This window comes from Microcoleus sp. K5-D4 (assembly GCF_036704575.1).
Taxonomy (GTDB): domain Bacteria; phylum Cyanobacteriota; class Cyanobacteriia; order Cyanobacteriales; family Microcoleaceae; genus Microcoleus.
On record NZ_JAUBSD010000043.1, the window covers coordinates 1 to 57,657 of the forward strand.

Annotated in this window: 50 protein-coding genes and 3 tRNA genes; 27 read left to right on the plus strand and 26 right to left on the minus strand. The window is 45.8% G+C overall.

Annotated features, from left to right (window positions below):
* Window positions 1-53 precede the first annotated feature (53 nt).
* Entirely contained in the window at window positions 54-419 is a 366-nt protein-coding gene (locus tag QUA77_RS15155; protein ID WP_333450923.1) for a hypothetical protein, read from the minus strand.
* 358 nt (window positions 420-777) lie between these two features.
* Between QUA77_RS15155 and QUA77_RS15160 the strand changes: the two genes are divergently transcribed.
* Window positions 778-1,365 (plus strand): acireductone dioxygenase, encoded by a 588-nt coding sequence (locus QUA77_RS15160; RefSeq protein ID WP_333450925.1) that lies wholly within the window; start codon window positions 778-780, stop codon window positions 1,363-1,365.
* Between the two features lie 43 nt (window positions 1,366-1,408).
* The gene (locus QUA77_RS15165) at window positions 1,409-2,008 is read left to right on the plus strand and encodes a class I SAM-dependent methyltransferase (RefSeq protein WP_333450927.1); all 600 of its coding nucleotides are present in this window, start codon (window positions 1,409-1,411) and stop codon (window positions 2,006-2,008) included.
* A gap of 244 nt (window positions 2,009-2,252) precedes the next feature.
* Here the strand turns inward: QUA77_RS15165 and QUA77_RS15170 are convergent, their stop codons facing one another.
* From QUA77_RS15170 to QUA77_RS15185, 4 genes are all read right to left on the minus strand, one after another.
* On the minus strand, window positions 2,253-3,071 hold the full coding sequence (locus QUA77_RS15170; protein ID WP_333450929.1) for a hypothetical protein: 819 nt from the start codon (window positions 3,069-3,071) through the stop codon (window positions 2,253-2,255).
* A gap of 203 nt (window positions 3,072-3,274) precedes the next feature.
* Window positions 3,275-3,748, minus strand: a complete 474-nt coding sequence (locus tag QUA77_RS15175) for a DUF732 domain-containing protein (RefSeq protein WP_333450931.1) — start codon at window positions 3,746-3,748, stop codon at window positions 3,275-3,277.
* Window positions 3,749-3,960: 212 nt separating this feature from the next.
* On the minus strand, window positions 3,961-4,581 hold the full coding sequence (locus tag QUA77_RS15180) for a cupin domain-containing protein (RefSeq protein ID WP_333206410.1): 621 nt from the start codon (window positions 4,579-4,581) through the stop codon (window positions 3,961-3,963).
* Between the two features lie 144 nt (window positions 4,582-4,725).
* Complete coding sequence (locus tag QUA77_RS15185; protein ID WP_333073069.1) at window positions 4,726-5,292, minus strand: sigma-70 family RNA polymerase sigma factor; 567 nt, start codon at window positions 5,290-5,292, stop codon at window positions 4,726-4,728.
* Window positions 5,293-5,914: 622 nt separating this feature from the next.
* Here QUA77_RS15185 and QUA77_RS15190 point away from each other — a divergent pair.
* The 3 genes from QUA77_RS15190 (at window position 5,915) to QUA77_RS15200 (ending at window position 10,397) form a co-directional block, all read left to right on the plus strand.
* Window positions 5,915-7,129 carry a DUF4331 domain-containing protein gene (locus tag QUA77_RS15190; protein ID WP_333450933.1) on the plus strand — a complete coding sequence of 405 codons (1,215 nt, stop codon included), beginning with the start codon at window positions 5,915-5,917 and terminating at the stop codon, window positions 7,127-7,129.
* Between the two features lie 95 nt (window positions 7,130-7,224).
* Window positions 7,225-8,631 carry a hypothetical protein gene (locus QUA77_RS15195; protein ID WP_333450935.1) on the plus strand — a complete coding sequence of 469 codons (1,407 nt, stop codon included), beginning with the start codon at window positions 7,225-7,227 and terminating at the stop codon, window positions 8,629-8,631.
* A 263-nt stretch (window positions 8,632-8,894) separates the two neighbouring features.
* A complete protein-coding gene (locus tag QUA77_RS15200) occupies window positions 8,895-10,397 on the plus strand; it encodes a HoxN/HupN/NixA family nickel/cobalt transporter (RefSeq protein WP_333450936.1) in 1,503 nt (500 codons plus the stop codon).
* A gap of 120 nt (window positions 10,398-10,517) precedes the next feature.
* Here the strand turns inward: QUA77_RS15200 and QUA77_RS15205 are convergent, their stop codons facing one another.
* From QUA77_RS15205 to QUA77_RS15215, 3 genes are all read right to left on the minus strand, one after another.
* A complete protein-coding gene (locus QUA77_RS15205; protein WP_333040283.1) occupies window positions 10,518-10,955 on the minus strand; it encodes a DUF6918 family protein in 438 nt (145 codons plus the stop codon).
* 373 nt (window positions 10,956-11,328) lie between these two features.
* Entirely contained in the window at window positions 11,329-11,511 is a 183-nt protein-coding gene (locus QUA77_RS15210) for a hypothetical protein (RefSeq protein WP_333450939.1), read from the minus strand.
* 47 nt (window positions 11,512-11,558) lie between these two features.
* Complete coding sequence (locus QUA77_RS15215) at window positions 11,559-11,864, minus strand: hypothetical protein (RefSeq protein WP_333450941.1); 306 nt, start codon at window positions 11,862-11,864, stop codon at window positions 11,559-11,561.
* An 18-nt stretch (window positions 11,865-11,882) separates the two neighbouring features.
* Here QUA77_RS15215 and QUA77_RS15220 point away from each other — a divergent pair, with 18 nt between their 5' ends.
* The 3 genes from QUA77_RS15220 (at window position 11,883) to QUA77_RS15230 (ending at window position 15,631) form a co-directional block, all read left to right on the plus strand.
* Window positions 11,883-13,523, plus strand: coding sequence for a Ycf66 family protein (locus tag QUA77_RS15220; protein ID WP_333450943.1), 1,641 nt, complete (start codon window positions 11,883-11,885; stop codon window positions 13,521-13,523).
* A gap of 315 nt (window positions 13,524-13,838) precedes the next feature.
* Window positions 13,839-15,305: a cobyric acid synthase CobQ gene (cobQ, locus tag QUA77_RS15225; RefSeq protein WP_333450945.1), complete on the plus strand. Its 1,467-nt coding sequence runs from the start codon at window positions 13,839-13,841 to the stop codon at window positions 15,303-15,305.
* Between the two features lie 89 nt (window positions 15,306-15,394).
* The gene (locus tag QUA77_RS15230; protein ID WP_333040291.1) at window positions 15,395-15,631 is read left to right on the plus strand and encodes a 2Fe-2S iron-sulfur cluster binding domain-containing protein; all 237 of its coding nucleotides are present in this window, start codon (window positions 15,395-15,397) and stop codon (window positions 15,629-15,631) included.
* A 58-nt stretch (window positions 15,632-15,689) separates the two neighbouring features.
* On the opposite strand, the gene QUA77_RS15235 is transcribed toward QUA77_RS15230, so the two are convergent.
* Window positions 15,690-17,024 (minus strand): hypothetical protein, encoded by a 1,335-nt coding sequence (locus QUA77_RS15235; protein WP_333450948.1) that lies wholly within the window; start codon window positions 17,022-17,024, stop codon window positions 15,690-15,692.
* A 95-nt stretch (window positions 17,025-17,119) separates the two neighbouring features.
* Between QUA77_RS15235 and QUA77_RS15240 the strand changes: the two genes are divergently transcribed.
* Window positions 17,120-17,905: an SDR family oxidoreductase gene (locus tag QUA77_RS15240; RefSeq protein ID WP_333040294.1), complete on the plus strand. Its 786-nt coding sequence runs from the start codon at window positions 17,120-17,122 to the stop codon at window positions 17,903-17,905.
* Window positions 17,906-18,087: 182 nt separating this feature from the next.
* On the opposite strand, the gene QUA77_RS15245 is transcribed toward QUA77_RS15240, so the two are convergent.
* The 5 genes from QUA77_RS15245 to QUA77_RS15265 form a co-directional block, all read right to left on the minus strand.
* Window positions 18,088-18,867, minus strand: coding sequence for a photosystem II S4 domain protein (locus QUA77_RS15245; RefSeq protein ID WP_333040296.1), 780 nt, complete (start codon window positions 18,865-18,867; stop codon window positions 18,088-18,090).
* Window positions 18,868-19,105: 238 nt separating this feature from the next.
* Window positions 19,106-19,930: an SWIM zinc finger family protein gene (locus tag QUA77_RS15250; RefSeq protein WP_333450950.1), complete on the minus strand. Its 825-nt coding sequence runs from the start codon at window positions 19,928-19,930 to the stop codon at window positions 19,106-19,108.
* A gap of 15 nt (window positions 19,931-19,945) precedes the next feature.
* Complete coding sequence (locus tag QUA77_RS15255; RefSeq protein ID WP_333450953.1) at window positions 19,946-23,236, minus strand: DEAD/DEAH box helicase; 3,291 nt, start codon at window positions 23,234-23,236, stop codon at window positions 19,946-19,948.
* 220 nt (window positions 23,237-23,456) lie between these two features.
* Window positions 23,457-24,047 (minus strand): Uma2 family endonuclease, encoded by a 591-nt coding sequence (locus QUA77_RS15260; RefSeq protein ID WP_333450955.1) that lies wholly within the window; start codon window positions 24,045-24,047, stop codon window positions 23,457-23,459.
* 74 nt (window positions 24,048-24,121) lie between these two features.
* The gene (locus tag QUA77_RS15265) at window positions 24,122-24,628 is read right to left on the minus strand and encodes a hypothetical protein (protein ID WP_333040303.1); all 507 of its coding nucleotides are present in this window, start codon (window positions 24,626-24,628) and stop codon (window positions 24,122-24,124) included.
* A gap of 289 nt (window positions 24,629-24,917) precedes the next feature.
* Between QUA77_RS15265 and serA the strand changes: the two genes are divergently transcribed.
* The gene (serA, locus tag QUA77_RS15270) at window positions 24,918-26,501 is read left to right on the plus strand and encodes a phosphoglycerate dehydrogenase (protein WP_333450958.1); all 1,584 of its coding nucleotides are present in this window, start codon (window positions 24,918-24,920) and stop codon (window positions 26,499-26,501) included.
* 184 nt (window positions 26,502-26,685) lie between these two features.
* A complete protein-coding gene (gene prmA / locus QUA77_RS15275; RefSeq protein ID WP_333450960.1) occupies window positions 26,686-27,576 on the plus strand; it encodes a 50S ribosomal protein L11 methyltransferase in 891 nt (296 codons plus the stop codon).
* 54 nt (window positions 27,577-27,630) lie between these two features.
* Here prmA and QUA77_RS15280 read toward each other — a convergent pair whose 3' ends face one another.
* Together QUA77_RS15280 and trxA are read right to left on the minus strand one after the other, a co-directional pair.
* A complete protein-coding gene (locus tag QUA77_RS15280; protein WP_333450961.1) occupies window positions 27,631-28,224 on the minus strand; it encodes a hypothetical protein in 594 nt (197 codons plus the stop codon).
* 87 nt (window positions 28,225-28,311) lie between these two features.
* Window positions 28,312-28,629 (minus strand): thioredoxin, encoded by a 318-nt coding sequence (gene trxA / locus QUA77_RS15285; protein WP_015178505.1) that lies wholly within the window; start codon window positions 28,627-28,629, stop codon window positions 28,312-28,314.
* Window positions 28,630-28,702: 73 nt separating this feature from the next.
* On the opposite strand from trxA, the gene fabG reads away from it, so the two are divergent.
* Window positions 28,703-29,467: a 3-oxoacyl-[acyl-carrier-protein] reductase gene (gene fabG, locus QUA77_RS15290; protein ID WP_333450963.1), complete on the plus strand. Its 765-nt coding sequence runs from the start codon at window positions 28,703-28,705 to the stop codon at window positions 29,465-29,467.
* Window positions 29,468-29,529: 62 nt separating this feature from the next.
* Here fabG and QUA77_RS15295 read toward each other — a convergent pair whose 3' ends face one another.
* From QUA77_RS15295 to QUA77_RS15305, 3 genes are read right to left on the minus strand one after another with little or no spacing between them, the layout of a single operon-like run.
* Window positions 29,530-29,985, minus strand: coding sequence for an HD domain-containing protein (locus QUA77_RS15295; RefSeq protein WP_333450965.1), 456 nt, complete (start codon window positions 29,983-29,985; stop codon window positions 29,530-29,532).
* Window positions 29,986-30,002: 17 nt separating this feature from the next.
* A complete protein-coding gene (locus tag QUA77_RS15300) occupies window positions 30,003-30,476 on the minus strand; it encodes an NUDIX domain-containing protein (RefSeq protein WP_333040310.1) in 474 nt (157 codons plus the stop codon).
* Window positions 30,477-30,512: 36 nt separating this feature from the next.
* Window positions 30,513-31,568, minus strand: a complete 1,056-nt coding sequence (locus tag QUA77_RS15305) for an adenylate/guanylate cyclase domain-containing protein (RefSeq protein WP_333450967.1) — start codon at window positions 31,566-31,568, stop codon at window positions 30,513-30,515.
* A 556-nt stretch (window positions 31,569-32,124) separates the two neighbouring features.
* Between QUA77_RS15305 and QUA77_RS15310 the strand changes: the two genes are divergently transcribed.
* Window positions 32,125-33,258: a class I SAM-dependent methyltransferase gene (locus QUA77_RS15310; protein WP_333450969.1), complete on the plus strand. Its 1,134-nt coding sequence runs from the start codon at window positions 32,125-32,127 to the stop codon at window positions 33,256-33,258.
* Between the two features lie 321 nt (window positions 33,259-33,579).
* On the plus strand, window positions 33,580-35,283 hold the full coding sequence (locus tag QUA77_RS15315; RefSeq protein WP_333450971.1) for a lipoxygenase family protein: 1,704 nt from the start codon (window positions 33,580-33,582) through the stop codon (window positions 35,281-35,283).
* 114 nt (window positions 35,284-35,397) lie between these two features.
* Here the strand turns inward: QUA77_RS15315 and QUA77_RS15320 are convergent, their stop codons facing one another.
* The 5 genes from QUA77_RS15320 to QUA77_RS15340 all read right to left on the minus strand — a co-directional run bounded on the left by QUA77_RS15320 (window position 35,398) and on the right by QUA77_RS15340 (window position 39,087).
* Window positions 35,398-36,537 (minus strand): fatty acid desaturase, encoded by a 1,140-nt coding sequence (locus QUA77_RS15320; RefSeq protein WP_333450973.1) that lies wholly within the window; start codon window positions 36,535-36,537, stop codon window positions 35,398-35,400.
* Between the two features lie 334 nt (window positions 36,538-36,871).
* On the minus strand, window positions 36,872-38,137 hold the full coding sequence (locus QUA77_RS15325; protein ID WP_333040318.1) for a glutamate-5-semialdehyde dehydrogenase: 1,266 nt from the start codon (window positions 38,135-38,137) through the stop codon (window positions 36,872-36,874).
* Window positions 38,138-38,141: 4 nt separating this feature from the next.
* Window positions 38,142-38,546, minus strand: coding sequence for a hypothetical protein (locus tag QUA77_RS15330; RefSeq protein WP_039888086.1), 405 nt, complete (start codon window positions 38,544-38,546; stop codon window positions 38,142-38,144).
* A 248-nt stretch (window positions 38,547-38,794) separates the two neighbouring features.
* Window positions 38,795-38,866 (minus strand) — tRNA-Gly (locus tag QUA77_RS15335).
* A gap of 68 nt (window positions 38,867-38,934) precedes the next feature.
* The gene (locus tag QUA77_RS15340) at window positions 38,935-39,087 is read right to left on the minus strand and encodes a hypothetical protein (protein WP_333040321.1); all 153 of its coding nucleotides are present in this window, start codon (window positions 39,085-39,087) and stop codon (window positions 38,935-38,937) included.
* On the opposite strand from QUA77_RS15340, the gene QUA77_RS15345 reads away from it, so the two are divergent.
* The 4 genes from QUA77_RS15345 to QUA77_RS15360 all read left to right on the plus strand — a co-directional run bounded on the left by QUA77_RS15345 (window position 39,086) and on the right by QUA77_RS15360 (window position 41,756).
* Complete coding sequence (locus QUA77_RS15345; RefSeq protein WP_172188980.1) at window positions 39,086-39,226, plus strand: hypothetical protein; 141 nt, start codon at window positions 39,086-39,088, stop codon at window positions 39,224-39,226. The genes QUA77_RS15340 and QUA77_RS15345 overlap by 2 nt on opposite strands.
* A 288-nt stretch (window positions 39,227-39,514) precedes the next feature.
* A complete protein-coding gene (locus QUA77_RS15350) occupies window positions 39,515-41,332 on the plus strand; it encodes an ABC transporter ATP-binding protein (protein WP_333040323.1) in 1,818 nt (605 codons plus the stop codon).
* Between the two features lie 197 nt (window positions 41,333-41,529).
* Window positions 41,530-41,611 (plus strand) — tRNA-Tyr (locus tag QUA77_RS15355).
* 73 nt (window positions 41,612-41,684) lie between these two features.
* Window positions 41,685-41,756, plus strand: a tRNA-Thr gene (locus tag QUA77_RS15360).
* Between the two features lie 383 nt (window positions 41,757-42,139).
* On the opposite strand, the gene QUA77_RS15365 is transcribed toward QUA77_RS15360, so the two are convergent.
* On the minus strand, window positions 42,140-44,698 hold the full coding sequence (locus QUA77_RS15365) for a PhoD-like phosphatase (protein WP_333040326.1): 2,559 nt from the start codon (window positions 44,696-44,698) through the stop codon (window positions 42,140-42,142).
* A gap of 145 nt (window positions 44,699-44,843) precedes the next feature.
* Here QUA77_RS15365 and QUA77_RS15370 point away from each other — a divergent pair, with 145 nt between their 5' ends.
* The 5 genes from QUA77_RS15370 (at window position 44,844) to QUA77_RS15390 (ending at window position 54,024) form a co-directional block, all read left to right on the plus strand.
* Window positions 44,844-47,006: a CBS domain-containing protein gene (locus QUA77_RS15370; protein WP_333040328.1), complete on the plus strand. Its 2,163-nt coding sequence runs from the start codon at window positions 44,844-44,846 to the stop codon at window positions 47,004-47,006.
* A gap of 957 nt (window positions 47,007-47,963) precedes the next feature.
* Window positions 47,964-48,830, plus strand: coding sequence for a ferredoxin:protochlorophyllide reductase (ATP-dependent) iron-sulfur ATP-binding protein (gene bchL / locus QUA77_RS15375; RefSeq protein WP_006634709.1), 867 nt, complete (start codon window positions 47,964-47,966; stop codon window positions 48,828-48,830).
* 34 nt (window positions 48,831-48,864) lie between these two features.
* Window positions 48,865-50,331, plus strand: a complete 1,467-nt coding sequence (locus QUA77_RS15380; protein WP_333040330.1) for a DUF5331 domain-containing protein — start codon at window positions 48,865-48,867, stop codon at window positions 50,329-50,331.
* Window positions 50,332-50,808: 477 nt separating this feature from the next.
* A complete protein-coding gene (locus QUA77_RS15385) occupies window positions 50,809-52,218 on the plus strand; it encodes a ferredoxin:protochlorophyllide reductase (ATP-dependent) subunit N (RefSeq protein ID WP_199297522.1) in 1,410 nt (469 codons plus the stop codon).
* Between the two features lie 363 nt (window positions 52,219-52,581).
* Window positions 52,582-54,024 (plus strand): GUN4 domain-containing protein, encoded by a 1,443-nt coding sequence (locus tag QUA77_RS15390; RefSeq protein WP_333450976.1) that lies wholly within the window; start codon window positions 52,582-52,584, stop codon window positions 54,022-54,024.
* 196 nt (window positions 54,025-54,220) lie between these two features.
* On the opposite strand, the gene QUA77_RS29315 is transcribed toward QUA77_RS15390, so the two are convergent.
* Complete coding sequence (locus QUA77_RS29315; RefSeq protein WP_445302080.1) at window positions 54,221-54,562, minus strand: transposase; 342 nt, start codon at window positions 54,560-54,562, stop codon at window positions 54,221-54,223.
* Between the two features lie 140 nt (window positions 54,563-54,702).
* Here QUA77_RS29315 and QUA77_RS15395 point away from each other — a divergent pair, with 140 nt between their 5' ends.
* From QUA77_RS15395 to QUA77_RS15410, 4 genes are all read left to right on the plus strand, one after another.
* Window positions 54,703-54,972: a type II toxin-antitoxin system HicA family toxin gene (locus QUA77_RS15395; protein ID WP_333084657.1), complete on the plus strand. Its 270-nt coding sequence runs from the start codon at window positions 54,703-54,705 to the stop codon at window positions 54,970-54,972.
* Window positions 54,944-55,309 (plus strand): type II toxin-antitoxin system HicB family antitoxin, encoded by a 366-nt coding sequence (locus tag QUA77_RS15400; RefSeq protein WP_333182714.1) that lies wholly within the window; start codon window positions 54,944-54,946, stop codon window positions 55,307-55,309. Before QUA77_RS15395 ends, QUA77_RS15400 begins: the two co-directional genes overlap by 29 nt.
* A gap of 99 nt (window positions 55,310-55,408) precedes the next feature.
* The gene (locus tag QUA77_RS15405) at window positions 55,409-56,047 is read left to right on the plus strand and encodes a glutathione S-transferase family protein (RefSeq protein WP_333162520.1); all 639 of its coding nucleotides are present in this window, start codon (window positions 55,409-55,411) and stop codon (window positions 56,045-56,047) included.
* A 226-nt stretch (window positions 56,048-56,273) separates the two neighbouring features.
* A complete protein-coding gene (locus tag QUA77_RS15410) occupies window positions 56,274-57,329 on the plus strand; it encodes a hypothetical protein (protein ID WP_333040340.1) in 1,056 nt (351 codons plus the stop codon).
* The last annotated feature ends 328 nt before the right edge of the window (window positions 57,330-57,657 follow it).

Below are 57,657 nucleotides of genomic sequence, written 5' to 3' on the forward strand. Positions count from 1 at the left end.
TTGCTTTCTATTATGCCATCAACTTGGCAAGGCAATTATCTCAGTATTTATACTCATTGCAAAACTGGGATGCTCCCACTTACTGTCCAATCTTTTTCCCTGAAAGAAAAGATACGGGCATCGTAAGTGACGCTAGTAGGAGCAAATTTGTTAACCGACTTCCCATCTTTTTTGGCTGTTTTTCTGTTACCAGAAACCCGTCTAATAGCATGGATTGCCAACTGCGCCGAAAGTCCAAACATATCTCTGACATCGTGATATATCAAGGATTGCATCGCCAGTTCATTTGTCAAGGTGGGCGACACAGTTTGATTCACATATTCACAAGCATTCGCGAACGCCTGAAGGGTTGCATCAATTTTGATGGACTGCTCAGGTGTTACTTGGAGCTTGCAAGATACTGTCAGGACTTGTTTCATGACAGGATGGTATCACTTATTGAAGAAATTCTGTTGCGTTTAGAGATAATTTGTTCAGCGGGTACGCCTCACGCGCATTCCTCCCGTCACTCAACGAAGTACCGTTAGATTGCGGGACTCCTGCTGTTTTAGTTGAAAGTTGTGAGTTTTTAGTTAAGCTGTGCGGTGCTTATGGCCCACCTTACATTAACTCCAGTAAATGTTATTAAATAAAAGTTAAAAAACCCCCAAAATTATTTGATGGGTGGTATTGCTTTGATGATGGGCGAGGCAGGAGATGGAATTTTAGCGATCGGCTATTATTGAAAATAAGCAGGAGTTTAGTTTTTGACGAAAGCTTAAAACAGCAGCTTAAAAAATGGAAACTAAATTTCCCTCAAAGCTCAACACATTAGGTGGTAATATGGCTGTTCTGCAACTAGAAGACGGTAGAACATATACGGATATCCGGGCGATCGCGAGTCAACTGGCAGTTTTAAATATTGAGATCGATTCCCTGCCCACAAACGAAAATCCGGCGTTTCAAGAACTGCTCGTTCAAGACATTCTCAATGTTACAGAAAAACAGCAGATTCTCGCAGCATTTAATAGCGAGTTTGAACAGTTCAAGCGCGCCAGCGGATATCGGTGGCGCGACTTAAAAGTGCTGCATCCAGGTTCGCAGCAGATTTACGCGCTGATGACTCAAAGCCATCGCACTCATACCCACACAGATGCAGAAGTTCTTCACATTTTAGCTGGGGAATGCGTTTTTGGGTTTGTGTATTCTAACGGCTCTCAGGTACAACTAATGCTGCAAGCTGAAGAATATATTAAAGTGCCTGCCAATACCGAACATTGGTTTTATCTCACTCCGTCGCTGTACTTGAAAGCCTTGCAGTATTACACAACTGCTCAAGGGTGGGTTCCTCAGTATACTAATCGGCAGTTAAAAATTAAAAATTAAGAGCCAGAAGAAGAGGGGAAATTTGTAGAGGAGGAAGAAGAAGATGAAACAGAATTGGGTGACTTACTATCAAGCGGTGGAAGGTCGCCCGCCGCATGAAACTTTGCTGAAAGCCTTGTCAATTTTTGACACGGAACCGTTGCTCGATCGTCCTCGATTCGCTGTAGATTTAGGCTGTGGCGATGGACGAGATACGGTGGAACTCCTGCGTCGAGGCTGGCGGGTTTTAGCGATTGACAGGGAACAAAATGCCTTCGATCGCCTGCTGGATCGTCCGATTCAACGCGATCTGCTGCAAACTCAATTGATGCGTTTTGAAACCTTAACTTTGCCTCAATTGATCGATCTAATCAATGCCAGTTTTTGCCTTCCTTTTTGTCAGCCCGCCGATTTCCCCCATCTTTGGGAAACGATCGTGACATCGCTAAATCCAGGAGGATATTTCTGCGGTCAATTGTTTGGCGATCGCGACTCATGGGCTGTTTATCCCGATCGCACTCATCATACTCGCGAACAAATTCAAGTGCTGCTAAAGTCCTTTGAGATTGAGTGGTTTGACGAAGAAGAACATCCTGGAGTAACGGCGCTAGGCGAGGAAAAACACTGGCATATTTTTCACATTGTTGCTCGTAAGAGAGATTAATATATATAGTGCCGACTGCTTAAAGAAGTCGGCACTCTCTTGAAGTCGGAGTTCTGGAAAAGTTGCAGATCGTTTTTACTGAATTTTTCGGAATTTACCGTTAAATTAGCTTCCTAATTGCTAAGTAATGAAAAATAAAGAAGGTGACTAATAGAGCAATAGTTTCCCTTGGATCAAGGCTTCTGGGGTTTAATTGTGCAAGTTGTTGATTTTTCATTCCTTAGTCTCGAACCTTTCTGATTTTTTAAATGCTCTCAGCTTTATTAGGTGTGGCCATTTCAATTTCTTCGCAACGCTGCAAAAGCGCTTCTATTTCCTGAGCTAAAAAAATTACTTCCGGCCAAGAAGAACCGTTAATTAAATCTTGAGCGTGAGCTAATTTGTTTCTCAATGCTTCTGCTGACTTTAAAAAACGCTCCCCGTAGCGTTTGGATTTGAGCCCCAACCGATCGACTATTTCAGCAGAAGTCAGGATTAAATCTCGCTTGTCGCAGAATTGCAGGTAATCGATTAAGTCAATTGCTTCATTTCGCGATCGCCCCAATTCCCACAGGTGTTTTGCTGCTAAAATGCGATCGCCCTTAAGCAATTTTTGCCAAGAATCCTGGGGAAAGTAAATCCGCACGATCCGCAATAAATTCATTTCCAGAAGCGTCACCAATCCAAACAGCAGCATCCGCACCGGTGCTTTTTGCAAATCGCCACAGGTAACGATACCGTTGATCCTGTTGCTTTCTAATACAAATAATCTCGGTTTTTCTCGCAGCAGCGGCAGCAATTCCATCAAAGGAGTCGAAGCGGCGATTAATTGTGAGGGGTGAAAAATTTGCTGGTAGTCACTGCACTTGCCTTTACCTAAGTGCGATCGTTCTACATAGCCGCAAACCGTGCCCTTTTCTTCAATACCGAGCACGTCAAAATCGCGGGCTTCCATCCACGATCGCAATTTGGCTGCATCATCGCAAGCGGGGACAGATTTCAGCGGTTCCGCGAGATATTTAACTGTAATGCTGTCTTTGAATAAATCCCGCAAGTCGGCGGAACTTGATTTTAAATGTTTCATCTCATGTCTGGTAATTTCATGGATCGTTGCGCGACAAGAGGACAATTAATATTGTAACTGCAACTAGAGACGCGGCATTACCGTGGGGAACATCTCAGTTTTGTAACAAGTATTTTTTACGAGTGGGAGGGGGACGATCGCACACGGATAGTAAAAGCAAAACTGAGATGCTCGCTTAGCGTGTCTCTCCAAATTTCATGATATTACTTACTGGCTAACTCCGGGCAATAATGGTTGGCGGCAAGAGTGGTAATAATATCGGCATCCGCCAGAAAACTTTCTTTGACAGTGGGATTTTCGATACTGACAGCTTGCCCGATCGCTCTTAATTTAACTTCCGGCAGAGAAACTCCCGCTTTTGCTTCCGCACACATTCTTTTAGCGGCCGCAATTTTTTGACCGGGCGCCCTTTGGATTGCTTGCAGTAAATTATCCGTGGCTTCGGGAGAGTAGCTTTTTGCTAAGCGTTTGTAGTCTTCGAGAAATTTGCCATCGTTTCCTGTCAGCTTAATGTCTGCTTCTTGAGGCGAACACAACAAATTTAAGTTAATTACTTCTCCCACTGAATTAACAAGAAAACATCCTTCGCGTTCTTGGGCGATCGCGCTTTGGTTGCTGGGTACAAATTGTATAATAACCGCGGACAGAAAAGCAGTTAAACGCGAGTAATTTAGCATGGTAATTACGTGATATACTTGGGATTTTTAACCGCATAATGCGGAGCAATATGGCGTTCTTGAGTTAGAGCGAGTCAGGGAAATTAACCGACGAAATACTTGGAAAAGCTAGTTTCACCAACACTCTCTAATTTCTACTAAAAATTGGCATACATAAACCAGCCCCGACTAACCGACAAGAAATCATTGCAGGAAAATCAACCGACATAATATCATACGAACATTTCGTTGTCTAGCGAAGTTTTCATTAACAGCAAACATCCCCCTCGTGTGAGGGGCGAATGTGTGGAACCGGGAACCGATCGAATGTAGTCGCCGTGATGGCAAATTTCCCCTTCTACAATTAAGTCTCCTTCTAATACAAAAACTTCCTCCGAGGCAGCGTGTCGGTGCAGGGGAAATGTTGCTCCCGGTTCTAGTCGCATCAAGCAGGTAATTTCGCGCTTTTTTTTGTCAATATAAAGCTTGCCAAACGAGACTCCCGGAACTCCATAAGATTTCCATTTGACATCGTGCGATCGCACTATTAAAGATGGAGTATTGTTCTCTGTTGGGCAAGTAACAATTGGCTTTAAATTGACTGATTCTACCGGGGTTGGCGGCCGTTCTGCTATGCGCTGGAACAGGCGGTTTTTGAGGTCGGGTGCGACGGGAACTGGGGGGGCTGTGTAGGCGATCGCGGCAATTGTTGCTTCCAAAGTAGCTAATTCACTTTTAATTTGTGCGGACTCTTTCAATTTCTCTGCAAATGCGCCACGTTCTGACTCGTCGAGGATATCGAGAGCTTGAAGGGCTGCAAGGATGTTATATTCCTCGTCTGGCATCATTTCCATCTGTTTTCCGCGATTAATTTTAATTCAGCCTAGGTTGATTTTAAATTTCAGATTTGTCTACTGCCCTCGCACTCAAGATGGATGATTGGAGATGCCATAATTTTAGATTGATGTTCAACAACTTAAATTTTGTTTTTTGACTCTCTAAAATTCTTCGCTCAAAGCTTGACGCAATTTGGAAATACCCAACCGAATTCTGGTTTTGATTGTACCTGTCGGGATACCAGTTTTAGTTGAGATCGCCGCGCAAGTCAATCCTTGGTAGTAGGCTAGTTCGATCGCCTCTTGCTGTTCCTTTGGCAGTTTTTCTAAGGCTGCTTTGACTTGTTCCCTGCGTTCTTTAAACATTGCATCTTCCATCGGTTCTGCAACGCTAGAGATGGGTACTTTAGCATCTTCCAGACAAGCTTCAGCCGCCCGGACTGTTCGCTGGATCGCTCGCAGGCGATCGAGGGAACGACTGCGGGTAAGCATGAACAACCAGGTATCTGCTCGACTGCGAGAAGGATCGTAAGTTGCTGCTTTTTGCCAAATTTGGGAAAAAACATCGAGTACAACTTCTTCAGCTTCTTCTACCGAACCCAGGATTTTGTAAGCGAGAGCATAACTTGGGCGACCGTAGCGATCGTAAAGTTTAGCTAATGCCGTTTGGTCTTTCCGGGCAATCTGCACTAAAAGCAGCGATTCATCGCCTGACTTCTGGCCTGTCATTTCAGTGTACCCAAAATTTTTGTTTTGACGGCACAGATCCAAAATTAACAATTCGGCGTATATCACTACAGAACATAATTGTAAGTTTGAAGTTGGGGGTACAAGCTGGAGTATGCCTTTTCCGGCTAATTTTGTCGTGCTTTGAATTGTAAAAATCCCAAGTTATCTTGAATTTTACCACCTGATTAGTAATTTTTTTGACACTTAGCAATCCGCTTTATGCACAAAGAATAAATGCCCGGAGCCTGAACAGTCAAACCAGCACCATTAACTCATTCCTAAGCTTTGTCTGCTAGCTCCCAAGCAGAGCATGGAAACCCATATAAGCGATACTCTGGTTCCACTAGATCGAGGGAAGCCGTGTCTCCAAGCAGGCGTTCCCAAGCATAGTCCGGGAACGAGTAAATGCTCAATAACGCACTTTTTTACATAAATTAATCTGGCAGCATAGATCCAAAATTGCCAAACCTTCGTATACCTCCAATAGGAGAAGGCTCAGCAACAGCCCCAAAGCCCGACAGGTTGACAGGTTAAAACCTGTTGCTACAAAAGTAAAACCCGCGAATGCGGGTTATTTACCATTGATTTGTGCAAAAATTTCATTGAAATACAGGTGCTAACTGTGAATCTCACAAAAAAAATTCGCCGAACCATACTAGCTATTGAAGTAGCTCTAATTGCTCTATTAACTCCAGGGATAATTGTCGCTTCCGACCACGACGACGGCGAAGTAGATATCAAAGGTCGCGCTGTAAATTTAACTGACCTGTACGTATATCGCGAAAAAGACCAAAACTCCGGTGCTGCGGACGGGGATTTAGTATTTACCATGAATTCAAATCCCAGGTCTGTAGCTCGCTATCAATATTATTTCAGCACTACAGCCCTCTACCAATTTCACATCACGCAGGTAGGTGACGTGAATTCTACACCTACTGGACGCTCGGATATTATCTTGCGGTTTGCCTTCAGTCCGCCTAACAATCAAGGTATGCAAGCGGTAGCTGTAACTGTTGTTCGCGGTGGCTCGGAGACTGTTGCTAAGACTACAGTTAACGGCGGGCTAATTGCCACAACTCCGCTGAATTCTAATGCTGTTTTGAATACAGTACCTGTGGGCGGTTCTAACTTGACTGTATTTGCCGGCTTGCGGGAAGACCCGTTTTTCTTTGATGTGGAACAATTTTTCCGAGTTCGCGCCACAGCTTTGGGAACAGGGCCGCGCACTGCTTTTAAACAACCGAATCAAGCGGTGGACTTTACTAAAGGTTACAACGTCAATACAATTGCTGTCCGCGTTCCGAAAGCGTTTTTGCAAGCAGGAACTGGGGCGAATACTTTTGATGTTTGGTCAACTGTTTCTATCAGAGACGGAGCTGGCGGTTTCAAACAATTCGAGCGTTTGGCGAGACCTGCAATTAATGAGGGTTTGATAGTTTCTCCCGCTTATCTGGAAGCATTTAATAATATTCCTCCGAGATTGGATTTGAGCGCTGCTGCTGCTCCCGTGCGGCAGGAAGCTGTTGCTACTCTGAATGCTGTGGATCTTTTGGACGGTCGGGATAATGTCGATCCAAATGCGATCGCCGGAGCTTTCTTGCCCGATGTCATGCGGATCGATACCACAAAAACCAGCGGCTACGCTAGCGCTACAAATGCTCAAGGAAGCTTGATCGGAGGTCGTATGCTGATGGACGACGTTATTGATATCACTCTGGGAGCTTTGGTAGGTTCTCCGGTTGGCGATAACGTTTCATATAACGGAACTCCGGGAAATCCGGCTCAGGGACACAAACCTTTAGAACCGAATTTTCCTTATTTGGCTTTGCCTAATTAGTCATTAGTCATCTGTCATTAGTTATAGTTTAGTGATTAATGACAGATGGAAAATTATTTTTTTAACCGCAGATGAACGCTGATTAAAGCGGATGTATGAAAACTAAAATTAAACCGGAAATAAAATCGGATTTTTTCTCGTGGTGGCTTCTGATAGCGGTTCCTTTATTTGGGATGGTAGTAGTGAATTTACCTCCTAATTTGCGTTTTTTTTCAGAAAAGTTTTCTAACAAAAGTCCCGAAAATCTCGATATTAATTACCGCTATCATTTTTCGGAAAGTTTGAGAAATAATCCGAATCAAAAGGAAGCAATTAAGCAAGAGATTGCTTTTTACCAGCAGCGGCTAGCTGTTGATTCCCGCAGCGGTTTGAACCGGGCGGCACTGGCGGGATCTTATTTGAAAATGGCTCGCGCAACAGGGGAGGGAGGTTGGTTTTTATTGGCAGAACAGGCGGCTCAAAGGTCGATCGCCGATTTGCCTTTTGACAACCAAGGTGCGCTGTTAGTTTTAGCTCGAATTGCCGAGGCAAGACACGATTTTGCAACTGCTTTGCGCTTTGCTAAACAGGCGGGTTCTGACAATGAAGATGCGATCGCCCTTTCAGTTACATCTCACTTAGCGATGGGTAAAGTGAGCGAGGCAAATGCAGCCGCAGAAGCCTTAGTTAACCGGATTCCTAACTTGGGTTCTCTCACTTTGAGAGCTTTAGTGAGAGAGTCTCAGGGCAGAGATGCTGAGGTTGTGCAGGATTACCGCCAAGCAATGGCTGCGGAGGAACCGGGAGAGGTTGCTGGTTCGGCGCGGGCCCGATCGCTTTTGGGTCGATTTTACGCGCGTCGCGGGCAGTTTGTGCAGGCGAAAGCGCTGTTTTTGGAGGCGCTGCGGTTGGTGCCGCGATACCCGCTGGCGCTGATTTATTTGGCGGATTTGGAGACGCGGCAGGGCTATTATCGGGAGGCGGAAGGCTATTACAGCAAGGTTTCTGCCTATTCTGGCGGGGTTGCGACTGTGTTCGATCGCATTGTCGATCGCGGTATTGCGAGGGTGAAGGATTTGCAGGGAGATGCGATCGAATCCCGGCGACTTCGGGAAAAAGCAGAAGCAGGGCTGCGACAGGAACAGGTTTCTGGATCGGGCGGTTTTGGCCACCGCAGGGATTTGGCAAGTTTGCTGCTGGAAAAAGGTCGATCGCAGGATGTCACGGAAGCGCTGGCGTTAATGCAGGAGGAGGTGAAAATTCGGCGGGACGCGGTGACGCTGGATACTTTGGCTTGGGCGCTTTCCGCCGCTGGGGAATGGCAAAAGGCCGATCGAGTGATGGCGGAAATAGTGCGATCGGGGATTCGGGATGCGGGGATGTTTTACCGGGCTGGTGCGATCGCCCGGAATTTAGGTAAGGATGCTGAATCTCGCGCTTATTTTCAAAAGTCCAAGGAAATTGACCCGAGTTTTGACGATCGATCTCGCCAAGCATTGGGCTTGGGAAGTTATGAATTTTGAGATTAACTAATAGCAGCCATCCTGCCAAGTTCGCCATTCCGTCAATCCGCCAGGGGTTGAAACCCCTGGCTCAAAGCTTAAGTCCTCTTGCATAGGACTGAAATGCACAATTGTTAAATTTGATTAGCTATTCAGTCGGTTTTAACCGACTTTCGCTATGAGACGGGGATTGAAATCCCCGGCGGGCTTGCGAGTAAGCGCGCTGGAAAAATCACAACAAAAACAAATAATTCATCCGAATAGCACTAAAAAAACCGGGATTTATGCAGTACAAAATGAACCGACTTTGCCAATTATTTATCCTGTTTTTTCTCACACTTTCATTGTTACTAACAACCTCAACCCGACCCGTTTACTCGCACTGGTCAGACTTATCCGTAGCAGAAATAGTAGTCAACGATTTGCAAACCGAAATAACATTAACTTTCCCAACCGGCTTAACAAACTTCGCCGACGACAATCGAGACAGCCAGCTACAACCTGCTGAAGTTCGCAGCCACCAAACACAGCTAGAAAAGTTTTTTAGCCAACAAATCCGCCTCACCAACAGTAGCAACATTCAAGGCTCCGTAGCAGTAAAACCGCTAGAAATAGCAGCTAAAAGCGCCAGTGTTATCCAGCAGCCCAATACCCACAGCACCTTAATTTTAGACTACACCTGGCCCGCACCTTCTCAAGATAAAACCCCCGGTTTACCTGACTCAATTTCCATCTCCAAACCAGAGAAATTGCGGATTAATTACAATCTGTTTTTGCCCGAAGTTCCGACAGCTAGCTGCCAAGCTACGATTGTACAAGCGGGTGCTGTAAAAAGCTTTGTGTTTACGCCGCAAAACCGCGACTTTTTGTTAGCAGGAAAGGAATCTATCTGGGATTCAGGTTGGAGTTTTTTACTAGCAATAGCGGGAGCATTTGCTTGGGGATGCGTGCACGCGATGTCGCCCGGACACGGAAAAACCATAGTCGGCGCTTATTTAGTTGGTTCGCGGGCTACTCCGATACACGCTTTATTTCTAGCAGCAACAACTACAATTACTCACACTGCCGGCGTGTTTGCTGTGGGCGGAATTACTTTATTTGCTTCTAACTTGATCGACCCGGAAAAATTAGATCCTTGGCTGAGTTTAATCTCTGGTTTATTAGTAGCCGTAATCGGGTTTAACTTACTCTTATCAAAAATTAAGACTAGGTTGCTAGTGAGGACTGAAGTTCTCAAAAAAATCAAAACTAAAATTTTTAATAAAAACTGGTTTTTAAGGAGTAAAGTCCTTACTGCGGAATGTGAAGAACCAGTAAATCTTTTGAGCAGAGGAAGCTGGGAGCGAGAATTTAAACCTGTAAAACCAGATATATCTCACCACTACCACCATCACGGAGACGGCCGGATTCACTCGCATTTGCCTCCCGGTGCTGACGGTTCTGCTATTACTTGGAAAAGCTTATTAGCGTTGGGAATTTCCGGCGGTTTGTTGCCTTGTCCTTCCGCTTTGGTGATGCTGTTGAGCGCGTCGGCTTTGGGCAATGTTGGTTTGGGAATGACGCTAGTGGTAGCGTTTAGTTTGGGATTGGCTTTAGTGCTGAGTGCGATCGGATTAATCTTAGTTTATGCCAAACAAAATTTTGAGAAACTGCCAAAACATATAACAGCAGTTAAATTTCTGCCCGCGATTAGTGCGATGTTTGTAATCTTTTTGGGGTTGGGAATTACCGGACAGGCGATGTTGAAAATATTGGCTGCAAATCAGTGGGTAATTGGCAATGGATAAGCATAAAATTAGGACTCTTTCTCCTAACTGCAAACTTACGAATAAGTCTGATTGTAGATACCCGATTTCTGGAAGAATCCGGGTATCTGGGTATCCTGTTTTTTAGCCGTTGCTCACTTATCAGGCCGCACTATGTTTATTAATAATTTGGGCTAAATCCGGTACTCCCTTTTCTACGTAAGTCTTAGCTGAGGGGCGGAGTTTGGCATAGGCGCCTTTAACCATCCCTCTTGTGCTTTTCTCGACCCTTTTGTCACTTATCTGGAGCAATTCGTCTGCTACTTCACCTTTTCTTTGAGCAAAATATTCGACTGGGTTGCCATTGTTTACGGCTTCAGTCCACATCGGATCGAGTGCGATCGAGATTTCTGGCAGAAGTTGATCGACAACTTGGGCGCAATAGTCAGCCCGTATCCCCTTGACAGTAGAGTAGGCAGCTTTAAGAGCCATACCACCCAATCCTGACGCTGCTGCAACTTGTTGGTCTATCAACTTTACACAGTCATCAACAAAAGTTTCTCTGTGGTTTTCATTCAAGAGAATATCACTAAGTCCCATTTTCACTTTCCTTGATTTAATAGTCAATGTGCTTATTAGCTTTAAGCTCAATCTGACATCATATATCTATTTTGAGCCTTTACTCAAGGTTTCCCAAGTTTTTTAAGGTTTGAATGTGTCTATGACACAACCTAATGTTGAGATTTGTTTAGTATGTTATGGGAATTAATGTTCTATCTGCTACTAATTATTTGCCTAGGGTTTGTAGTAAGGGCTTTAGTCCTTATTAGGTGATATTAATGAGGACTAAAGCCCTTACTACAAACTGATGAGTTGTGAACAGTCACATAAAAAATAGAACACCTCGAAAAAAATATTAGAAAGGCTCTGCCTAAGTCCGATCGCCCTTGCACGTATGATCTGGCACGTATCATTAGGATTGGACATTCGGCTTGATGCCCGCAGGTACTGCAACGATGGGAAGTTTCTGGGTTTGAGCCGGGCGATCGCTCGATCGCAATACCAAATTTTTCGGTAACGGCGCCGAAGTGCTTAGTCCGGGAAATATGTGAAGCGATAAGGTTAAGCCGGCAGCTAATAATAGTTTTTCTAACATGGCACTGTCTCCCATACATACGCCCTAGGGCATAATTCCTCTTACACCTACAACATATAAACATCCTCAGTCGCTTGGTGCGATCGCACGGGCATAGTTAAGTGACATCTATCACCACTGAGAAGGGGGTGATGGGGATAGGGGGTGTGGGGATAGGGGGTGATGGGCATTAGGGAAGTGGGGGAGAGTGGGAAATCTTTCATCGCACTTCTACCGTCAACATCCGTTGAGCGTGTTAAATTCCTTACATCGGTTCGTTGCCGAACTTCCCTACAAATCAAGAATTGTCCTAGAGAAAGAAGCCGTTGAGTCTCTCTCAAAGGTAGAATTAGCGCGTAGAAGTTATTTGACACAGCGGAGGTACCGACAAGATGCTTGCATACATTCTGGCGTTGGCGGTCGGTCTAGGCAGCTTCAGTATTTACATGGCGGCCTTCTTTTTTCCAGAAGTGCACCGCAAAAGTGATTTTACCTGGAGCGGGGTAGGGCTTTTTTATGCGTTAATTTTATGGGCTTGTGCGGGACGAATTACTGGTGCTCTCCTGCTTGGTCAAATGGCGGGCGTGGCGATGTTGGGCTGGTTTGCCTGGGAAACTCTGACTTTGCGCCGGCAGGTGACGCCCGTTGCTGAGCAAACGCCGATTCCTCAGTCGGCGAATTTGGCGGCAGCAGGCGTGCCGTTTGCTGGCTTGTTTGCCAAGAAAAAAGAACCAGCAGCAGCGGCGAAAAAACCTAAGTTTGTTCGATCGCCCAAACCGAAAACTGATGTGGTTCCAGCACCCACTCTGGATAAGGGCGAGGTAAAGCTAGAGGAACAGCCGGCGATTTCCCCCATAGCTGAAAGTATTGCTGAAAGTGCGCTCTACGAGGCAACGGCAGAAAGTGCGATCGCCCCTGACTTGAAAATCCCCGACTCGAAACCACCTGCAATTGCAGAAATACCAGTGTTTTCAGTCGAAACTCCTGCTGCTGAGACTTCACAACCCCTAACAGAATCAGCAGCCAGCAGCTTCACTCCTCCACCTCTACCTCTAGAAATTTCAGAAATAGCCGTTGCACCAAGTGTGGAGCCAGCAGAGGCTCAGCCAGAGCCTCAACAGCAGCCAGAAGCCGATGATTTTGACGAGGAAACAGAATGGAGGACAGCCGTTAAAGAGTCGCAGGCGGCAGCGGCGGCGGCCCCAACGGCGGCCCCAACTACTCCTCCTAAACCAGCTAAAAAATCCGGCGGTTTCGCAAGTCTGTTCGGCAATTTCAAAAATAGTCTCGGCGGTATGTTGGGACTCGGTGCGGGTAAAAACAAGTCTGATGCAAGTCCCCAGACGCCAAAACCCTCAGTGACTCCAGAATTGATCGCACCTGAATCTCAAATAACGGCAACTCCTGCACCGGGTATTGACCAGATTCTCGAATCCGAATTAGCCGAGGCGGCTGCGGAAGTGGCAGCCGAAAGTAGCAACACTGTTGTGGAAACAAGCCCAGGAGTGCCGTTTCCCAACGATGTTGAAGCAATGGCATTTTTGATGGCAACAGAAACCGCGAGTTCTGACAAAATAGGGGAAACTCCGATCGAAGATCGATCGTCCGCTGAAATCCAGACACCGCTGGCTGCGGTTGGTGAACCGGAAGCAGCAGCAGGCGTACTAGAAGCAGAAGCCCCTGCTGTATCTCTGGAAACCCAGACACCGCTGGCTGCGGTTGGTGAACCGGAAGCAGCAGCAGGCGTACCGGAAGCAGAAGCCCCTGCAGTATCGATAGAAATGACTGTGGTGGAAATGGCAGAGCCTGTAGAGATAGAAGTACCGGGAGAACCTGGGTTGAGCGTGCAGGTGGAAACGGTTTCAGTATCAGTGATCTCGATCGAATCTACAGGTGAAGAACTCTCTTCTGAGGCAGAAAAAACTGAATTGAGTCCCCCGAATCACCCCGATCCGAATCTAGTCGAAACTGCTAAACCGGCCACTGAATCCAAGTCTGAGAAGGTATCCGGCGAAGATCAGCCGTCATCTTGAGGCAGAAAGTAAAAGGTAGAAACCAGAATTTTTTTTATTCTGCCTTCTGCCTTCTTACTTTTTACTTCTGCCCTCTTCCTTCACGCTTGACTTCAGTCCTCAACATCGATCGGTTAAATCCGTTAAATCCGTTATGTGGTTTCCGATTGCATCGGAATAATAAAATTGAGTCAATAGTTAACACTCAACCATTTAGTTTTTAGACTCCGAGTCAACAGTTAACAGTCAACAATCAACAATCACGGACGGTGTAACCGGAATAGATATTAAATCCCTTACACTGCGCGTTGCCGAACTTCCTTCTCCCTTAATATTATGAAAGCAATTATGGTCGTGGGAACAACATCTCACGCAGGGAAATCTTTACTCGTGGCAGCTTTGTGTCGAATCTTTTCTCGGCGAGGCTGGCGGGTAACTCCGTTTAAAGGTCAGAATATGGCACTGAATTCCTATGTCACAGCGGCCGGCGGAGAGATTGGTTACGCTCAAGCAGTGCAAGCTTGGGCTGCGGGCGTCGCACCTTGGGTAGAAATGAATCCGATTTTGCTCAAGCCACAAGGAGACATGACTTCTCAATTAATTGTCAAGGGTCGGGCGATCGCCAATGTGCGAGCATCTCAATATTACGAGCAGTATTTCGATATCGGCTGGCAAGCTATTCGGGAATCTTTAGAATTTCTCAAGCAAGAATTTGACATGATTGTGTGTGAGGGAGCCGGCAGCCCTGCTGAGATTAATCTCAAACACCGCGATTTAACAAATATGCGGGTAGCTAAATATTTAAAAGCTCGAACTTTGCTAGTAGTTGATATCGATCGGGGCGGTGCTTTTGCTCACATTATCGGTACTTTGGAATTGCTCGATCCCGACGAACGAGCTTTAATTAAAGGATTCATTATTAATAAGTTCCGAGGACAAAAATCGATCTTAGATCCGGGGCTGACTTGGCTAGAAGAAAGGACGGGAATCCCGGTAGTTGGGGTGATTCCTTGGATAGACGAAGTGTTTCCCTCAGAAGATTCTCTCGATTTGCTCGATCGGCGTTCTCCCAATTCTCAAGCCGACATCAATATTTCGGTCATCCGCCTGCCCCGAATTTCCAATTTTACCGACTTTGACCCGTTAGAGTCGGAAACTAGCGTCAGCGTCAAATATGTCAGCCCAAAAGACCAGTTAGGCCATCCAGACGCCGTGATTTTACCAGGCTCTAAAACTACAATTTCCGATTTGCAAGTGCTGCGCCAAACAGGTATGGCAAAAGCTATTCAAAATTATTTAGTAGCTGGCGGTACAGTCATGGGAGTTTGTGGCGGCTTTCAGATGCTGGGACAAAGTATCACCGATAAAGAAGGGGTTGAGGGAGAAAAGGGAGAATTTCCAGGATTGGGGTTGCTGCCTTTGAAAACTGCGATGGCACCGAACAAAATTGCCCGCCAACGAATCGTAACATCTAACTATCCTCAACCGGGTTTGCCAGTTTCCGGTTACGAAATTCATCAAGGAAAAACGCAAATCCTAGAGTCAGATTTGACTCAACCGCTATTTGACGATGCTAGTTTAGGCATTGTCAATACTTCTCAATCAATTTGGGGTACATACCTGCACGGCATCTTTGACAACGGAGCTTGGCGGCGAGCTTGGTTAAATCACTTGCGGCAGCAGCGGGGACTCCGCGCCTTGCCTACAGGTATTCCTAATTACCGAGAACACCGAGAAACTCTGTTAGACTCTCTAGCAGATACCGTGGAAAAGCATTTAGATATCAAGCATATTTTAGGTTAATTAGTTAACAGTTGACTGTTGACTGTTGACTGTTAACTGTTAACTGTTGACTGTTGATTATTGTTTGTTATAGTTGAGGTTCAAATTCAATGACAAAAGTTTCTTTTTTACCAGATAACGTGACAGTTGAAGCTGAACCTGGAGAGCTTTTGCTAGATGTAGCTAAACGTGCAGGGGTTTCTATTCCTACCGGCTGTCTCATGGGTTCTTGTCACGCTTGCGAAGTAGAAATTGATGGCGGAGATACGATTTGTGCTTGTATTTCCGGCATCCCTTCGGGGAAAAAGCAAGTGACAATTAATCTGTATGTTGACCCGACTTGGTAATTTGTTAGTTGACGGTTGACGGTTGACCGTTGACTGACAACTGACAACTGACAACTGACTAATTTTTTTGCCATTCTTGCTGTTTCTTGCGAGCAGATTGCAGCCATTTTTGGGATTCGGGATAAACCGTTGTGCCGGGTTTGACGGATTCTAATTGATTGATAATTTGTTGCAACTGGCTGAGGGAGTAACCTGGATTTTGAGAATTCACATTATTTTGCAAGTTGGCAAACAAGTTTTTAGCTGCTTGCAAAGCTGTTGTAGAATCTTTTTCTGCTTGCAGTCTAATCTGGGTAATTCCTAAATTTTTTTGATATTCAGCGAGTTTAGTTTGAGCGTCGAGATAACCCGGATTATCGACTGAAATTAATTTTAGTCGGTTAATTCCTTCTTGCCACAATTCTGCTATTTGCTCCCACTGTGCGGCGGGATGGGGAGGTTTTTGGGAGGCGACGGCGGCGGAGAGAGCAAATTCTTTGGCAGCTTCAATTAAGTTGTCAGCCCGTACAGAACCGGTGGCGACGCCGCCCATTTCTTGAAAGTCTCTTTCTGCTGCTTTGAATGTTTTCTTAGCCGTTTCTCCCGCGAGGGTTTCGGCGGGAATTTGATTGAGTTGGTCGATCGCACTTTGCCAATTTACCGTCGCTTTTTGTCTGTCGGCGGCAGTTTTTGCATCTTGATACTCCTGTTTCGCGGCCTTTAGCGTTTGTTCGACTTGATTTAACTGAGTAAAAGCATTTTTTTGCTGGAAAATCTGAGCCTCCATCCGCCCCACATTTTTGCGGGCGGCTTCAAATTCATCGAATGTAAACCGCCAACTGCAGCGGAAAAAAGAGCAGTACCTCTTTGGGTAATAGCCGAGGAACCACACCGGTAAGGCGTCGAGATGTTTTTGCGCCTCTTTTGCTTTAATTTCGCCCAAGTCAAAATCAGCGACAGCAGTGGCTTTATTCACCAGTTGATCGGATTGTTCCACAAGGGCGATCGCCTGCCGGTAATTGTGATCCATACTCATAAAACTCGGCAGCAACAATATCGGCATTGTTTTGGCTACGGGCCAGCGAATCATCGGAAAAGGTAGATTTAGCAGCCAAATTATCCCCGCCGCACTTCCCAGCAAACTCCCAGCAAAGATGATTTTACCGAACAATCCCGGCGGGCGGTTGGCTTTGACGGCTGCTTTGAGAGCTTGTTCGCTGAAGTTGGGAAATTCGTCTTTGAATGTATCGCGGATTTCTTCTATTGAGGCGAAAGTGCCGTTTTGCAAGCGTAATTTCTCTAACCGCTTGATTACCATCCGTCGGTAGACATCACCGGCTAGACTATCAGCCGCCGCGCACTTGTCAACTTCGACCCGCAAAATTTCAAAAGCTCGATCGGTAAGACGCGCCATAAAACTCACCTATTCCCTTTTAATTATTTTACAGGTTCCCGTGTAAATAATTGTTAAAATATATAAAGCCCACATCAAATATCCGAATTAATTTCATGCCGACTGCTTTAATCACCGGTGCTTCTGGCGGAATTGGTGCAGCCTTTGCCGCCGAATTAGCCAAACGCCAGCACAATCTAATCTTGGTAGCTCGATCCGAAGACAAATTGCAACAGCTAGCTGCTACACTGCAACAGGAATTCAAAGTTCAGATAGAAGTAATCGTGCAAGATTTGAGCGCACCGGGCGCTGGAACTGCTGTATTTGAGACGGTTGTTAAAAAAGGTTGGACGGTTGATTTGTTGGTGAACAATGCGGGTTTTGGGGATTACGGTGTTTTTGCCGATCGCCCGCTTGCGAAACAACTAACAATGGTGCAACTAAATATTGTAGCATTAGTAGAACTTTCGCACTTATTTTTGCAGGGAATGCGCCAAAGAAATTCGGGAAGTATCATCAATGTTGCTTCTATCGCAGCTTTTCAACCCATGCCGTACTTATCAATTTACGCAGCAAGTAAAGCCTTTGTTCAGAGTTTCAGCGAGGCACTTTGGGCGGAAAACAAAGATTTAGGAATTGGCGTTTTGTGCCTTTGCCCAGGGCCGACTGAATCGGACTTTTTTGCAGTAGCTGAATTTCCGAAAGCTATGGCATCCAGCAGCGGGCAAAAACTCGTTCCTGCGGCGGAAGTAGTGCGAGATGCTTTGAAAGCTTTAGACAAAAATGAGTCTAATGTTGTGACAGGGGGAATTCCCAATCAAATCATCGCCAATATGCCTCGATTGATGCCGCGAGAACTTTTGGTGAAGTCGGTAGAAAAGGTGTTTCGGGCGAAAGCTTAATTACGAAGGAAGTTCGGCAAGGAAGTAGTCTATCTACGGGATTTAACGGATTTAACCGAGGTGGGTTCTAGGAAAGTTCGGCAACAGATTGTGTACGAGATTTAACCCATTTAGCCGAGATTGGGAAAAAGGAACAGGGGAAAAATTCCTAATTCCCAATTCCCAATTACTAATTCCGAGAATTACAAATATCGAGTTAACTGGACTCGATAGCGTTCCTTCTTAGTAACCGCAACTTCTCCAATTTCCAATCTTCCCTTGCCCGTAACAGCAATTAAATCTCCCGACTTGACATTATAACTAGCTTGAGTAATGTCTTTCCAGTTAACTCGCACGTCACCGCTGTCAATTAAATCGGCCATTTTGCTGCGAGACATTGCGAATCCAGCCGAAGCGACAGCATCCAATCTCATCGATGCTTCAACCGTGGTCATTTCTTTCTTTTTGGGTTCTCTAATTTTGAGTTCGCTCAACTCAATGCGGCGCGTTTGTACAGGAACCGATCGCACTTGCTGCAAACTCATCTCCAAATACTCTACCATCTCCGGCATGACAATGGCTTGCGCGCCGCGTTCTCCCAAAACAATCACATCGCCCGTTTTCTCGCGGACAATTCCCGTACCCAACATCGCCCCCAAAAAGTCGCGGTGAGAAGCTGTATCGAACAAGAAATTGCCAGCGATTTCTACGGCCGCAACGTTAACGCTACCAGAGTCGATCGGGATATCCGATCGCGCGATCGCAATTCTTTGTCTTTCAGCTTGCGGGTAGCCGCCCCAAGCCACTAATTCCACATCTGTTAACCGCTTAAATACCGTCAGAGTGTCCGCCAATTCTGGAGGCGACAGAAAATCAGTCAGAGTAACTTCCCAAGTTTTAATTGCTTGTTCCGCTTGGTCGAGCGCCCGCGCCACACATTCGCGGTTTTCAATGCCTTTTAACAGTTCTTCTCTTGGTAACATCAGTCAATTTTAGATTCTAATTTGAAATTGCCAAAGCTTGCTGTAACTAAAAAGTCTACTTTTTTAACAGTCGCACTAACTTAATTATAGTCTAAAATCATCAAATAACGATCTTACGATTTTAGTTGCTGGTAAAGCTGATATGATGAGCACGATTATTGTACCAAATCTATGAAGTCTTCGAGTTTAAGTTTTTGCAAGAGCTCGAGCGAGTATGGCAGCAAAATTGTCCACCCAACTACTTATTCTTCTTCACCCGCAAATACAGCTCTTCCATCGCCTCAATAAACGAACCATCCTTGTGCCAAAACTGTGGAAAATCTCCCTGTTTCTTCACCACGATCGCACTTACCCCACTTTGCGCTGCCACCTCAATCGTCTGCGGCAATCGCTTCGCACCATGCCAAAACTCCTTCAGGCTGACCGTTTGCGCCTCACTGGCGATCGCCCGCGTGTAATAGGAATCCACCGCCGCAGGGGCCGCTGCATCCGCCGTTAACTCGGCAGAAAGCGCCAAGCCCAAAGGCGTTTTTGCTAATTCGCGGTGCAGCACTTCCTTAGAAAGCCCCCGTAATTCAAACAGTAAAAATGGATCTTTGTCCAATTCGGCCGCCACCAAATAATAAACTCCGGCAATATGTTTGCAGGGATTGCTATAGTCTGGGCAAGAGCAAGTAGTCTTAAAGTCCTCGCGGCTGCTGGGTAAAAGGTGCAATCCGAGGGGTGCAAAAGCCTTTTCAATATTGTCGGGCATTTCGTTGAGCAGCAGCCGAGAAATGAAGCTGGCTTTTGATGCCATTTGGGCGATCGCCACTTTCCACTGTGCCTGACTAATCGCCTGAAACTCAATTTTAGTTTTGTAGAGTGGCTCCTTATAAACCCCAAAATAAGGATTTACCGACCCCCTTACTTCTGCCATCACTAAGCCATCATTAATCTTAAAGCTTTTTACCTTGTCATTCCGTGCATAGGCACGTCCCCGCCCGAGTCGCCCCGAATCTGTAAATCTTTCTAACGCATCGATAAATTTATTGCCCCACCAAGTCCGAGTAAATTGTGACATATTTTTTGGTTTCTCCTAATCTAAAACCGCATTTTTATTGAGCCTAATTAATTTCTTAAATGCCTCATTATCCAACTCAGTCAACCACGACTCATCCGCACCAATAATTGACCCGGCCAATTTCTTTTTGTCCTCAATCATTTGGTCAATCTTTTCTTCCAAAGTGCCAATTGCCACAAACTTATGCACAAACACATTTTTTTGCTGTCCGATCCGAAACGCCCGATCCGTCGCCTGATCTTCCACTGCCGGATTCCACCAGCGATCGAAATGGAACACGTGATTGGCTTTTGTCAGCGTAATTCCCACGCCGCCCGCCTTCAGTGACAGAATAAATACCGAAGGTTCAGACTCTGGATCTTGAAACTCGGAAATCATCCGTTCCCGTTTTTCGCGACTGGTTCCCCCGTGGATGTAGTAAGTGTTGTAATGTAGCGTTTGTTTAATATATTTTTCCAAGGCGCTTCCCAGTTCTGTAAACTGCGTAAATACCAATAAACTTTCGCCTTCTGCTTTGACTTCCTCAATCATCTCGATCAGCCGTTCCAGTTTGTGCGATCGCTCTGGTGTAAACTCACTTTCATCCTGCAAAAACTGGCGCGGATGGTTACAAATTTGCTTCAGCTTCAGCAGTGTCGCCAAAATCATCCCCTTGCGCTTCATCCCTTCCGCCGCATCAATTTCTTGTTCTACCTCTTTCACAATCGCTTCATAAAGCGAAGCTTGCTCGCGGGTGAGATTGCAGTAGAGTTTTTGCTCAACTTTGTCGGGGAGATCCTGAATAATCGACTTATCGGTTTTCAGGCGCCGGAGAATAAAGGGTTCCACTAATTTTTTGAGCGCTGCCGATTGCGTGCGACTCCCATTTTTTTGAATCGGGATTTCAAATAACTTCCGAAACTGTGCCTCTTTGCCCAGATAGCCCGGATTGAGGAAATTAAAAATTGACCATAAATCCAGCAATCTATTTTCCACGGGTGTTCCAGTCAATGCCAGTCGATGGGTAGCGGGTAACTTTAAAATCGCCTTGGTTTGCGCCGCTTTCGGATTTTTAATATTCTGGGCTTCATCAATTACCACGCGATGCCACGCTACGCTGCTCAACAGCTTCTCATCTTTTCGCACCAAGGTAAAGGAAGTAATCAACATATCGCAATCTTGAACGGCGGCTTTGAATTCCTTGGCATCTTGCAAGCGCCCAGGACCGTGGTGTATGAGCGATCGCAATTCTGGAGCAAACTTTTCCATTTCCTTTTGCCAGTTGCCAACTACGGAAGTGGGCGCAATTAGCAGCGTGGGTAGAACCGAAGGTGCGATCGCTTTTTCTGTCTTTTTTTCTGTCTCTTTTGTAGTAGATAAAACTTCCCGCTCTTGCAATAATCGAGCAATTACCTGCGCCGACTTACCCAAACCCATATCATCAGCAAGACAGCCATTTAATCCCAAACTTTCCAAATAACTCAACCAAGAAACGCCGCGCTTTTGGTAATCCCGTAACTTGCCCTGAAACTTTGCTGGATCTGCAATTAACTCTAACCGACTCTTATCGTTCAGCTTCTCCAACATATCCGATAAAGCCCGATCGCGCTCAACCTCCAACTGTTCGCTCGCTTCTCCTTCTGCCGTCAACTTCATAAAGTCAATCAGGCTTAAATCGGGGTTTTCTTGGCGATGTTTTTTCCAAAACTCCAACATCTCCTGCATCTTGTCTTTGTCCAGTTCCATCCATTGTCCTCGGAACTGCACCAGCGGTGTTTTGCTATTTACTAACGCCTGCCATTCTTGTTCGCTAACCCGTTCACCCCCGATCGCCAATTCATATTGATATTCCACCAAGGAATCCGCCGAAAACAATCCTTTGCCCTTGATTGCAGCGCTCTTGCTGCCCTTCCCTTTGACTTGCAGGCGAATCTTCGCCCGCTGTCGTCCCTTCGGCGTCCACCAAGCGGGGACAATCACTTTGTATCCGGCATCTTCTAATACCCAAGCCGACTCGCTGAGAAAGGTGAAAGCATCATCTAAGCTGAGGGTAATGTTAACGGGTTTGTCGGTTTCTAGCCCTTGCCAAAGTTGGGGATAAATGCGGGCAGCGTAGCCGAGATTTGTCAGCAAATGTTGCTCAAAGTTGTCTCCGAATTGTGTTTGCAACTGCTTTTGTTGAGTCGATCGCGATCGCCAATAATCCTGCAACGGCATCCGCAGAGATGGGTCTTTTTTCGCAGCCACCTGAAACTCTAAAACCCAAGGCTGTTCGGGGTTTTCGGGGGATTGTAGTTGAAAGCAGAGGGAGAATGAGTCAGCAGATTGATTGCGCGTAATGCGATCGCGCCAGGTTTGCCATTGCCGGTATTGTTCAAGGCTTACTCGCGCGATTTTTCGTGTTTGGTTGAGGCAGATTTGGAGTAAAGAATCCGCAATCTTATTTTCAAACGATGCTGGGATAGGGGTTTGAGTGACAATTTCCGCGATCGCACACTCGGAAAAATGCCGCAGCAACCGTTCGCGATCGTAGAACTTTGGTGTATCTTGTAGCTGGATCTTCCGAAAACCGGACACACAAACTAAAGGCATCCATTCAACATAGCGTTGTAAATCAGTTTCGTACTGTGTTGAAACAATTTCCCATCCCGGATAAATCTCAAAGCTGGGTTCAATTTTGGCAGGTGTTTTTGGAGTTTTTGCAGTTGTTTTGGTTTTTGTCTCGCCCGCTTTCTTACGCCCGCGCGCGGCTTTCTCAGCGGGTTCGGATGTTTCGATGGGTGCGATCGCGATCGGAGCAGTTTCTCGATAGCGCAACGCCGGAATATAATGATCTTTCAGAACAATTTGCTTAAAACTTTGGGTGTAGTGATACCAAAATAGCAAGTCTGAACCAAACTGAACTTCTGCTACATCGTAGAGGGCAAAAAAATGCAGATCGTTCAATACTTTAGTCAAAGTGTGGGTGGCGATGCACACACAATCAACTTGCCAATACTCCAACTCAAATGTTTCGGGTAACTCTGTCTCTAAATATCGCGCTAGTTCTAAAGAGGGCAACGGCTGGTTGTCGGCAGTGGGCAGTAAAAAATACCGAGGGACGATCGCGTATTCTCGCCCCATCGCACTTGTATTGCTGACTGGTGACAGTTGAATCCCGGCTTCTTTCGTTAGAAACTCTCTTAACTGTGCCGTCCCCAATTGTCGGGGATGAACCTTAGCAGGCTGTTTTTTCTTTTGAGTGGTTTCAACCCAAAGACAAAAAGTTCCACCTTGAACAAAACTCTCTTCTATTTGAGGAATCCAAGTGCCGTGGAGGATTTTCATAGGTCATACCAAATGCAACCTTTGGCAGCCTATCATATCATGAATGAGTGGGAAAAGATAAGAAGGCGGTTGAAAGCAGGTTTATATAAACCATGTCTGCTGGATGCCGACTAAAGAGAATAAAGTAATTTTACCCCAGTTGTACTCTTTACTCTTTAACCCGCCTCTGCGGGTTTTGACTTTATAGATGCGGTTTCAAACGCCGAGTCTTCTTACAAATTTAGAAAAGATCTGTTAAATCCAACACAAAACCGGGTAGTACATCTTCACCGGACAGAGTTGCAGGTTCATCTAAAATTTCTACTTCTCTACCTTGACGGGAGATTTCTACTTTTCTATTTTTGCGATCGAGCAACCATCCCAACCTCGCTCCATTTTTCACATACACTTTCATTTTAGCCCGCAATTTTTCTAGGGAGTCGGTGGTCGAGCGCAATTCCACCACAAAATCGGGACAAATCGGCGCAAATTTCTTTTTTTCTTCCGCAGTTAAAGCATCCCACCGGTCGCGCCGAATCCAAGCAGCGTCGGGAGAAATATCAGTACCGTCGGGCAGTTTAAATCCAGTTGAAGAGTCAAAAGCAATTCCCAAATGCTTATTTTGTCTGCTCCAAGATTGAAGTTGATACGATAAGTCAATGTTGAAATTACCCGTCTCGCTACCTGTAGGTGGCATAATAATCAATCCTCCACTAGCAGTGCGCTCAAATCTTAAATCCCGGTTGTCTATACACAACTGAAAAAACTGCTCATCAGTTAATTCGAGCGTTAATTCTAGGGGAGAATGTAGGGGGATAGTTTGTAATTCCATAACTGCCTCCAAATATTACACGAGTTGAATGTCAACAGTTAACAGTTAACCGTCAACTGTTAACAAACAAATAACTAAGTCTCTGTATAACCTTGGATATTTTCGGGTTTAAACTGCTGCAAAATCTTCGCAGCTTTCCCAGTCAAATCATCAGTACCCTTAACCGCAATCAAAAATTTACCCGCATTCAAACGGTTGCGGTAGGGCAAAGCATCGCCGCTACCAAAAGCCATACCGCCCGCGCCTCCAACAAAAACGCTGCCCATTGCAGCGGCGATCGCACCTAGCACTCCGCCGATCGCGTGATCGCCAATTTCGCCCGCCCAGGCAAAAGTCTTCAACTCAGTCATCAGACTGAAAGTAACGCCAGCAATAAAGCCAAAGGGAATCAGCCAAATAGCCATGAGTTTAGCTTGTTTCTTCGCTTGCTGGTTCGGGTCGATCAAGCCAAATTCATCAGCAGTTTTGTAGCCGCGGCCCAAAATACTCACTTGCTTCATAGGCAAGCCTTCTTTTTCGAGAGCACAGTAGGCAGCTTCGGCTTGAATTCGATCGGACAGTACGGCGATAAGATAATTCATTAGAAAACAATTCCTGATAGTTAGGCTTGAATACCCAAAGTCTATTATAGACCGAAAAGACATACTAGCTAAGCACTTGGGGGATTTTCAGACACTCAGAGAGTCCGATCGCCCGCAAAGCTAAAATATTTCATGCAAAAAACGGCCGACCTTGACCGAATACAGATACAATTCAAACTGCACAAAGGCAAGCTTGAGCTGAGCTGTTAGATACTGCTCTAAGTCTAAGTCTCAACTTTGAGCTCGCCAACGCTCGGTCTATTTTTACTATTGCACTCAATTGCTTGCTATGCCTAAAGTTCTAGTATCCGATCCGATCGACCAAGCCGGAATTGACATCCTCTCCCAAGTCGCGCAAGTTGACGTAAACACAGGACTCTCAGCCGAAGAACTGGTACGAATTATTCCAGATTACGACGCTTTAATGATTCGTTCTGGCACCCAAGTTACCAAAGAAATCATAGAAGCCGGGAATTCACTTAAAATCATCGGCAGAGCCGGCGTCGGCGTAGATAATGTCGATGTACCCGCCGCTACCCGCAAAGGAATTGTAGTCGTCAATTCCCCCGAAGGCAATACGATCGCCGCCGCCGAACACGCCCTCGCCATGATGCTCTCGATGTCCCGCCACATCCCGGAAGCTAACGAATCCGTCAAAGGTGGTAAATGGGAACGCAACCGCTTTATCGGTGTAGAAGTTTACAAAAAAACTCTCGGCATCGTCGGTTTGGGCAAAATCGGCTCCCACCTCGCCGCCGCCGCCAAAGCAATGGGCATGAAACTGCTGGCCTACGACCCCTTCATTTCGACCGAAAGAGCCGACCAGTTGGGCTGCCGCTTGGTAGAACTCGAACTGCTGATGCGCGAATCCGACTACATCACCCTGCACATCCCCAAAACGCCGGAAACCCTGCACTTAATTAACGCTGAAGTGCTCTCGAAAATGAAGCCCACGGCCCGCATCATAAACTGCGCCAGAGGCGGAATCATCGACGAAGCAGCCCTCGCAGAAGCCATCAAAGAAGGCAAGATCGCCGGCGCAGCTTTGGACGTTTACGAACACGAGCCGCTGGAAGCTGATTCCCCGCTGCGGAGTGTCGGCCAAAACATTGTGCTGACGCCCCACTTGGGAGCATCCACAGCGGAAGCTCAGGTGAATGTGGCGATCGACGTTGCCGAACAAATTCGCGATGTACTGTTGGGATTGCCCGCGCGATCGGCTGTCAACATACCAGGAATTTACCCAGACTCGATCGAAAAACTCAAACCCTACCTGCAACTCGCCGAAACCCTCGGCAACCTCGTCAGCCAGCTAGCCGGAGGCCGAGTCGATTACCTCAACGTTCAACTGCAAGGCGAATTGGCCAGCAACCAAAGCCAGCCCGTAGTCGTCGCCGCCCTCAAAGGCCTGCTCTCCCAAGCCCTGCGAGAGCGCGTTAACTACGTCAACGCCAGCATCGAAGCCAAAGAACGCGGAATTCGCGTCGTCGAAACCAGAGACGCCTCAATTCGCGACTACACCGGCTCCCTGCACCTCTCGGCCAAGGGAACCCTCGGCGAACACACCGTCACAGGTGCAGTGCTCGGGGAAAGCGAAATTCGGATTACCAGCGTTGACGATTTCCCGGTCAACGTTTCCCCCACTCACCACATGCTGTTTACCCTGCACCGCGATATGCCGGGGATTATTGGCAAAATTGGTTCCCAATTGGGCAGTTTTAATGTCAATATTGCCAGTATGCAGGTAGGCCGTAAAATCGTGCGAGGCGATGCGGTGATGGTTTTGAGCCTCGATGACCCTCTACCAGAGGGGATACTGGCTGAGATCCTAAAAGTTCCGGGAATTCGGGATGCTTACACGGTAAATCTTTGACGGATTTTGGAGTTTAGATTTTGGATGCAAGGGCTGATAATTGGTAATGGGTAATTGGTCATTGGTCATTGGCAAGAAAGCGGGAATTTTTCTATTAGCCAATCCTCCTTCCTCACTCCCCACTTCCCAGTCTCCAGTTCCCCTGGGCCAATCTAAAATCTAAAATCTAAAATCTAAAATCGTTATGGCACATAGCTGGTGGGAAATTAGAATTCTTTGCGATCCGGCGCTGGAAGATATCATCTTTTGGCGTCTGGAACGGTTTAACTGTCGGGGAACTGCTACTGAGCTCAAAAGCAATTCCTGCCTGATGTCGGCTTATTTGCCCGAAGAACAGGCAGGATTGCTGGATTTGGCCGCTCTGTCTCTGTGGCTGCGCCAAGATGCTCTGTGTGCAGGTTTGCCCCTACCTGCGATGCAGTGGGATTTAATTGAAGACGAAGACTGGGGCAGCACTTGGAAGGAGCACTGGCAGCCTCAAGAAGTGGGCGATCGCTTTTTAATTAATCCGGCTTGGCTGCCCTTACCGACTGATACCGATCGCATCATTTTGCGTTTAGATCCGGGTGTGGCTTTCGGTACAGGTGCTCACGCCACTACTCAACTGTGTCTGGAGTCGCTGGAAATGCGTCTCGGTTTTGATGACAAAGAGTGCATCGTTGCTGATATCGGCTGCGGATCGGGTATTTTGTCGATCGGCGCGGTGTTGTTGGGCGCTACAAAAGTTTATGCTTTGGATACCGATCCTTTGGCAGTGCGATCGACCGTTAGCAACAGACTACTCAACCGCGTTAATTCTCAGCAGTTGGTTGCAGAGCTCGGAAGTATCGATCGCCTGAAAGAAATGGTAGATGAGCCGATCGACGGTTTGATATGCAACATTTTAGCAGAAGTAATCATTGATTTAATCCCGCAGTTCACTGCAATTAGCAAACCCACTACTTGGGGCGTGCTCAGCGGCATTTTGCTCGAACAAGCTAAGCCAATTGCCGACACTCTGGAACAGCACGGCTGGATTGTGGCTACTCTGTGGAAGCGCCAAGATTGGTGTTGTTTTAATATTCGGCGTAGTTAACAATATGGTAATTGCTAATTCCTAATTGCTAATTGGTAATTTTGAGTTCATGTTTCATCTTTGGGAAGTGAATTTAAATAAGTCTCTAACCTGAAAATAAACCGCGCCAGCCCAGTAAAAACCATTCACCAAAATCAACAACGTTTTTCCAGCAGAAGAATTAACAAAACCAAAAACGCGGTAAGTTGACAGCAGCACTAACAACATTTCAACCACAGAAACAATTGACCCGTAGTGCTTCCGATCCCAATAAGAAAAGGGACTGATAAAACGGTAATTGCTGAACGGAAAAAAGTGTCGGTGAGCGTCGTCATTGTGGACAGGCAAATCTCCCAGAGAGTGTAGTATCATGCTAATAAACAGAATTTGCACACTTTGCCAGCCAAAGTAATAAGCAATTAGCAAACCAATAACCGCAAGGGGAATTGAATGAAACAGAGCCACAATATTTTGCACAAAAGGCTCATAATATGCTTTTGACCAAATTGTAGCTGCGGGCAAGCGAGCAATGTATTTCGCCCAAAAGTAAAATAAAAATATTGGGATGTCGGGTAAAATACCGCCGATCACAATAATTAGATTAGCTTGGGGCAGTTGCGGTTTACCAAGAATTGCCAGATTGATAATAGCGTGGCTGGGAGTCTTCATAAGTAGGGTGCGTCAACTAGGATTATCTGATTCATAATTAATCAGATATTAACTGACGCACCCTACGTGTGAGATAATTGGCTCCGGTTACAAGTAAGGTTGCACTCGATCGATCAACTGCGCCGCTTGCATCACTCCCTCAATGCGATCGACCTCAGCGCCATTTTTGAACAACACCAAAGTCGGCAAAGCATAAATGTGATGTTGCGACGCCAACTGTTCGTACTTATCGGTGTCAATTTTGACAACCATCAGCTTGTCTTTCATCTGACCACTCACTTGCTCCAAAATCGGTGCCATCATCTGACAAGGCCCGCACCAAGTAGCGTAAAAATCTACCAACACCGGCAAGTCAGAGCCCGATAGTAACTCTTCAAAACTGCTGAACTGTTTTTGAACTGCCATAAGACAAAATAATTTTTTGGGTTCTGGCTCGATTTTAGTGCAAAATTCTCTGGTAGATTGCGAGGATACAATTATGGAACTATTACCAGAGACTTTTCAGAGATTGCGGGGTCAAGTTGCTGTCGTGACCGGTGCGTCGCGGGGAATCGGCCGCGCCGTTGCTTTAACACTAGCAGCAGAAGGCGCTAAAGTCGCCGTCAACTATGCGAGTTCGAGTGCTGCAGCTGATGAGGTGGTAGCAGAAATAGTCGGTGCTGGAGGAGAAGCTGTCGCACTTGCAGCAGATGTCTCGAAAACTGACCAAGTAGATTTACTCACCAGTAATGTCATGGAAAAATGGGGACGGATTGACATTTTGGTGAACAATGCAGGCATTACTCGGGATACTTTGCTGCTGCGGATGAAGTTGGAAGATTGGCAAGCGGTAATTGATTTGAATCTAACCGGCGTGTTTTTGTGTGCGAAAGCCGCCAGTAAAATCATGCTGAAACAGCGAAGCGGCCGAATTATTAATATTGCTTCGGTTGCTGGGCAAATGGGCAATCCCGGACAAGCTAATTACAGTGCGGCAAAGGCTGGGGTAATTGGGTTTACTAAAACTGTGGCGAAGGAGTTGGCGAGTCGCGGGATTACTGTGAATGCAGTTGCACCGGGTTTTATCACTACAGATATGACTAAGGATGTCAAGTCTGATGAGATTTTGAAGTATATTCCGCTGGGGAGATACGGGGAAGTTGAGGAAGTTGCGGGGATGGTGAAGTTTTTGGCGGCGGATGCGGCGGCGGCTTATATAACGGGGCAGGTTTTTAATGTGGATGGGGGGATGGTAATGGCTTAGGATTTCGGGATTTTTTTAACCGCAGATGCACGCGGATTAACGCGGATATTTGCGGTTAATAATTACTTTAAGGCGGCACACAACTGACTGAGGACTTTTTTGTATTTTGCAATGCGTTGAAAATCAGCCTCTGTGGGATTGGCGATGCGACGAATATCGAGGTTATGAGTAACATCAGCGATTTTGACTCGCAGTGCGATCGGGTTGGCAATCACACGTTCTAAATAAGCTGCATAAGCTTCTCCTTCTATTTTGGTAATCGCCGCGATCGCCGAGACTAGAACTTCAGGAAAACCTTCGCTTCTAAGTTGCTCAAGTGTAAGTTCAGAATCTTCGACCGCATCGTGTAGAACCGCTACGATTTTCTCCTCTATAGAGTTTACATTTTCCATTACAAATAGCGGATGATCGAGATAGGGATTGCCTGCTTTATCAACCTGCCCCTCATGAGCTTTGGCTGCGAGCGCGATCGCCCGTTGTAGTAATGATTGGTAATCTGAATTCGTATTTGACAACATAGTCAAGAAGTTCTGTATTAAAGTTTCTGTACCCTCGCGGGGAAAAGGTCGTGTGTGGTTTTTGATTTTAAATATTCCTGCAACAATGTCCAAGCCATTTGAGTACCTTCCCCGGCGTTGACTTTTTCAAAATCTACATCTTTTCTCAAAACTACCAAACCCACACCTTCTTTAATTTCTATTTTATCACAATCGCTAACTCTAGCCAAAAAAAGGTGGTTTTTTTGTAAAATTTTTCTCTCTTTTTGGGTTTTTTGGTGAGTAAAAGTTGTGATAAACTCCATTTTGTAATCATTGGTTGTGAGGCAAGTTTCTTCCTCCATTTCTCGCAGGGCTGCCTGCTGTGGACTTTCTCCACTGTCCACGCCACCACCAAAAGTAGAAAGCATTCCTTGACTGGCAATACCTGGAATATTATCTCGCAGTTGTGCCCCAATCTGACCGTTGGGGAGCATTAGAAAAATGCGAACTATTGACTGAGGAATATTCATGTTATCGATGGAATAACAAAACTCAAAAAAGTTGAGCTAGAGTTTTCTAATTTGAATCCCAATTTTCCTAATCCAATTGTACACCGCAGCATACAAAGCCAGTAACTTATTGACAAAACTTTGCCAAATAGAACCTTCCCTTACCTCAGAAACTTCTTCGGTTTCCACGGACAGCGGGGGCATCCCGACTACTTCATACAGCGGATATTCGCCACTTTTCCCCGGAATTGGCACGGATACGCACCGATCGACGATCGCCAATTCCTTCACTTCCTGATAAGTCTCCTCGGAAATCAGTAAACTTGTTCCCACTTGCTTGTTAGCAGCCTCGATCCGGCTGGCCAAATTCACCGCATCCCCGATCGCCGTAACTGTCTGACTCTTCGACGCGCCCAACTTCCCCACAACCACGCAGCCGCAGTGAATGCCAATCCCAATCCGCAATCGGTGACGGTATAAAGTCTCAAAATAAGGATTGAGTTTCTCTAGTTCCTCCAGCATCTCCACCCCAGCCCTCACTGCTTGTTCCGCCGCTTTGTCGGGATTTTCCAACCCAAACAGCGCCATAAAACCATCTCCCATGTAATTATTAATCATCCCGCCATTGCGGTTGATCACATAACCCATTTTTTGGAAATAGCGATTTAAAACATAAATTACATCGTAGGGCAACAGCGACTCTGCAAACGTAGTAAACCCTCGAATATCGGCAAACAAAATTGCAATTTTCTTCTCTTGCCCGACAGGAGCCGAAATTGACTTTCCCGCCATTTCGTCGTTAAATGATTCCAAGTCTTCAGAATCGATCGCCAATCGGCGCAAAATTACCTTGCCGCCTGCAACCTGTGTCTGACAAGCTAGCCTAATTTCCGGTTCTAAACGCAATTTTTTGGCAAGTTCCTCTTCCGGCGAAGTGCGCGGAGAGCAAAATTCCAAACCTTCGACAATCAATACCCGGCAAGTCGAACATCGAGCACTACCGCCGCAGATGTGGGTGTGGGGAATGTCGGCACGCAGGGAAGCTTCGAGAATTATATCGTCGTCGTCTACCTCGATCGTGCGATCGTCCGGCAGATAGTGAATCTGTGGCATATGTGGCGCGTCTAGCTAATTAGCGAGGAATCTCGCGGACATCTGTTGTTATTGCAGCGAATCTGTATGCAAACCCGGTTTCTCGGCATTTTTTCTGTATCCCCTGATTCCTTAACTATAAGTCGCGATCGGCATTTGCTTCTCGTTTCGTCAGCTCAACCGCCCAACTGACACCAGTTTAAAAAAAGAATGCAACTCTAGGCAATAGTCCAACTCTTAGCTCATCATTCATTCTCAATTCTAAAATCTCAAATGGTATAATTGAGCACTAAAATTTTCATCGCACCGTGAAAATACCCCAATTCAAGCTGTGGAGTTCATCTAAAATCTAAAATCTAAAATCTAAAATGGACTGACATAATTCTTAATAAAATTCAGATCGCCCAAAGCCCTATAAATCCGTTATCAAATCCCCTTCAACCGCCATATATTTTTAGGATTTTGGGGAGGTGGGCTGTGCAAACCTTACTTGGCAATTGTTTCAGCTTTTTTGCTCTCTAACAACCAGCCAATTTTCGTGAGATAGAATAGCAGCATCTTTAAAACCAGTATAGCCATGACTTCATCAACAGCCCTACAAAGCATCGAAAAACACATTCCCATCGTGGGAGATGTACATAGCAAAAGTCCGATCGCCTACGGAGCAACCCGCCTCGCAGTCAGTGCAGTTAACACGGTACAAATGGCAGTAGCAGAGTCTTACATCAACGGATTAGAAGTCCCAGATTCAGTATTGCGATCGCTTTTTGATACCTGTATGCCCGTCTTTTTTAAGCATTTCCCGTCCCTGCTTGCACCCTACGAATGGGTACTAAAAGAAACAGACCATACAGCCGAAGGGCCGCGGGATTTAATGAAGATTCAGTACGACTTACCTCAAGCAATGCTGAATCCGATGTTAGGCGATGGAAAACTCATTTATCCTAAATACAGCATGGGATTGTGGGAAAAAGGAGCCGCCAACCTTGAACAAGCGCAAATGCAGATGATTGATGATGTGATTGAGAAGCTCGAGATTCAAGATGGCGACAATATTTTAGACTTTGGTTGCGGTTGGGGTTGTGTTCCCAATTACATTCTTTCCAAATTCCCCAATGTCACCTTTACTGGCATTAACCTCAGCCACCACCAATGCGAGTATATGCGGCACAAGATGGAAGACCGCGAAAGCTACCTTAGTTCCGGTCGCTTTACCCTATATGAAGGCGATTTGAACGACGCCAACTTCGAGACAAAATTTGACAAAATTCTCTCCATCGGAGTTTTTTGTCATGTAGGTAATTTAACAAAGGCTTTCCAAAAACTCGCCTCTTTCCTGAAGGATAACGGCAAAGTTTTCATTCATATCATCACAGTTCGCACCCCCAACAATATATCCAGCGTTTTCACCCACAAATACATTTTTCCCCACGGCCGTTACTGGAAATACGATGCCGTTCCTAGCCACAATAAAGACCTCAAAACAATTCAAAGATGGTATCTCAACGGATACAATTACTCCACAACCTTTGCTAACTGGCTGAAAAACTTTGACGATTCTCAGGCAATAGTCAAAGATTTAGACTACGGCATCGACTATGCCAAATTTCGTCGAATTTGGCGGTTTTACTTGATTTGGTTTGTGTCTAATTTCGCGAGTTGCGACGGCGAATATAACGGCAACGGTCAATATTTAATGACTCATGCCTAATCGCTAATCCGTAGGCCCAGCTCAAAAAACAGAACACCCCGAACCCCGACATCTCAAAGAAGTCGGGGTTCTTGAGTGCGAGCTACTTATCTGGAGAATGAAACCTTTCAATCTAGATTTAGGGCGATCGAAAAGTGTTGCCTTCTTTTGAAAAATTTTTCTAAATTTAAAAAAATCCGGAATAAGATTATTCCTCGGTGAATAAGATGTATATCAAGCGTGAGCCTGCACAATACTTTTTAAATTCCATCCTCGATCGGTAGTGATGATGTCCGAGATTTTGCTACAAAAAGAGAGTTGATTTATACAATGGTAGACAATATGAAACCTTCTCTTCCTCAAGACGATCCGAACCAAGAACAGCGCCGTGATTCCTTGAATCGCCAGCAACAAGCTTATCAGTTTGACCATGAGAGTTTATCACCTTTGGCATTATTGAAAGATGTGCCACCAGTCGAGAACTTTTCGAGCAAGTATATTGGAGAGCGGATACTGGCAACATCGGAACTTCCAGGAAATATGCTGGCGGCCGATTCGAGAAGTTTTCTCGATCCTCTCGACGACCTCCAAGACTATGAAGATTTCTTTACTCTGCTGCCGCTACCTGCTGTTGCCAAAATCTACCAAACTGATCGCTCTTTTGCAGAACAGCGCCTGTCTGGAGCAAATCCGATGATGCTTCGTTTGTTAGATGCCGGCGATCCTCGGGCGCAAACACTGGCACAAATTTCCAGCTTTCACCCATTATTCGATCTGGGCCAAGAGTTGCAACAAAAAAACATTTACATTGCCGATTATACGGGTAGCGACCAACACTATCGCGCGCCTTCAAAAATTGGAGGCGGCAGCTATGAAAAAGGCAGAAAATTCTTGCCAAAACCGCGAGCTTTTTTCGCTTGGCGGTGGACGGGAATCCGCGATCGCGGTGAACTGGTACCCATCGCCATTCAACTAGATCCGACCCCAAATAGCCATCTTTACACCTCGTTCGATCGTCCTGTGGATTGGCTGTTTGCGAAACTCTGCGTGCAAGTAGCAGATGCCAATCACCACGAAATGAGTTCGCATTTAGGTCGAACTCATTTGGTGATGGAACCAATCGCGATCGTCACCGCCCGACAGTTGGCTAAAAATCACCCCCTTAGCCTGCTGCTGAAACCCCACTTTCGGTTTATGTTGACTAACAACGAGCTGGCGCGTTCTTATTTGATCGCTCCGGGCGGGCCAGTCGATGACTTGCTAAGCGGTAGCTTGCCAGAGACAATGGAAATAGCTAGAGAGGCTTGCAGTAACTGGAGTCTGGATCAATTTGCATTCCCAACCGAACTGCAAAATCGGGGCATGGACGATCCAAATCAACTGCCTCACTATCCTTACCGAGATGATGGATTACTGCTGTGGAATGCGATCGAAACCTTTGTATGTGGCTATCTCAAATTCTTTTACCCGACAAATGAAGCACTCGTCCCAGATGTGGAACTGCAAACTTGGGCTCAAGAATTAGCCTCGAATGAGGGCGGTAAAGTCAAAGGAATGCCCAGCAAAATAGAGACAGTTGAACAATTAATTAAAATTGTCACAACCATAATTTTTACCTGCGGCCCGCAGCATTCAGCAGTCAATTTTCCCCAGTATGAATACATGAGTTTTTCTGCCAATATGCCTTTGGCAGCATACCGGGACATTCCCAAAATTAATGCTTCTGGGACTCTCGAAGTGATTACGGAAAAGGACATTTTACGGTTGCTTCCTCCGTACAAGCGAGCGGCTGAACAACTGAAAATTCTATTTATTTTGTCAGCTTATCGATATGACCGTTTAGGTTATTACGATAAATCTTTCCGAGAACTCTACCGGATGAGTTTCGACGAAGTTTTTGCGGGAACCCCGATCGAATTTTTAGCCAGACAGTTCCAGCAAAATTTGAATATGGCTGAACAGAAGATTGATGCTAACAATCAAAAACGAGTCATCCCTTATTTGGCTCTCAAGCCTTCGTTGGTACTAAATAGCATCAGTATGTAGGAGTTTATTTTTGGGGCGGGCGAGACGCCCACCCCACAATAAAATTCATTTTTTGTGGAACAGGCCCAAAAGCCTGTTTTTCAGCATGGTTCAAGATGTGAGTTGCGCGAATTCTCAGCTTTTATAGTCTTCAACAATCGAGCAATTCACGGCCATTGTACCCGCAGAATCTGTGAAGGTGACTTCATCTTGATAATGCCGGGGTGTTTGCATCAGCAACCGCCAAGCTTTGCCACCATCGATTAAATTCAGGCGTCCGGGATAGTGAATTTGCAACAACTCTTGCACCATCGGATAATAGTTTGAGTTGATGCTGGGGAAAATATGATGCTCTGTGTGGTAAGAAAAATTCAAGTGCAGCAGGTCAAATATTTTAGGAACCCGCACTGACATACTGTTGATCAGCGGGTCATTAATGGCGGTCATCCGGCAACCCATGTGGTTGGTATAGATGTAAAACATTGCGCCTGCATGACCAATTGCGATCGGCAAAATGTAGGCAAGAGCGATTTTAAGCGGATGAAAATTTAGGTATAACAAAATGCTGGCATGAATTCCTAAAATTCCCAGACATTCAAATGCGATTGTCAATCTATCTTTAGGACTAACTGTAAAGGCAGCCGGTACGTAATCGACAGATTTATCGTTAAATAACAGTACCGAGGTGAGATTGCGGAAATTATGCACTAACCACGAACCGGCCATCCCTACCATTAACCACACCGGATTGACTTCCACCGAGGGTACAAACAGATTTTGAATCCATTTTCCCCAAGTATCTGGTTGCTGGTACAGATAGTTGCGATCGGGGTCGGCCACAGAGTTCGTGTTATTGTGATGTACGAGATTGTGCAGATTTTTCCACTGAGTAGGCGGCATAAACAGCATACTTAGTCCCAAAAAGGCGATCGGATAAGTGAGGCGCGACTTTTTCTGAACACTACCGTGCATCAAATCGTGGGAGCTAAATAGCAAAACTATGATACTATTGCCCATGATGACGGCTAAAGGTAAGTAAAGGCCTAAAAGATAGACAGGCCAGCGATCGAGATTAGCAGCAATTCCCCATCCCAGCAATAAAATAGCAGCGTTGATGAATAGTATTGCTAACTTGCTAGGATCTGGTTCAAAGGCATCTGATGGCAGTAGCAGACGCAATTTTTTAACATATACCGAGTGGTGAATTAGCGTTTCTTCGCCTAAAGTCGGCGTTGCCACCTTGTCTAGAGTATTGAGTAATTTTTGGGATTTCATGTTATCGCTAAAAGTATTTTCATGGGTGAGTTAATAACTTTTTAAAGTTAATTAGAGCCAGTACCGCTTTTAGATTGACCCACAAATGAATCGGGGGCTTATTATCAGGACGCGGAAATTTTATCTGTGTCCACGGTGTCGTTCCGGGAGCTTGTGACTAAATTGCTTGAGATCAAAGCTGCCTAATTGTTGTACCAAGATATTATTGTCTTCCCTCAATAAAAATTAGGGAAACAACTATTAAAGGCTTATAAAGGCTTAGCCATCGATAATACTATCCGACTTTTGACTTGGGTTTAATATTCCAATAACTAATCCTAAATATCCTATTAGATTAAAAAAGTCCGTTTCCTTGAACAATTTCTTTAATTGTTGTCAGCGTATCTAACCCGATTAATCCCCGACGATAACCTTTTTGGTTGGACATTCCCAAAAATATCGCATCTCCCCGATTTTGATAGCGCCAAAATCGAGGTGAGGCATTAATAAAAGTTGAGGCACTGTTAACATCCAGAGCAAATTGGCGACTTTCTAAGTAAGATTCAGTGGCAATGCAGTCAGCGTGGCCGCTGCTGTAGCGGTTGATCCAGCCGATCGCAATCTCTAAACTATCGACAACTTTAAACGCTATGGTTTTGTTTAAATACGGTTGAGTCCACTCGTATGGTTCCGCCAGCTTCAAGTCGGGGAAATCTGCAACAAGATCCGCATCGGCGCTAATTTGAAAGCCTTTTTCTTTTAAACTGTTCCACAGCCTAACTAAGGAAGAAGGCTTTTGGTTGCGATCGATCAGCACTTTCTCGATCGCATTAACAGGATCGGGAACGCTTTGATGGCTGTCCAAAATCATCCACCTTGCCATCTCCAAACTGCCAGTCGGTGACCAATAAAGGTAACAATTTCCCATTGCCGACCTCAAAACTGGTGCTGTACACAACCTTACTACCTGCTGCACCAAACTTGGCCTGCCGTAGGGAATAATTAAATTGAGATATTGGTCTTGAGTTACCAATTCTCTGATTGAAGCGCCCCGATCCGGCGGCAGTACCTGCAAACATCCCGATGGCAAACCGACCTCATCGATCGCCGAAACCAAAGCTTCTCCAATTACACTATTAGTGTGCCAGCTTTCGCTGCCGCCTTTAAGAATCAAACTGTTAGCGCTTTTGAGAGACAAACCCGCGGCGATCGCCCCCAACTCGGGAAACGCCTCGTAAATTAGAGCGATCGCCCCCAGCGGTAGCGACTGACAGTAAACCTGACAGCGATCGACCTGATAAGAAGCATTGATCACCCTGCCGATGGGATCTGGCATTTCCCCCAACCGTTCCAGAATTTGCACAGTTGTCTTTATCCGTTCCGGCGTCAGCTTCAGCCACTCCACGATCAACTCCGGAATCGCCATGTCCCGACTTGCTTCTAGATCCAGAGTATTTGCTTCTAAAATGTCATTTTGTCTGCGTTTCAGCGAGCCCGCCATCGCCTGCAAAGCTGCCGCGCGATCGGCACTCTTTGTCGCAGCCAACTCCAAAGAAGCTTGATAAGCACGACGCGCGACATTTGCGGCATCTGATGAATGGGTAAAATCCTCTATTATCATCTAGCTAACGCCTATAAGCCAGCCATACCATCAGCGCCGGCAGCATTGCTAGCAGCACCGCGACCATTGCCCACAGAATAATATTCGGGCCCGGCGAGTGTAGCGCCAAGGGCAACCAAATCACTAGCGGCACCAATATCATACCCAAAGCCAGTGGCAAATAATGAGCCTTCAAACCCGGATGCGCTCTGTTCCACTGGTTCCCTGTCCACCGCCAAGCCTGCTTGTAAGGATAGTTCGTTGATAGTTGCTCAATCACGTATCCACTTTCGTCCAATACAAATATTTGTTGACAGCGGTTGCAGCCAAAGGCTTCTGTCAACGTTATGGGAACTAGACGACCCCGGCGTCGGCAAGGACAGGGGTACTCATCGTTTAAGTCAATCTTTGGAGCTTTTTGAGATGGCACTAGCGATCGGATAAAAAAAGCGTTTTTGCAAAAATAATCGTTAACATATCCACTTAATCAAACTTGTCAATTTCGGCATATCGAGGCTGTCAACTCCCTATTCCGAGATCTCGCCCGATCGGCAATTTTGACTTGCAAGTTCTGGATTCAATCTTACCACTAACTTAAGTATTTTCAACCATCATTAGGACTATACCGAAAACTTTCTTGATATACTTTTCGGTTTCCTTGATTTTTTTATCTTCTAAAGCGGGTGACGCGATTCGAACGCGCGACATTCACCTTGGCAAGGTGACGCTCTACCACTGAGCTACACCCGCATTTCCTGCGGTATTAACAATATTGTCTCAATTCTCGAAATTTGTCAAGTCTTTTTAGTAAGTTTTTTTCACAAACCCAGTAAACCCCCCCCAAACCCACCCCCCACCTGCAATTTCAGCAGCCCGATCATTAACCAAATCAGTAATTGCCGTGAAAATTGACCGCCATCGGCCGACGGCAAAGCTACAATCAAGCTGGAATTGTGGGAGAACACTGTCATGTCAGATTTAAATCGCGGAATCATGAAGTTCAAGGGAGCTGACAGTCCTATAGCGATCGCCATTTCGGCGATTGTCATTGCCGGCGGCATCGGCTTCTTGATCTGGTGGGCGCTGCAATCAGCCTACACCTTCAGCTAACAGACTACTCAAACGTAAAACTTATAAGGTCTTGCTCAGAAGGCAGAATTTAAGAAAAATTCTGTCTTTTGCATTTTTTGCCATTAGTCTGGAATTGATTGCCCAGGAATGCGGATCGATTGCTGACGATCACATGATTGCCATAAATCACCCGATCGGGCGAGTCGCTAGCATGAGCCGAGATGACTCCCCGATCAACTACTTTTGTAGTACACTTGTAAACAAAGCGCGCCGAGAGCGCAATTTTAGATGCAAGTGTTTGCAAGGGTTGTATCTCCACACAAATTTATGGCAAGCTTTCAGGACATTTTCCAATACTACAGTCGCTACTGGAAAATATCAGTCTACAGCATAGGCGCATCCAGCGTTTTGGCACTAGCCGATTTGCTTGTTCCCTACGCGATCGGTCAAATATTAAACGTATTGTCGGGTCAACCTACAGATACAGTAACCCAAAAACTGATAACAGCGATCGCCTCTGTTACCCAGCACTCACCCAACAAAATATTATCGCTATCGGTCTTGCTGGGCATAATTTTTCTGGTAACAGTCGCCAAAGCACCGGTACAGCCTTGGGTGGGAAATTGGTTCCACTGGGCGATACCGTTGAGGGCAAGGCGCGATCAAATGAGAAGTGCGATCGGCAAAATCCTCACCTTACCCCTAGAATTCTACGACGAAAACAACGCCGGACGGATTGCCAGCCGCATCGCCAAAGGCATCGCCAACCATACTTGGACTTACCCAGAAATTGCCGGCGAATTCATCCCCGAAGTCGTCCGCTTAATCGGCATTTTTGCCGTTATCTGCTTAATTGAGTGGCGGATTGGCTTATTAATTTTGGTTTCATTTCTATTTATCCTCAGTTTCACCTTAAAAGGCCTGCAACAGGTGACGGCGCAGGAAGAAAGTCTGGATGAATACATCGAAGATACCGAAAGCCGCAACTCGGAAATTATCACCAACATCAAAACAGTCAAAGCTTTTGCGACAGAAAGCCATGAACTCAAAAGGCAAACAACCAGACTCGATCGCGAATCAAAAGTCGTGATCCACCGCATTCACAAAGGATACGTCATCCTGGGGACATACCAGCAGACGATCGTCCAGTTGTGTTTGTTTTCAGTCCTCGGTTTTAGCCTAGCAGCCACGGTTGCAGGCAAAATTTCCCTCGGATATTTTGTTACCGTCTACACCCTGGCAAGCATGGCATATTCCCAACTGCGTCCGATTAGCGTTATCGCCGAATTATTGGCGCGGCGTTATTCTTCAATGATCCGGTTCCACGAGTTTATGCAAACGCCAGACGGTGTTGATGCGGTTAATTTAGCAGAAAATGCTCGATCGGCGTCGCCTTATAAATTTACCGGCAAAGTTGAGTTCAGCGGTTTGACCTTCGGGTACGACAGTCAAAAACCCGTTTTGCAAGATGTGAATTTATTGATTCATCCCCGTCAAACTGTAGCATTAGTCGGGCGATCGGGTTCCGGGAAATCGACTTTAGTGAAACTTTTGTTTCGCTACTTTGAACCTAACTCCGGCCGCATTTTGATCGACGGAGAAGACATTTGCAGCTTAGACGTGACTCGCTATCGCCAGCGTTTAGCGATTGTCCACCAAGAAGTAGACGTTTTTAACGGTACTTTGCTGGAAAATTTGACTTACGGAAACAGAAATGCAACTTTCGAGCAAGTTGAGGATGCTTGTCGCATTGCCAAAGTAGACGATTTTGTGCGACTGTTGCCCCAAGGTTACTATACCGTGGTCGGAGAGAGAGGAATGCGGTTGTCCGGCGGTCAGCGGCAGCGGTTGGGGATTGCGAGGGCGCTGTTGGTGGAGCCGGATGTGTTAATTTTTGATGAGGCTACTTCTAGTTTGGACTATGAATCGGAGCGATCGATCCAGCTAGCCATGCAAAATATCCTCGGTACGCGCACCACCATCATTATTGCCCACAGACTCAGTACAATTCGCGAAGCCGATACGATCGTCGTACTCGACGGGGGTAGAATCGTCGAAATTGGCAGCCACGAAGAACTCTTAAGCCAACAAGGCATTTACCGCCGCCTGCACTCCCTGCAAGAAACCGGAGAATTACTGAATTAGGGATTTGGGCTAAGTCTAGACTTAGGGTGCTCCGGGCGGGCACCCAGCCTAGACGTAGCAATGCACACCTTAAACAGTGTTCAAATTTCCCGTCGGCCGCTAACTAACTTATGTGTTCTAAACTTAATGATTAGAGTTTTAAATATAATGTTGCAAATAAAGATTCTGGTGCTAGGATATATAACTGTGATGGAAATGGGTCGATGCCCGAGCGGTTAATGGGGGCGGACTGTAAATCCGCTGGCTACGCCTACGCTAGTTCAAATCTAGCTCGGCCCACCTCAATTTAATAAAAAGTTAAAATTTAAGAATTAAAAATTAATTTTTTAATTGGAGGTTCTTAATTTTTTATGCCCGTGTAACTCAGTGGTAGAGTACCTCCTTGGTAAGGAGGAAGTCACGAGTTCAAATCTCGTCACGGGCTTTCTAGTCTCTGCTATATCCATCAAGGGTTTCAGGTTCATCGCACATCAAGAAGGTTAGTTTTACGATCAACTTTCGTGCTGATGGTTTTCTAATATTTCCAAAACGACTTCCATATCTGCCAAGTCCGCCCTCGACTTTTTGCCTCTGGTCTTCAACTGGTTGATCAAGTCGGCTGGCTCTGGAAATTCTGCGACTCCCCACAAGAAAACTTATTCTTTGTGGAACAGGCCGGACAGCCTGTTCTTGAGAATGGTGTCACATCTCAGTTCTCACCGACTTTAGCGATGAGACTGGGGTTTCACCCCCGGCGGACACTGCCACAAACTGATCACAATATTGTACCCGTATCGAAATCCCCGACTTCTTGAAGAAATCGGGAATCTAATCATCCTCATCCAATCCCAGCGGCACAAAATATTGACTGTAAACCACACTATCCGGCTCCCAAAGAGGCCGCCAATAAACATTTTGCATCACCGCTTTCTCTCCATCACCCTCAGCAGGCCACTGAAAACTGACGATCGCAATATTGCTATATCCCACAATCTCATCACCCTCTTGCAGCCAGCGATTGCGCCACAACAGCGATATAAAATTCCACAACCTACGCAGGAATGACAATTGTTTATTTTTATGCGATCTATCTGACGCAGTTCCCTTTTCTAGCAGCAAAAATACCCGAGCTCTTTGCCGTTTAATCCAGTCAATCCGATAGCCCCAATCAGGCAGAGATTGTCTATTCCTGAGAGCAGCCGCCATAGCTTTCTTTCGGCCACCCCTCGAAATCTTCATTAATTCCAGTGGCTCATTCCATCCCAAACATTCGTGGGATCGCTCAGGAAACAGCGACTTAATTTTAGTATGAACTAAATGCGTTTTCCACTCCTCATTGATCAAAGCACTAGCAGTCAACTGCGCCAACACAGAATTTTGACAATTTGACTTATAATTCGCCCCCTTCAAAGGCTCAATATTCGATCGAGAATCGCCAAAATGACAATCCGACCAATAACTCAGTCGCACAGCAGCAGCATAGTGAATATCCCCGGTCAACACAATCACCCGATCGCGCTGCTTAAAAAACTCCGACAACAGCTTTACAAAAGCTAACTCATGAAAATTCCAAGCATCCCCTGCATCACTATTAAAAACCTTCCCCTGTTCCACATCCCACTTTTGCACCGCATCAATAATCCACAGACCCACCAAATTTGTTGGTACAACTACCAGCGTCGCCTCAATCTCAAACTCCCCTGTTTTATTCAGCAAATCAGTCTCCTTAAAAGGTTTTTGAATTTGCTCCTCAAAACCTTTGTGAGTCAAAAGCATGGGCGGATCGATTGCGCTTTTCACCGGATACCCCCGCCAACTCCGCGTATCCAGCACAATCACCTCGTGCTTAAAACTTCTCACATTAAAATGCCAATTCAAAACCTCACTTACACCCTCCTCATATCGATCCAAAATAAAAACATCTTCATCTAATTTCAACTTAGGCAAATGAGTTTTCGGATCGAGTCTGGGAATTCCCAAATACGAAGCCGCCTCCTCCCAAGCAGAAACATCATTCCCCGCCGAATTCGACCATTTTTCAGCAGTTGTTAATAATTTATCTCCCGGTTTTTCGCGATCGAACTGTGCAGGCGTATTTCCCCACGCCTGAAACACAGCGTAAGCCAGCAAAGCATTCTGCACCACCCGCCGTCCCAGCGGCTTTCCCAGCACTCGGTAACACCACTCTCGATTCAAATACAAATCGTCGCTAACATCATGGTCGTCGCAAATCATATAAGTAGGAATATTCGCTAGCGCCCTCCTCACCCTCCACAAATTGCGAGCAAAACCGTCAAGTTCAACAACTTCTCTATCCCAGACTTTTGCCTGCTTAGAATTTGGGCAAATATCCTTACCCTTCGGAAAACTCGTACACCAGAGTACCGGCGACCAAACTAACAAATACATCGCATAATATTCGCCCAAGCTAAACAAGTGACTTTTAGCATTGTTGGGTTTATTTACCAACATCGCCGTAAAGCCGCCAAAATCTCTGGCAATATCGCTGCGAGTCCCCGGCTGTAACTCAATTGGTTTTTTGGACTCATACTCAGCATCAGACGGTTTCTGAATTGGCGACTCTCTAAAAATTTCCCTCTCTTGGCCCAGTGCAGTTTCGTTTTCCGAATTTTTAGGTATACTGATACACAAATTCTTTTTTATTTGGGCATCATCCATCAGGGGTAGACTCTCTTCCCAGCCCAACAGTGTATCGCCAGCATCAGTCAGGGCCCACAGCATGGCATCGGCAACGTCGTCGCCGTAAATTTGGTCGCCCGTTAAAAACAGTTGATGGGGCCTGCTATTTGCCGTTCCTGCAAACTGTTCGATCGAATTATCCAAGATAGGCAGCGCATCTCTGCCGTCTCCGTGGGGCTTGCGACAAGAACCGTGAACGATACGCAAATAGTTTAAATCGTTCGGTGGCAGGGCAAAAGTCGGCAACTGGTGAGCGAAATAACTAATCGTCCCCGGCCCCAAAGCCGATAAATCAGGGGCGGCAGGCCACAGGCAAGAAATGAGATTTTCTTTCTCATTTTCTGGGACTGCACCCCCGACGTTCGACTCGCTACTCGCAGCAAACTCGATGTTGTAAGCATAAATTTCCCCCGATGTCAAGACATTGGTGTTAATTGGTTTAGCAGTCACCGCGACTACGTGCAGGTATTTGCCGAGCTGCACGGTAGAGTTTGCACCTTGGAGCAAGGGCCGATCGACAATTTCGCCGGTTCCGCCCTCAGTCGAATAAACCTTGAGTTCGACTCGGCGGGGTGCTTTCAGAGCCAGCCAAACTGTCACGGCCCGACTTTCAGTCCGGCGCAAAATCGGACCCGCAAGGATAAGCGGCAAGTGATGAATTCGATGACTTAAGGGAGTCCACGACATAGAATTTAAAAAATAAAAATTAAATAAGGGTGTTCTAGCAATCAGATTTTAGGCGATCGAGCATCTCTCACTCGCTTAATTAATGCTAAGTCTGCCAACCCAAGTCTCCAAAATTGTAACAACTCATTAAGTAAAATTAATAATCATGCTACAAGAAGAAAAATTACAACATTTCCGAGATTTAGCCCCGCAGTTGCCCGTAATTAAATCATCAGAACCGGCCGGACGCCCTAACAGCCGGCCGCTCTACTCGTCACCTTTAGATCGGGCGATCGACCGCCACCCCCTCACCGTGGCTCCACAAACCCCGATCGCCCAGGTGTTGGCTCTCATGAATCCGATGCGCGTCTCCTGTCAGCTTTGTGGCGAAAAACAAAACGCTGTTGCTAGCGCAGCCAAGCGCAGTTGCGTATTAGTCGTGGAAGATAATCGACCGATCGGCATTTTTACAGAACGGGATATCGTCAAGCTAACTACCGTCGCAGCTTGTACAGTCGGACTGACAATTGCTGACGTAATGACTCGATCGCCCATTACCCTCAAACAATCCGAGTCTCAAGATATTTTCACAGCTATGTTCACGTTGCGCCAGCACCAGATCCGGCATTTGCCCGTAGTGGACGACGACTCGCGACTTCTCGGCATCATCACCCGCGAAGCTATTCACGAAGCCCTGCAACCGATTAACTTGCTCACCAATTTGCGCTGTGCAGCAGATGTCATGACGAAAGAAGTCATTTCTGCCCCAACAACTGCCTCAGCCCTCGATTTAGCCCAGCTCATGGTCAAGCATCGAGTTAGTTCCGTCGTCATTGTCAAAGAGCAAACTCAGCATCCGGATCGGGCGATCGCACCACCACAAAATTATCAAATTCCGATCGGCATTGTCACCGAGCGCGACATCGTGCAGTTTCACGCCCTCGAGCTCAACCTCTCGGAAATCCCAGCAGCAAGGGCCATGAGTGCGCCTTTATTTTGCATATCTCCCGCCGATTCCCTGTGGAGTGTCCACCAGTCCATGCAGCGCCACTGCGTCCGCCGTTTGGTAGTAGTTGGCAGCCAGGGAGAACTTTTGGGCGTTGTGTCTCAGACAAATTTGCCGCAAGTTTTTAACCAATCTGAAATGTATGGGACGATCGAGCTGTTGCAACAAGCAGTGGACGATCGAGCCACCCAATTGCAGAAAGCCAACCAACTTTTGCAGGAAGAAATTTTAGAGAGGCAACGGGCCCAAGAAGCCCTGCGCCAAGCTCACGACGACTTAAAAAAACAAGTTGAAGAACGCACGGCTCAACTTTTAGAATCCAATGAATTGTTGAGACGGGATATTATCAAGCGCCAGAGAGTCGAAGAAGTCCTGCGGCGAAAGCAAAATTGCTTGAAAAATCAAGCACAGCAATTAGAGGAGACTGTGCGAAAGTTGCAGCAAACTCAAACTCAATTAGTGCAAACCGAAAAAATGTCTTCTTTGGGACAAATGATTGCCGGTATCGCTCACGAAATTAACAATCCTGTTAATTTTATCTACGGCAACCTTTCCCACGCCAGCCACTACATCAAAGAATTGCTCCAACTTTTGGGACTTTATCAGCAGCACTATCCGGAACCAGTCTCGGAAATTCGGGAAGCAGCAGCAGAGATGGAAATCGATTTTTTGGTAGAAGACTTATCTAAGCTAGTGTCTTCTATGCAAGTAGGAACCGAGCGCATCCGCCAAATAGTTGTGTCGATGCGTAATTTTTCCAGATCCGATCAATCTAACACCAAGCTCGTTGACATTCACGAGGGACTCGAAACCACTTTGTTGATTTTGCAGCATCGGCTCAAACCCCACGGCGGACATCCACCTATCCAGATTATTAAAGAATATGGCAATTTGCCCCACATCGAGTGCTGTGCCAGTCAGATCAATCAGGTGTTCATGAATATTATCGGCAATGCTATTGATGCTTTGGATGAAGAAATCCAGAAAGGGGAATGGGCGACGAGAAATGCGAAAAATTCACTCCCGTCAAATCCTAGTTCTCCATTGACTCTTCCCACTATTACAATTCGCACTGAAGTTGTTGGTGGCGATTTTGTGGCGATCCGCATTTCCGACAACGGGCGGGGCATACCTGATGAGATTCGTCGCCAATTATTTGACCCGTTTTTTACTACCAAACCAGTCGGCAAGGGCACTGGGTTGGGACTGTCGATTTCTTACCATTTAGTTGTCGAACAGCACGGGGGGCGGCTCGACTGCGTTTCCGAAGCTGGACGGGGCACTGAATTTGCGATCGAGATTCCGATCGTCAGTTGTCATTAGTCAGCAGTCCTAAGATTTTAGATTTTAGATTTTAGATTCTAGATTTTAGATTGAAAAATTGAAGAATTGGAAATGACTCATTAAGCTCGTGGTTTGGATCACGGGCCTATAGTTGCATTCTTTTTTTCAACTGGTATCAGTAGTCATGGGGAAGACATGATATTCTCCCAATCCCCCACTCTCCCCATCCACTCTCCCTCTTCCCGACTCACTCCCCCACTCTCCAAATCCCCACCATTTCCTAAAAATTCACAATTTTTTACAAAACACCAGAAACCCCACCAAAGTGCATCTTTCCCAATCTCAAATCTCAAATCTCAAATCTCAAATCCCATAACTTTGCCCTCCCCTGACCCAACTGATCCGAACTCACTTCGAGTTTGCCTCATCCACTAGCGCCTTTATGACCGTTCCAGTTACCCGCACAAGCCATCAACTGCCTGCATCCTAGCCCCAAAGCCAAAAGCCCAGATTGTTTGAGAAGTTAATTTTTGTTTTATTTTTGTACCTCTTTATATTAAGAAAGTATTCTAAAATTAATTTAAAATCTAAAAATAATCTAAAAATAGATTTTTATATCAAAAAACCAGTTAAAATTCCCAAAGATGCAAAATAAACCAATTTACTAGCATTTTCATTTAGACGCCCCCTTTCTTTTCATCGCAAGTTAGCTAATAATGCTTTCAACGAGGTGACTAAGGGCCGAGTCCAAAATTGGTCTAACCCAAAGACGGATACAAGCCCCAAACAAAAGTCGTCGAGAGAGAAAATTTAAGTTAGAGAAAAGCCCCAGATTCATCTGTGGAGTCCATTCTTTAATCTGAAATCTCAAATCGACTGACATTAAGGGAATTGCAATTGGGCTATTGCAATTGGGCTATTGCAATTGGGCGAGCGAAAAAAAGCATGAAAACCCAGCCCTCATCGTTTTGATAGAAACCTATAGGAGAACCAAGAGTGAAACTAGCAGTTTACGGAAAAGGTGGAATTGGTAAATCAACAACAAGCTGCAACATCTCCGTTGCCCTAGCCAAGCGCGGCAAGAAAGTTTTGCAAATCGGTTGCGATCCAAAGCACGACAGCACATTTACCCTCACTGGCTTCTTGATCCCCACAATTATTGACACCCTTCAGCAAAAGGACTATCACTACGAAGACGTTTGGCCCGAAGATGTCATCTACAAAGGCTACGGCGGCGTTGACTGCGTAGAAGCAGGCGGCCCTCCCGCAGGAGCTGGCTGCGGCGGCTATGTAGTCGGTGAAACCGTCAAACTCCTCAAAGAACTCAATGCGTTCGACGAATACGACATCATCCTGTTCGACGTACTCGGCGACGTAGTGTGCGGCGGTTTTGCAGCCCCATTGAACTACGCCGATTACTGCATGATTGTTACCGACAACGGGTTCGACGCTTTATTTGCAGCCAACCGCATCGCCGCCTCAGTCCGCGAAAAAGCCCGCACTCACCCGTTGCGGCTCGCCGGTTTAATTGGCAACCGCACCTCAAAGCGCGACTTGATCGACAAATACATTGACTCTGTACCGATGCCGGTGCTGGAAGTGCTGCCCCTGATTGAAGACATTCGCGTTTCTCGCGTCAAAGGCAAAACATTGTTTGAGATGGCTGAAAGCGATCCTTCCCTCAACTACGTCTGCGATTACTACCTCAACATCGCTGACCAGATTTTGGCCATGCCCGAAGGAGTAGTGCCCAACGACACGCCCGATCGCGAATTATTCGCCTTACTTTCAGATTTTTATCTAAATCCAGTGCAACCGGTGGTCAAGAAGGAGGAAGATGAGCTAGACCTGATGATGGTTTAATAGGTCTAGCGATCAGGATGAGGATAAAGAGGTTATGGCTTTTTTTGATACTTTTTCAGTTGCTCTCAAACAGAAGTGGTTGGACTACTACCAGGTAAATCGGGCTTGGCTGCTCCTGCACATGACGGCTGAGAACACGGTCGCCACACCCGACGGCGGGAAAAGGCCTGTTTCTTACCTCATCCTGGGAATTGCGGCTGCCCTGGAGCCGGAACTCCAGCAATTAATGCTGCCCTTCTCAAAACTCAAGCCGGATGCAGACAGCCTGATCGAAGTGTTGGGGCTAAATTTTGACCCGGACATAGCGCTGGGTATGCCCTCAAATCTCGCGCCGCAGACGGCCGGCAAATCTCCAACACCCGCAGCAGCTCAAACTGCAACTGCTGCAACCGCAGCAGCTCAAACTGCAACTACTGCACCCGTAGCAGCTCAAACTGCAACTGCTGCACCCGTAGCAGCTCAAACTGCAACTGCTGCACCCGTAGCAGCTCAAACTGCAACTGCTGCACCCGCCGCAGCCAAATCTAATAAATTGGGCGGTGCTGCCTTAGCAGCCGGCGGAGTAGTCGCCGGAGTCGCCGGAGTCGCCGGTCTGGCAGCAGCAGCGTCAGCACTGAGCTCAGAGGAGGAATCCTTCGATGAGTTTGAGGAAGAAGCGGTTTCCGACTTCGACATGGGCGATGACGAGGAAGAAGCTGTCTCCGACTTCGACATGGGCGATGACGAGGAAGAAGTTGTCTCCGACTTCGACATGGACGATGACGAGGAAGAAGCTGTCTCCGACTTCGACATGGACGATGACGAGGAAGAAGCTGTCTCCGACTTCGACATGGATGATGACGAGGAAGAAGCCTCGGCTTTGGACGGTCTCGGTCTAGAAGACGATGAGGAAGACGCCGTATCTGACTTCGGTATGGGCGACGATGAGGAAGACGCCGTATCTGACTTTGATATGGGCGACGATGAGGAAGACGCCGTATCTGACTTTGATATGGGTGATGACGAGGAAGATGAAGCCTCGGCTTTGGGCGGTCTCGACCTCGGCGATGACGAGGAAGATGAAGCCTCGGCTTTGGGCGGTCTCGACCTCGGCGATGACGAGGAAGATGAAGCTTTGGCTTTGGGCGGTCTCGACCTCGGCGATGACGAGGAAGATGAAGCCTCACAATTTGGGACTTTGACCTCGGGAGATCTCGAATCGGGGATTTCCGATCCGTTTGGGGAAGAAGATGAAGAGTTTGTCGCCGAAGAAATACCCGATCCTTTTGGGACAGCGACCTCAGATGACCTAGACATGGATCTGGGCGACTTGGACGATGACGGTATTGACGATTTCTCTGTATCTGATGACGATGACCTCGATGATCTCGGACTCGACGATCTGGGGGAAGCAACTACCGGAGATCCTGACGAAGATGATTTAGATGCTCTAGGTCTCGGCGATTTGGATTCCGACGATGAGGATGAAGAAATTTCCGGGTTTTTATCTGATTTTAAGTGAGGTTGTTGCGATCGCCCGCATCTGTTCTAGTCTTGAAGTTTCCCGCTCTATTTGTGAGTTGTGAGTTGCGAGTTGTTAATTTTTAATTAGCTCCAACTCACAACTGCCAAAAGGCTTTTTTCCTTAGCGATTTGAAGTAAACTAAATCCCTGCTGTGAGGGATTGTATGCCCTCGCGCAGAATTTTTTAGCCAGAATTTTGGATGCTGCGGCTCCTGCGGAAATATTGAGTGGTTGCATCTATTTTTCACAGGAATTAGCCCAAAAATAGGTATTTCTATTTATTGTTCGCTGTGCGTCGCGATCGCGCAAAACAGGTGTTTTATCCCCACTGCGCCTGTTCGTGATCGAGAGGAAAAACAACCTATTCCTCTCCTGGGCGACCGCACCGAGACGATGGCAAAATCCAGGCGTTTCCTCGCTCCGCCGCAAGTCCTGTTCGAGAAGAAAAACAATTTAAAGGGAGAAGATTTGAGATATGACTGCTATTACTACTAATGAACCGGAAGCTTTAAACTTTGAATGCGAAACAGGCAATTATCACACATTTTGTCCGATTAGCTGCGTAGCTTGGCTTTATCAAAAAATTGAAGATAGCTTTTTCTTGGTCATCGGTACCAAGACTTGCGGCTATTTCTTGCAAAACGCAATGGGCGTGATGATTTTTGCTGAGCCTCGCTATGCGATGGCTGAGTTGGAAGAGGGCGATATTTCCGCTCAGTTAAACGATTATGATGAGTTGAAGCGGCTGTGCTTGCAAATTAAGCGCGATCGTAACCCCAGTGTAATTGTCTGGATCGGCACTTGCACCACCGAAATCATCAAAATGGATTTGGAAGGGTTAGCGCCGAAGCTGGAAGCAGAAATTGGCATTCCCATCGTCACAGCGCGCGCTAACGGCTTGGATTACGCTTTTACTCAAGGGGAAGATACCGTTTTGGCAGCGATGGCTGCTAAATGCCCTGAGAAAGCGCCCGTGATGGAATCTCAGAAACAAGAACGCAATGCTATCTCTCAACTGCTGAATTTCGGCAAGAAAAAAGAGGAAGTTGCAGCAGATGAATCGGAATATGTCAAGCACACACCGCTGGTACTTTTCGGTTCTTTGCCCGATCCGGTTGTTACTCAGCTAACTCTAGAATTGAAGAAGCAAGGAATCAAAGTTTCCGGTTGGCTTCCTTCCAAGCGCTACACTGAATTGCCAGTCTTGGAAGAAGGTTATTATGTATCGGGCATGAATCCGTTCTTGTCGCGCACAGCTTCTACGTTGATGCGCCGCCGCAAGTGTAAGCTAATTGGTGCGCCATTCCCGATCGGCCCTGACGGAACTCGCGCTTGGATTGAAAAGATTTGCTCAGTGTTGGGAATTGAACCAAAAGGTTTGGACGAACGGGAAGCGCAAATTTGGGCTGGTTTGGAAGATTACCTGCAAATAATTCGCGGTAAATCTGTCTTCTTTATGGGCGACAATTTGCTGGAGATTTCTTTAGCACGTTTCTTGATTCGCTGCGGCATGACTTGCCCGGAAATTGGCATTCCTTACATGGACAAGCGCTATCAGGCGGCCGAATTGGCTTTGTTAGAAAAGACTTGTCACGAGATGGGAGTTCCTACTCCTCGGATTGTGGAGAAACCGGACAATTACAATCAGCTTCAGCGGATTTACGAGCAGAATATTGACTTGGTGATTACTGGTATGGCTCACGCTAATCCTTTGGAAGCGCGGGGAATTAATACTAAGTGGTCTGTTGAGTTTACTTTTGCTCAGATTCACGGCTTTGGTAATGCGCGGGATATTTTGGAGTTGGTGACTCGTCCGCTGCGCCGGAATAATTCGCTGAAGGATTTGGGTTGGGGTAATTTGGTGAAGAATGAGGCTCAGGTTTAATTTTTGAATAACACCTGATGATTCATAGCAAGGGTGGGCAATGTCCGCCCTTTATCATTAGAATAGTATAAGCATCTATAGAACCCATTTGAGATCTATTGCTGTAAGCGTAAGCCCTGTGCGATATGGATTTGGACTCTTTTGCTACCATTGCCCCATGATTTCTCGTCTTGTAGCTATTGAGTTATGTGAGACGACTTGTTTGTCTGCCTGATTTTTTCAGGAAAGATATCAAATGGGTTCTATAAGGATATTAAACTATCCTGATGGAGCGGCAAGGGTTACAAACTTTATCTCTTTTTTTGTTCTCATGGCTGTTCAATCCACCTAATCCTTCTAAAATCATTATTTACTTAATTAAAAATGGTTTCAACTCAAGACCTATTTTCCCAAACAACTTGCTACATTAATGGTCACCCAAAAAACGGAGAAGTTTTAGCTGTAGCCACCTATGTACATTGTCGCCGAATATGTTTTCAATTTGAAGGGGAAAACCGAGGAACATGGATTCCAGAATCAGTATTCGTAGGAGAAGAAATAGCACCAACACCCGCACCAACACCCGCACCAACACCCGCACCAACACCCGCACCAACACCCACACCCGCACCCACACCCGCACCATCGCCGACAAATACAACATCATCGCCACAACCCAGCGAACAAATTCTTCAGATAAATACTGAAGTCAATGCTAATCCTCAACTACGACAACTGAAGCAAGAATCTAATTCAAATGCTTGGAATAGTCTAGTTAATTGGATTGGTGAATCTGTTTGTGAAATTAATTTTGCTGCATCTGAAGCGTCTGTTAAAAGGCTAAAGCACAGCTACCGAGACAAATCTCCCTATGAAATTGCTCATGTTCTTATCGTTCAAAAATCCTTACAAGCGGCGGGAGTGGATTTAGTTAGAGGAATTCCGCGAGCAGAAGCTGTCATCAGGGGGATAGCTAAGTACGATTTACCAGAAATCTCCAAACTCTCGGCAGAAATGGTTTATCAGATTGCCAATATTTATGGATTTAACTTACAAGAACCCGAACGAAAAATTGAAGCTTTAACAGCCTTTGGTGCAGCTTTTTTGGGAGAAAGAGCTATTGAGGCAGGTATAGACTGGCTAGAGTATGGAATGATTCCCAGTAAAATAATAAGTGCTGCTGCTAAAGCCCTCATGATTTATGCAGTAGGCCATGCTGCTTGTATGTTCTACGAAGCTAAACTTAATCAACATATTAATCCATTAACTTCGCCAACAGTTATAAATAAAATTAGGGAACAAAGTCAACATTATTTAGATAACGCTACTTCCGAAGAAGAAATCCTTGCTCTGATTTCTCGCGAAATCAATACGGTTTTGACTATAGACTATACTAGACTCAGTAGTTTACTAAAAGCGGGAGAATGGAAAAAAGCAGACCAAGAAACCTGTGACATCATAGTAAAGATAGCTAACCGTGATTTTGAGGGAAATCTGAGAATATTGCCCCGTGATGATTTACACACTATTAATCAACTTTGGTCACAGAATAGTAATGGACATTTTGGTTTTAAGGCGCAAAAACAAATTTATTCGGATGTGTCAAAAAAAGTAGGGGATTTTGGAGAAAAGATTGGCTGGAGAAGAGACCCAGGTATATTTGGTGGAATTTTTGCTTGGAAGTCTTATGGAGCGTTAACATTTAACCTAAATAATGCTCCTAAAGGACATTTACCAGCTTTCCCTTTAGATATGCCTTGGTGGTATCACAAAGGTGAAACAACTAGAGATTTTGCCCAATCGATTTTAGAGAGAAACGATTGGTAAAGATTGATAAAGAAAGCTGCATATTTCACGGAATAAGTTTCTACCAATATGCAGCTTTCTTGTCTGTGTTTATTTCCCCACTCGTCATTATTCAAGCAATGACTTAACGTAAGTGTTTCCCCGCCTATCCGTTTATAGAACCCATTTGAGATCTTTTAGGCAATCGCTTCGGGGTAAATCTCCTCCAAGGCTTTAGTCAGTTTCTCAGGGTGATAGCCGTTATCAAGCAAACATGATCAAGGTCGTCCACTGCGGTTTTTTTTGACTTGTTCGCGCACCTTACCTTGCCATGCAAGGCTGTCTCAATCCGCTCGATTGAGCCATCCTCACACCAGTTTTGGTAATGCCAGAAGACCGTTGAATATGGCGGTAGATCTTTGGGTAAGTCCGCCCAATTACAACCATTTTTGAGCTGATAAAATATGCCATTGAGGAGTTGTCGCTTTGTCCACACTGGCGGTCGAGTTTTCTTCTTCTGCGACAGTAACGGCTCGATAATTTCCCACTCTTTGTCTGTCAAATCGCTTGAATATCTCATTAATATCCCTGGGATACTGGCATTACCTCAACTTTGTCGATTCTACTCGATCGCCCGTGATCTGTCGATCGCCCGTGATCTGTCGATCGCCCGTTGTCTGTTGATCGTCAAAAGATCTCAAATGGGTTCTATAAAAATTCATGGGCAAGTTAGGAAAACTGGTAGAACAATTTTTAGCAAATCCACCAGAAGTGCGGTTTGACGATGTGTGCTATATCCTAACTGCTTTTGGGTTTGAAGAAAAGCGCTCGAAAGGAAGTCACCATTCTTTCCGAAATGCCGATGGATTAAAGATTACAGTCCCTAAAAAGGGCGGTCAGAAGGTAAAAGGAGTCTACGTCAGGCAAATTGTGGCATTATTGAAGTTAGAGGAATGGAGCGATGAATCAGAAGATGAAAGTCAAGCTTAAATCCCTAGATTATTACTTGAGCCTGAAATATCCTATCAATTTTTATCCTGAACCTGAAGGTTATACAGCTATAATAAAAGACCTTCCTGGCTGTATGTCTCAGGGTGAAACTTTGTCCGAAGCGATGGAGAATATTCAGGAAGCTAGGGAATTGTGGATAGAGACTGCTTATGAGTGCGGCGATGAGATTCCTTTACCTGCAACGGAAGTTGAGTATAGTGGAAGTCTATCTTTACAGATTCCTAAATCTCTACATTTGAGTTTAGCAGAAAAAGCGGAAAGGGAAGGAGTTAGTCTTGACCAGTACATTCTGCTTGTATTAAGTAAAGCCGGCTAAAAGTTAACCTTCGGAGTCAATCGATTTTAGATTTTAGATCTTAGATTTGAAGTCAAAAAGAATGAAAATTTAACATAAGTAAAAAAATCTTGAGAGACTATGAAACTTTATTACATTCCTACAACAAGAGCAGTGCGGCCTCGGTGGTGTTTGGAAGAGATGGGGATTGTTTATGAATTGGTAAAACCAACGATGGCTGTGATGAAAGAACCAGAATACCGAAAATTGCACCCTCATGGGAAAGTACCCGTCTTAATCGATGGAGATGTTACCATCTTCGAGTCGGCTGCCATTTGTGCTTACCTCGCTGACCGATATCCAGAAAAAGAATTAGCGCCAGCACTCTCGACACCAGCGCGAGGCTATTACTACCAGTGGCTCTTTTATGCAGTTGCAACGCTCGAACCCCCTGTTGAAAAATTCATGTTTAATGTTTTGCCTCACTTGCCAGAGAAATTGCTGCCCAAGAAAGTAGCCCAAGAATGCTCAGCGCCGGAAGCCCAAGAATGGTTTGACCGCGTTTCACAACCACTCACAGAGGCAGTAAAAAATCAAGATTACCTCGTAGAAAACCAATTTACTATAGCTGATATTGTTGCAGGCGGAGTTCTCGTCTGGGCTTTAAAATTGGGAATGCTGAAAAATCAGCCTATTTTAACTGTTTACACTGAAAAATTGATGGCTCGCCCTGCTTTCCAGCAAGCTGACGAAGACTTTTATGCCAAGGTCGATTCTTGATGCCAGCCACACTATCATATTGAGACAACTGCCAACTAAAACCACCCCCACAAAAATAAAAAATTGGCGATTCCCTACTATTCACGAAAGGGATAACTGGATAGCTCCGCTTCATGCACTTTTCCCCAACCCTTCCAGAATCTCAGGCCACACGCCCGTAAGACGATCGCAAGTACGATCGCCTATAATCGAAACTAGCCCAACTCTCATCAGTTGAGAAACCGCCATGAGTCAAGACAAGGAAGAAATTAGCTATTCAGAGAAAACAGAACGTCTCAGAGTTATCGGTCAGTTTATCAAAACAGTGACACCGATGATTTGGACGATCGTAATTTTAGTAGTCATCATTCCCCTATTAGGTAACTTTCTAATTTCCCAGTCCCTAACCAATACCGGAACCACAGCAGTTGTCGTCTCCCCGCCGCACGATTTTAGCAAAGTCAACCAAGACATTAAAAACGCTATCCAACAATCCCATACAACAGCCGAAACTTTCGCATCAAAAGAATTGGACAAATGGGAAACCGAAGTAATTGCCCGAGTAGACAATAGCTTCCTGGATTGGTACTTCGATTACTTCAATCAAAAAAAGATGGAGTTTACCGTACCTTTTAATTTCGTGAAATCTGCCGTACTCAACAGATTTGATATGACAGCAGCTTCTCAAGCTGTTTCCGAAAAATTAACCGAAGACTTTCAAAGAGAATTTGCTAACCGAGTGCTGGTCCCCAAAAACGCTCAACTGCGATTTCAATTAATCACTCAAGATACTGCTAACTTGTATATATCAGAAGTTAGCAAGAATGTGAAAGTAGTTCAAAACAATTATAACATACCGCAAGTACAGTGGGACAAATACCTGAACGATATTGCCACCACTATTAGCGACAAAGGAAATGTCTCGAATTTATCATTAAAAGTATTAGTTGGCGGTAGCGGTTACTTGGTTGCTAAACCCTTAATTTTGGGAGTCGCAGCTAAAGTTGGTAGTAAAGTTACGGCAAAAGTTGCCAGCAAAGCCGCCGCCAAGGTAGCCACAAAAACAGGCGGTACAGTTGCTAGTCAGTTGGGAGTAAGTTTAATCGACCCGATTGTCGGCATCGGAATTATCATTTGGGATTTGTGGGATTACAATCACACCGTCAAAGTAGAAAGACCGATTTTGCGGGCACACATTGTAGAATACTTGAAAGATGTCAAAAAGTCGCTGCTCACAAATCCTGAAAGCGGGATTATGGCAGCAATTTATCAGTTGGAAAGCGGTCTTCTCAAGTCACTTTAATCATTTAAATCGCGTCTGAATAATGTGTGTAAATCCCCGAAGAGTGGTAATATCCGCTGCAAGAAGGAAAGGGGGGGTAGACCATTAGTTAGTGCCAGCAGCGGGCGCTCCGACTCGCTACTGTGCGCGATAGAACACCCGACTGTGGGCGAGCGCGCTCATGTAGCAAAAAAAGAGAAAAAAATGAATGTTAAACGAGGCAAAAAAAGAGAGGATATGGGGACAAAAAGAAGACTTTCCTGTATTTACCATCATTGGTAACAAGTTAGAAAGGAGTAGATTTTGTCAATACCTCTTTCTGCAGAAATATTATGGAACAATAATGATA

Bases quoted from the DNA above. Each gene is read 5' to 3' on its own strand.
- QUA77_RS15155 (WP_333450923.1), bottom strand. From the start codon at position 419: ATGAAACAAGTCCTGACAGTATCTTGCAAGCTCCAAGTAACACCTGAG.
- QUA77_RS15160 (WP_333450925.1), top strand. From the start codon at position 778: ATGGAAACTAAATTTCCCTCAAAGCTCAACACATTAGGTGGTAATATG.
- QUA77_RS15165 (WP_333450927.1), top strand. From the start codon at position 1,409: ATGAAACAGAATTGGGTGACTTACTATCAAGCGGTGGAAGGTCGCCCG.
- QUA77_RS15170 (WP_333450929.1), bottom strand. From the start codon at position 3,071: ATGAAACATTTAAAATCAAGTTCCGCCGACTTGCGGGATTTATTCAAA.
- QUA77_RS15175 (WP_333450931.1), bottom strand. From the start codon at position 3,748: ATGCTAAATTACTCGCGTTTAACTGCTTTTCTGTCCGCGGTTATTATA.
- QUA77_RS15180 (WP_333206410.1), bottom strand. From the start codon at position 4,581: ATGGAAATGATGCCAGACGAGGAATATAACATCCTTGCAGCCCTTCAA.
- QUA77_RS15185 (WP_333073069.1), bottom strand. From the start codon at position 5,292: ATGACAGGCCAGAAGTCAGGCGATGAATCGCTGCTTTTAGTGCAGATT.
- QUA77_RS15195 (WP_333450935.1), top strand. From the start codon at position 7,225: ATGAAAACTAAAATTAAACCGGAAATAAAATCGGATTTTTTCTCGTGG.
- QUA77_RS15200 (WP_333450936.1), top strand. From the start codon at position 8,895: ATGCAGTACAAAATGAACCGACTTTGCCAATTATTTATCCTGTTTTTT.
- QUA77_RS15205 (WP_333040283.1), bottom strand. From the start codon at position 10,955: ATGGGACTTAGTGATATTCTCTTGAATGAAAACCACAGAGAAACTTTT.
- QUA77_RS15210 (WP_333450939.1), bottom strand. From the start codon at position 11,511: ATGTTAGAAAAACTATTATTAGCTGCCGGCTTAACCTTATCGCTTCAC.
- QUA77_RS15220 (WP_333450943.1), top strand. From the start codon at position 11,883: ATGCTTGCATACATTCTGGCGTTGGCGGTCGGTCTAGGCAGCTTCAGT.
- cobQ (WP_333450945.1), top strand. From the start codon at position 13,839: ATGAAAGCAATTATGGTCGTGGGAACAACATCTCACGCAGGGAAATCT.
- QUA77_RS15230 (WP_333040291.1), top strand. From the start codon at position 15,395: ATGACAAAAGTTTCTTTTTTACCAGATAACGTGACAGTTGAAGCTGAA.
- QUA77_RS15235 (WP_333450948.1), bottom strand. From the start codon at position 17,024: ATGGCGCGTCTTACCGATCGAGCTTTTGAAATTTTGCGGGTCGAAGTT.
- QUA77_RS15240 (WP_333040294.1), top strand. From the start codon at position 17,120: ATGCCGACTGCTTTAATCACCGGTGCTTCTGGCGGAATTGGTGCAGCC.
- QUA77_RS15245 (WP_333040296.1), bottom strand. From the start codon at position 18,867: ATGTTACCAAGAGAAGAACTGTTAAAAGGCATTGAAAACCGCGAATGT.
- QUA77_RS15250 (WP_333450950.1), bottom strand. From the start codon at position 19,930: ATGTCACAATTTACTCGGACTTGGTGGGGCAATAAATTTATCGATGCG.
- QUA77_RS15255 (WP_333450953.1), bottom strand. From the start codon at position 23,236: ATGAAAATCCTCCACGGCACTTGGATTCCTCAAATAGAAGAGAGTTTT.
- QUA77_RS15260 (WP_333450955.1), bottom strand. From the start codon at position 24,047: ATGGAATTACAAACTATCCCCCTACATTCTCCCCTAGAATTAACGCTC.
- QUA77_RS15265 (WP_333040303.1), bottom strand. From the start codon at position 24,628: ATGAATTATCTTATCGCCGTACTGTCCGATCGAATTCAAGCCGAAGCT.
- serA (WP_333450958.1), top strand. From the start codon at position 24,918: ATGCCTAAAGTTCTAGTATCCGATCCGATCGACCAAGCCGGAATTGAC.
- prmA (WP_333450960.1), top strand. From the start codon at position 26,686: ATGGCACATAGCTGGTGGGAAATTAGAATTCTTTGCGATCCGGCGCTG.
- QUA77_RS15280 (WP_333450961.1), bottom strand. From the start codon at position 28,224: ATGAAGACTCCCAGCCACGCTATTATCAATCTGGCAATTCTTGGTAAA.
- trxA (WP_015178505.1), bottom strand. From the start codon at position 28,629: ATGGCAGTTCAAAAACAGTTCAGCAGTTTTGAAGAGTTACTATCGGGC.
- fabG (WP_333450963.1), top strand. From the start codon at position 28,703: ATGGAACTATTACCAGAGACTTTTCAGAGATTGCGGGGTCAAGTTGCT.
- QUA77_RS15295 (WP_333450965.1), bottom strand. From the start codon at position 29,985: ATGTTGTCAAATACGAATTCAGATTACCAATCATTACTACAACGGGCG.
- QUA77_RS15300 (WP_333040310.1), bottom strand. From the start codon at position 30,476: ATGAATATTCCTCAGTCAATAGTTCGCATTTTTCTAATGCTCCCCAAC.
- QUA77_RS15305 (WP_333450967.1), bottom strand. From the start codon at position 31,568: ATGCCACAGATTCACTATCTGCCGGACGATCGCACGATCGAGGTAGAC.
- QUA77_RS15310 (WP_333450969.1), top strand. From the start codon at position 32,125: ATGACTTCATCAACAGCCCTACAAAGCATCGAAAAACACATTCCCATC.
- QUA77_RS15315 (WP_333450971.1), top strand. From the start codon at position 33,580: ATGAAACCTTCTCTTCCTCAAGACGATCCGAACCAAGAACAGCGCCGT.
- QUA77_RS15320 (WP_333450973.1), bottom strand. From the start codon at position 36,537: ATGAAATCCCAAAAATTACTCAATACTCTAGACAAGGTGGCAACGCCG.
- QUA77_RS15325 (WP_333040318.1), bottom strand. From the start codon at position 38,137: ATGATAATAGAGGATTTTACCCATTCATCAGATGCCGCAAATGTCGCG.
- QUA77_RS15345 (WP_172188980.1), top strand. From the start codon at position 39,086: ATGTCAGATTTAAATCGCGGAATCATGAAGTTCAAGGGAGCTGACAGT.
- QUA77_RS15340 (WP_333040321.1), bottom strand. From the start codon at position 39,087: ATGACAGTGTTCTCCCACAATTCCAGCTTGATTGTAGCTTTGCCGTCG.
- QUA77_RS15350 (WP_333040323.1), top strand. From the start codon at position 39,515: ATGGCAAGCTTTCAGGACATTTTCCAATACTACAGTCGCTACTGGAAA.
- QUA77_RS15365 (WP_333040326.1), bottom strand. From the start codon at position 44,698: ATGTCGTGGACTCCCTTAAGTCATCGAATTCATCACTTGCCGCTTATC.
- QUA77_RS15370 (WP_333040328.1), top strand. From the start codon at position 44,844: ATGCTACAAGAAGAAAAATTACAACATTTCCGAGATTTAGCCCCGCAG.
- QUA77_RS15380 (WP_333040330.1), top strand. From the start codon at position 48,865: ATGGCTTTTTTTGATACTTTTTCAGTTGCTCTCAAACAGAAGTGGTTG.
- QUA77_RS15385 (WP_199297522.1), top strand. From the start codon at position 50,809: ATGACTGCTATTACTACTAATGAACCGGAAGCTTTAAACTTTGAATGC.
- QUA77_RS15390 (WP_333450976.1), top strand. From the start codon at position 52,582: ATGGTTTCAACTCAAGACCTATTTTCCCAAACAACTTGCTACATTAAT.
- QUA77_RS29315 (WP_445302080.1), bottom strand. From the start codon at position 54,562: ATGAGATATTCAAGCGATTTGACAGACAAAGAGTGGGAAATTATCGAG.
- QUA77_RS15395 (WP_333084657.1), top strand. From the start codon at position 54,703: ATGGGCAAGTTAGGAAAACTGGTAGAACAATTTTTAGCAAATCCACCA.
- QUA77_RS15400 (WP_333182714.1), top strand. From the start codon at position 54,944: ATGAATCAGAAGATGAAAGTCAAGCTTAAATCCCTAGATTATTACTTG.
- QUA77_RS15405 (WP_333162520.1), top strand. From the start codon at position 55,409: ATGAAACTTTATTACATTCCTACAACAAGAGCAGTGCGGCCTCGGTGG.
- QUA77_RS15410 (WP_333040340.1), top strand. From the start codon at position 56,274: ATGAGTCAAGACAAGGAAGAAATTAGCTATTCAGAGAAAACAGAACGT.